Genomic DNA, 57,125 nt, shown 5'->3' on the forward strand with positions numbered 1-57,125 from the left:
CGCTCCCGTCGCCGATGGTCGCCAGGACCACGGTTGACCCCCCAGCGCTCGGCTGCGCGTCGGGGCGCCAGCCGACCTGGCCGTGCCGCGGCGCACACAGCGCCGCGGCACGGTTCGGGTCGAGTCGTTGGCCCCCCAACGCCTTCTTTGGCGAGTCGATCGCTGAGTCCTCAATGGCCCCCCCAGGCACCTGAGCAGCAGATCGAACAGGGGCAAATATTTGCACAGGTAGCTCAACTTTGAAACATCATGTGAGGGACTTGTGCGTAAACGTTGCCTACATCACGTCCGAATCGCGTCCGGAACGTGGCCGGATCACGCCCGGGGTTTGTCCGTGACGTCGGAACTGCCCGGATGCAGTGAGGCCCAGTCGAAGCCGCCCGCCTTCGCGGACCCGCCGGTGAGCACCTTTTGGTCGTTGTAGGTCCGCTGTACGTCGGCCGGGGTGTTCCTGTGCTCGTTCCCGCTGACGTTCTCCCAGGTCAGGCCCTGTCCCCAGACCGTCCACAGCACCCACGGCGTGCGGTCCAGGGTCCGCGGCTGGGCCGCGTTCAGCGGCACGTGGTACGACTCCGAGACGATCCGGGGCTTGCCGTACCGCTCCAGGCCGCGGTACCAGACCTCGGTCCACGGCTCGCCGCGGAACGGGTCGTGCGGCCGGTCGCTGTAGTCGTCGACGCCGACGATGTCGACGTAGTGGCCGCCCGGGTAGTAGCGGCCGGGCTCCTTGCCGTAACCGCCGTCCCAGGAGTTCGGGGCCCATACGAAGATCAGGTTGTGCAGACCGCGGCGGTGCACCAGGTGGTCGTGGGTCAGCCGCCACAGCCGGTGGAAGTGCGCCGGGTCCTGCCCCGCCCACCAGAATCCGCCCCGGGCCGCCGTGTTCATCTCGTGGTACGGACGGAACAGCACCGGAACGCCCCGCTCCGCCAGATAGCCGAGATGGTCCGCGAGGAAGTCCAGGTCGGTCAGGAGCGCGGAGTGTTCGGCCGTGCCCGGCGTCACGACCCGGCCGAACCAGCCGGGATCGTCGGCGGCCGGCGAGTTGGCCCGCCGGGTGCGCGCGAAGCTCTTGACCGGGCTGCCGGGGTAGGGCTGGTGGAAGGAGAAGCCGACGAGACCGGCCGGGCCGCCGCCGTTGTGCGGGAGCGAGACCTGCTTGCCCGTGGCGCAGTCGGTGTGCGTGCCCGTGGGCCGGTACGAGCCGTCGGCCGGGCGGGGCAGCCCGTGCCAGACGCCGACCGCGAGGTCCACCGCGTCGTCGACATACCCCCAGGTGCGGCCGCAGCTCGGCCAGGCCCGGGAGTAGGAGCGCGAGTGGCCCACGCCCCAGCCGGGCGCGTCGTACCCGGGGCCGAGGTCCAGCTCCACGAAGCCCGGGAGCTTGCCGGTGATGTCGCGGACCTTGCGGTAGTAGTAGCCCGGCTGCTTGGTCCCGCGGTAGTCGCCGTACGAGGCGTTGTACCGCTCGTTCTGCAGCTCGACGTGGTGGCCGATGATGGTGCCGGAGCGCGCGCCGCGCCGGGCGTCGTTCTCCAGGCGGGCCAGCATCGCGTAGACCCGGCGGGCGGCGGGCGTCGCCTCGGGGTCGCGTTCGCGCAGGTCGGTGGGGACGGGGCGGGGGCGGCCCGGGGCGCCGTCGACGTGGTCGTCGCCGGACAGGGCGGCCCAGAGGGCGAGCGGGCCGAGGGCGGCGGTACCCGCCCCCGCCGCAAGCAGCAGGCGTCGGCGCATGTGCTCGGACGTCCGGGCGTCAGCCCGCCGTCGCCGCCGCCGAGGCCTGGGCCGCGCCCCGCCGCTTGATCTGCTGGAACGTGTAGGCCTGGAGGTCGTCGCCGAGGGCGTACAGGGCGGTGTCCTGCTTCGTGGCGTTCTTGCCGTTCGTGTGGCCGCCGTTGGTGAAGTACGTGTAGCGGCCCACGGAGTTCACCGTGACGCGGCAGACCGACGTACGGCAGAACGTCGGGACCCCGGAGCCGGGCAGCGAGAGGACCGCGCCGTCGCCGAGGTCGTACTGCTCCTTGGTGCGGGCCGCCGCCGCCTTGGTGCCGAAGACGGCGACACCGATGGTGACCGCCTCGCCACCGCTGGTGTAGGTGGCGCGGATCACCTGTGTGCAGCCGTTCTTCTTCAGGACGCCGACCAGACCCTTCGTGGCGACCGAGGCGCAGTCCGTCGTACGGGCCGTCGCGCCCTTCTTGTACTCGCGGCCGTTGAACGGGAGCGTCGCGCCGGGGAACAGCGCGTCCGCGCTCAGCGGCGCCGTGTCCTTGGCCGCGCTGTCGATGAAGTCGTCCGGGTTCAGCGGCGGCGGCGGAGTCGTCTCCGCGAAGGTCGGACCCGCCGTCTTCCCCTCGCTGGGGATGTCCGCGCTGCTGGAGAGCGCGCCGCCCGGCTTGTTCGCGGCGGTGCTGTCGCCGCCCGCGGAGACGATGGCCCAGGCGACGGCCGAGCCCACCGCGAGCGTGGCGACGACCGCGCCGCCGATCAGCGTCCAGCGCTTCCTGCGCGCGCGTGCCTCCGAGGCCTCCGCCAACGCGGCCCAGTCCGGAGCGCCCCCGCTGTCACCGGAACCCCATGCGGGTCCCCCCTGCCCGAAACTCATGGGGCGCATCCTAGACGCCGCCCGTTACCCTGGGGGGACTAGGTGGCGCGACACCGTTTTGACCCGTCCGGGTCGCCCCGGGTATTCTGCCTAGTCGTTGTGTGTACTGGCTTGCTCATCCTCATGTGAGGGGCCACTGCACAGGTTCCCTGGAGCAGTTACCAGTGGGCGGCATACGGGCGCTGAACCCGGCACTGTCGTCCCCAGCTGCACGATCGCTTCAGTGATGCCAATTTCAGCACCCATCCACTGAAGAAGAAGGCTGCGAAGTGCGTACGTACAGCCCTAAGCCCGGCGATGTGACTCGCCAGTGGCACGTCATCGACGCGCAGGACATCGTCCTGGGACGTCTGGCCACCACTGCCGCGAACCTCCTCCGTGGCAAGCACAAGCCGACCTATGCCCCGCACATGGACATGGGCGACTTCGTCATCATCATCAACGCCGACAAGGTTCACCTGTCCGGCAACAAGAAGACCCAGAAGATGGCGTACCGCCACTCCGGTTACCCGGGCGGTCTGCGCTCCGTGCGCTACGACGACCTCCTGGCGAACAACCCGGAGAAGGCCGTCGAGAAGGCCATCAAGGGCATGATCCCCAAGAACACCCTGGGCCGTCAGATGCTCTCGAAGCTGAAGGTCTACTCGGGCGACCAGCACCCGCACGCTGCCCAGCAGCCGGTGCCGTTCGAGATCACCCAGGTCGCGCAGTAGTTCCGGCCACCCCCTAAGACAGAAAAGAATCTGAGGAGAATCGTGGCCGAGACCACTGCCGAGACGCCGGTCGAAGAGACCGAGATCGTCGACGTCGAGAGCTACACCACCGAGTCGGACGCGCCTGTCGAGGGCGAGTACACCTCGGAGTCCAACCCGGCCCGCTTCGGCGACCCGCAGCCGGCCGCCGGCCTGGGCCGTCGCAAGAACGCCATCGCCCGCGTCCGGATCGTCCCGGGCTCCGGCAAGTGGAAGGTCAACGGGCGCACGCTCGAGGACTACTTCCCGAACAAGGTCCACCAGCAGGAAGTCAACGAGCCCTTCAAGGTGCTCGAGCTCGACGGCCGCTACGACGTCATCGCCCGCATCTCGGGTGGCGGCGTCTCCGGTCAGGCCGGTGCCCTGCGCCTCGGCGTGGCCCGCGCGCTGAACGAGGCGGACGTGGACAACAACCGCCCGGCGCTCAAGAAGGCCGGCTACCTCAAGCGCGACGACCGTGCCGTCGAGCGCAAGAAGGCCGGTCTCAAGAAGGCCCGCAAGGCCCCGCAGTACAGCAAGCGCTAAATCGCTGCCTGCTTGTTTTTCCTGTTCGCCCCGGCGGCACTTCCCGTGCCCGCCGGGGCGTTCGGCTTATGGATAAGTGGAAGTTTCGGAGGACAACAAGTGGGACGACTCTTCGGCACCGACGGCGTGCGCGGCGTGGCCAACGCGGATCTGACGGCCGAGCTGGCGCTCGGTCTCTCCGTCGCCGCGGCGCACGTACTCGGTGAGGCGGGCTCCTTCGAGGGGCACCGCCCGGTGGCCGTCGTCGGCCGCGACCCGCGGGCCTCGGGCGAGTTCCTGGAGGCCGCGGTCGTCGCGGGCCTCGCGAGCGCCGGTGTCGATGTACTGCGCGTCGGTGTACTGCCCACCCCCGCGGTGGCGTATCTCACCGGCGCCCTGGGGGCCGACCTCGGTGTGATGCTCTCCGCGAGCCACAACGCGATGCCGGACAACGGCATCAAGTTCCTCGCGCGCGGCGGCCACAAGCTCGACGACGTCCTGGAGGACCGCATCGAGGAGGTCTACGAGCAGCACCGCACCGGCGCGCCCTGGGACCGGCCGACCGGCTCCGGCGTCGGCCGCGTGAAGTCGTACGACGAAGGGTTCGACCGCTACGTCGAGCACCTCCTCGGCGTCCTGCCGAACCGGCTCGAAGGGCTGAAGATCGTCCTCGACGAGGCGCACGGCGCCGCGTCCCAGGTCTCGCCCGTGGCGTTCGAGCGCGCGGGCGCCGAGGTCGTCACCATCGGTGCCGAGCCCGACGGCCTGAACATCAACGACGGCTGCGGCTCGACCCACCTCGACCTGCTCAAGGCCGCCGTCCTCCAGCACAAGGCCGACTTCGGCATCGCGCACGACGGCGACGCCGACCGCTGCCTCGCCGTGGACCACACCGGCTCCGAGGTCGACGGCGACCAGATCATGGCCGTCCTGGCCCTCTCCATGCGCGAGCACGGCGCCCTGCGCCAGGACACCGTCGTCGCGACCGTCATGTCGAACCTCGGCTTCAAGCTGGCCATGGAGCGCGAGGGCATCACCTTCGTGCAGACCGCCGTCGGCGACCGGTACGTCCTGGAGTCGATGAAGCAGCACTCCTACGCGCTCGGCGGCGAGCAGTCCGGGCACGTCATCGTGCTCGACCACGCCACGACCGGCGACGGCACGCTCACCGGGCTGCTCCTCGCGGCGCGCGTCGCCCAGACGGGCCGCAGCCTCCAGGACCTCGCCTCCGTCATGGAGCGCCTGCCGCAGGTGCTCATCAACGTGCCGGACGTCGACAAGTCCCGGGTCACCACCTCCGACGAGCTGACCACGGCCGTCGCCGACGCCGAGCGCGAGCTGGGCGCCACCGGCCGCGTGCTCCTGCGCTCCTCCGGCACCGAGCCGCTGGTCCGCGTCATGGTCGAGGCCGCCGACATCGAGCAGGCGCGTGCGGTGGCGCAGCGTCTGGCGGATGTCGTGAAGTCGGCGCTGGGCTGAACCCCGTGGACACACGCGTGCGGCCCCGCCCGGAGACCTTCCGGGCGGGGCCGCACGCGTGTTGTTCCCCTACAGCTTGCGCAGCCGCAGCCGCTGCACCTTGTGGTCCGGGCCCTTGCGGATGACGAGGCCCGCGCGGCCGCGCGTCGGCGCCACGTTCTCCAGCAGGTTGACCTGGTTGACCGTCCGCCAGGTCGTGCGCGCGTAGTCGAGCGCCTCCTCCTCGGAGACCTGCGTGTACTTGCGGAAGTACGACGACGGGTCCTGGAAGGCGGTCGCGCGCAGTTTCCGGAACCGGTTGAGGTACCAGCGCTCGATGTCCTCCGCGCGCGCGTCCACGTACACGCTGAAGTCGAAGTAGTCGGCGAGCGCGACGCGGGTGCGGCCGTCCTTGCCGGGCAGGGCGGGCTGAAGGACGTTGATGCCCTCGACGATGAGGATGTCGGGGCGGCGGACCGTGAGCTTCTGATCAGGCACGATGTCGTAGATCAGGTGCGAGTAGACGGGGGCCGTCACCTCGTCCTTGCCCGCCTTGATGTCGGCGACGAACCGGGTCAGGGCGCGCCGGTCGTAGGACTCGGGGAAGCCCTTGCGCGCCATGAGGCCGCGGGCCTTGAGCTCCTTGGTGGGCAGCAGGAAGCCGTCGGTGGTGACGCGCTGCACGCGCGGGTGCTCGGGCCAGCGGGAGAGCAGCGCCTGGAGGAGGCGGGCGACGGTCGACTTGCCGACCGCGACCGAGCCCGCGACGCCTATGACGAAGGGCGTGCCCGACTGGGACGCCTTCACGCCGGTGTCGCCGAGGAAGGTGTTCACGGCGGAGCGCAGGCCGTCGGTGGCGCCGACGTAGAGGTTGAGGAGGCGGGAGAGCGGCAGGTAGATGTCGCGGACCTCGTCGAGGTCGATCACGTCACCGAGACCGCGGACCCGCTCCACCTCGTCGGCGGTCAGCGGTAGTGGCGTCTTGTCACGCAGGGCGCTCCACTCGGTACGGGTGAGGTCGACGTAGGGAGTCGCCTCCGGCCTGGGCCGGTGGGCGCTCCGGGAGGTCGCGTGCAGGGGCTCGGAGACCGGAGAGATCACAGTCCATTGTTACGGCTGTGTGGCGGGGATGGGAGGTGGGGTGTGTCACCCGGAGACCGCCCGGCGACCGCCCGGCGACCGCCCGGGCCCCGCCCCAGGCCCTTCACGGCCGCGGTCGGATCGTCACACCTGTCTCACAGGTATGGACCGCGGGTGGAGGTGGCCGATACGTTTCCGTGACCCGTGGGGCAGAGCCGCCTCCGTGGGTCCGGAGGTGAAGCAGATGTCCGTACTGCGCGTACCCGGCTTCGTACGACGGCTGGCCGGCGCCGAGCGTCCGCCGCCTGCCGACGACGACGAGGACTGGGCCGGCCATGTCCGCAGCGAGCTGGCGGGCGACCTGCCCGACGAGGACATCGGCGAGGACCTCGACGACTGCCTCGACCTGTACGAGATGGGTTCCAAACCGCGCTGCGAGGAGGCCGAGTACCTGGGGCTCGTGAGGGACGCGCGGGACCGGCTCCTGTGGGGGCGGGAGGGCTGACCCTAGGCTTCCGCCCATGTGCGGAATCGTGGGATACGTAGGTTCACAGTCGGCCCTCGACGTCGTCCTCGCAGGGCTGCGGCGGCTCGAGTACCGGGGCTACGACTCGGCCGGCGCGGCGGTGCTCGCCGACGGGTCGATCGCCGCCGCGAAGAAGTCCGGCAAGCTCGCCAACCTGGAGAAGGAGCTGGTCGACCGGCCGCTGCCGAGCGGCGCCGCCGGGATCGGGCACACCCGCTGGGCCACCCACGGCGGCCCCACCGACACCAACGCGCACCCGCACCTCGACAACGCGGGCCGGGTCGCCGTCGTCCACAACGGCATCATCGAGAACTTCGCCGAGCTGCGCGCGGAGCTGGCCGAACGCGGGCACGAGCTGGCCTCCGACACGGACACCGAGGTGGTGGCACACCTGCTCGCCGAGGAGTTCTCGGCCTGCGGCGACCTCGCCGAGTCGATGCGCCTGGTCTGCCGCCGTCTGGACGGCGCGTTCACGCTGGTCGCCGCGCACGCGGACGTCCCGGACACGATCGTGGGGGCGCGCCGGAACTCGCCGCTCGTGGTCGGCGTCGGAGAGGGCGAGGCGTGCCTCGCCTCGGACGTCGCCGCCTTCATCGAGCACACCCGCTCCGCGATCGAGCTCGGCCAGGACCAGGTCGTCCTGGTGCGCCGGGACGCGGTGACGGTCACCGACTTCGAGGGGCGGCCCGCCGACGACGACGTACGCCACTACCACGTCGACTGGGACGTCTCCGCCGCCGAGAAGGGCGGCTACGACTACTTCATGCTGAAGGAGATCGCCGAGCAGCCGAAGGCGGTCGCGGACACGCTGCTCGGGCGGATCGGCGCGAACGGGCAGCTCACCCTCGACGAGCTGCGCATCCCCACGCAGGTCCTCAAGATGGTCGACAAGGTCGTCATCGTGGCGTGCGGTACGGCGTTCCACGCCGGGCTCATCGCCAAGTACGCCATCGAGCACTGGACCCGCATCCCCTGCGAGGTCGAGCTGGCCAGCGAGTTCCGCTACCGCGACCCGATCCTCGACGCCCGCTCCCTCGTCGTCGCGATCTCGCAGTCCGGCGAGACCATGGACACGCTGATGGCGCTGCGGCACGCGCGCGAGCAGGGCGCCACCGTCCTCGCGATCTGCAACACCAACGGGTCGACGATCCCGCGCGAGTCGGACGCGGTGCTCTACACGCACGCGGGCCCGGAGGTCGCGGTCGCCTCGACGAAGGCGTTCCTGACGCAGCTCGTCGCGTGCTATCTCGTCGCCCTGTACCTCGGGCAGGTGCGCGGCACCAAGTGGGCCGACGAGATCCTCCCCGTCGTACGGGACCTCTCGCGCATCGGCGAGGAGGTCGAACGGGTCCTGGAGACGATGGAGCCGGTACGCGAACTGGCGCGGTCCCTGGCGGGGCAGGACACCGTGCTCTTCCTGGGGCGGCACGTGGGGTATCCGGTGGCCCTGGAGGGCGCGCTGAAGCTCAAGGAACTGGCGTACATGCACGCCGAGGGGTTCGCCGCGGGGGAGCTGAAGCACGGGCCGATCGCGCTCATCGAGGACGGTGTGCCCGTCGTGGTCGTCGTCCCTTCGCCGCGCGGGCGGTCCGTCCTCCACGACAAGATGGTCTCCAACATCCAGGAGATCCGGGCGCGTGGTGCCCTGACCATCGTGATCGCCGAGGAGGGCGACGAGACGGTCGTCCCCTACGCGGATCACCTGGTCCGCGTTCCGGCCACGCCGACGCTGCTCCAGCCGCTCGTCGCCACCGTGCCGTTGCAGGTGTTCGCCTGCGAGCTGGCGACGGCGCGCGGGAACGAGGTGGACCAGCCGCGGAACCTGGCGAAGTCGGTGACGGTGGAGTGACCCGGGCCCTCCACCCGGTCCAGTAACAGGGTGAAGGCGCCTGCCGGTGCGAACTGGCCGCCGTGTGGCCCGCCGACCGTAAGGTGCTCGGCATGAGCATCATCGGGGTCGGTATCGACGTGGCCGAGATCGAGCGGTTCGCGGCGTCGCTGGAGCGTACGCCGGGCCTTGCCGGGCGGCTGTTTCTGCGGGACGAGCTGCTGCTGCCCGGCGGCGAGCGACGCGGGATCGCCTCCCTCGCCGCCCGGTTCGCGGCGAAGGAGGCGATCGCCAAGGCGCTGGGCGCCCCGGCCGGGCTGCGGTGGACCGACGCGGAGGTCTACGTCGAGGAGAGCGGGCAGCCGCGGATGCGGGTGACGGGGACGGTGGCGGCGCGCGCCGCCGAGCTGGGGGTGACGGGGTTCCACGTGTCGCTGAGCCATGACGCGGGGGTGGCGTCGGCGGTGGTGGTGGCGGAGGGGTAGCCCGCCGGGTGCGGGGCCGGACGAGATCCGGCCCCGCACGGGACGAGAGCGGCGGGGAGGTGTCAGCGCTTCATGAGGGCGAAGACTCCCCAGCCGAGGTACTCGCGCGTGGTGCGCACGTAACGGGCGGGCTCGGTGGTGAGCTCCTCCCGCACCTCGGCGGCCATGTCGTCGTCGGGGTTACGGTCCAGCCAGCGCCGCATGGTCAGCCACTGGGCCGCGACGTACCGGTCCCAGCTGTCCTGGTCCGACAGCGTCATCTCGACGACGTCGTAGCCGAGCCCCTGGAACCGCCCGACAAGGTCCGGGAGTTCGAGGAAGTCGGCGATGGCCGTGGCGTGGGAGGCCCTGGCGGTCTCCTCGTCGGGAGGGGTCAGCCGCCAGTACGGTTCGCCGATCAGCAGCAGGCCGCCGGGGCGCAGGCTGCGCTCCAGCAGCTCGATCGTGCCGGCGAAGCCGTCGCCGATCCAGGTGGCGCCGATGCAGGCGGCCACGTCGGCCGGCTGCTTCGCGACGTAGCCCGCCGCGTCCCCGTGGATGAACTCGACCCGGTCCGTGACGCCGAGTTCGGCGGCGCGGGCGCGGGCCTGCTCGGTGAAGACCGTGCTGATGTCCACCCCGGTGCCGGTGAACCCGAGGTCGCGCGCCCAGGTGCACAGCATCTCGCCCGAGCCACTGGCCAGGTCGAGCACGCGCGCCCCGGGGGCGAGGCGGAGGGATTCGCCGAGGGCGGCGAGCTTGGCCGTGCTCAGCGGATTGTGGATGCGGTGAGCGCTCTCGCGGATGGTGAAGATGCGAGGAAGATCCATGTCAGGTGGAGACCCTTCGAAGGGGCCTCGCCGGCCGACCGGGCGGAGGTCGCGCAGGTCAGGACGAGGTCCGGGAGGTGTGGACGGTCCGGGCACCGCGAAACACAGCGGTGGTCTCCACGACAGTCATCAACACACCTCCTCGATCTCCGTACGAAGTCTCCGCGCCGAACCGGTCGTCGCCGCTCCAGCCTCCACCACGGCCGCGCGTCCGGCAACCGGTTTTAGACCCCGGTCACGTTCCGCCACACCACCCGTACCGCCGCCGCCACGTCCTGCGCGGACACCGGCGCCCCCTGTGCCGCCTCGCGCGCCGCCAGGCCGTGCAGATACGCGCCGACCGACGCCGCGTCCGCCGGGCGGAGCCCCGCCGCCAGGAGGGAGCCGGTCAGGCCCGACAGGACGTCGCCGCTGCCGGCGGTGGCCAGCCACGGGGTGCCGGTGGGGTTCACCCGGACCGGGGCGGGGCTCGCGGGCCCGTCCGGCGACGCGATCAGAGTCGTCGACCCCTTCAGGAGCACCGTCGCCCCGTACCGCTCCGCCAACTCCCGTACGGAGGCGAGCCGTTCGGCCTCTACGCGCTTGCGGTCGCAGCCGAGGAGCGCCGCCGCCTCCCCGGCGTGCGGGGTCAGGACGGTCGGTGCCGTACGGGCCCGTACCGTCTCCGCGTCCGCGAGCCGGAGGCCGTCCGCGTCGATGAGGACCGGGACGTCCGACGCCAGGACATCCGCCATGCCCGCCTTGTCGTCGCCAAGGCCGGGGCCGATCACCCACGCCTGGACGCGGCCCGCCTTCGACGGGGGACCGGCCGAGACCAGGGTCTCCGGGAAGCGGGCGATCACCGCGTCGGCGGCCGGGCCCACATAGCGGACCGCTCCCGCGCCGCCGTGCAGCGCCCCGGCCGTGGCCAGGACCGCCGCGCCCGGGTAGCGCTCCGAGCCCGCGACGACGCCGACCACGCCGCGCTGGTACTTGTCGCTCTCGCCGGTGGGGCGGGGCAGCAGCGCCGCCACGTCGTCGTGCTGGAGCGCGTCGAGCGCCGCGGAGGATGCCGCGAGCTCCAGGCCGATGTCCACCAGGCGGAGCGCCCCCGCGTACTCGTGCGCCGGGTCGACGAGCAGTCCCGGCTTGTACGCGCCGAACGTGACCGTCGCGTCGGCCCGCACCGCGTCGCCCCGTACCTCGCCCGTGTCCGCGTCCACTCCGCTGGGCAGGTCCACGGCGACGACCAGGCACCGCGCATCCGCGGCCAGAGAGGCGAGCCGGGCCGCGCGCGGGCGCAGGCCGCCCTTGCCGCCGATGCCCACGACGCCGTCGAGGACGAGGTCGGCGCGGGCCACGCTCTCCTCGGCGGCCCCGGCCTCGGCGTCGTGCACCGTGCCGCCCGCCGCGCGCAGCGCCGCGAGTCCGCCCGCGTGCGCCCGCTCGGGTGAGAGGAGCAGCGCCGTGACGCCCGCGCCGCGCCTGGCGAGGCGGGCGCCCGCGTACAGGGCGTCGCCGCCGTTGTCCCCGGAGCCGATGAGCAGGGTGACCCGTTTCCCGTACACCTTGCCGAGCAGGTCGGCGCAGGCCGCGGCGAGGCCCGCCGCGGCCCGCTGCATCAGTGCTCCGTCGGGCAGGCGCGCCATCAGCGCGCGTTCGGCGGCCCGGACGGTCTCCACGTCGTAAGCAGTGCGCATGTCATCGAGTCTCCCCCAGGAAGTGGGACCGAAGCAGCTCGGCCGCCCCGGCGGGGTGCGTGGACCAGCCGTTGTGCGCGCCGGGGAAGGCAGAGAGGGGAAGGCCCAGACGCTCGGCCATCAGCGCCGCCGGGCGGTACGGCAGGTGGCCCCGCGTGGCCGTGCCCGCCGCCAGGACCAGGCGGTCGGCGACGGTTTCCAGCGCGGCGAGGTCAGGGACGTACGCCGCGAAGCTGCGGTGCTCGTACCGGAGCGCGAGCGGCGCGTTCGCCCGGAGCCGTTCCCGCAGGGCGAGGGTGCGTTTGCTCGGCGGTTCCTCGGGCGGCGGCGGTGGCAGCATCACCGGGCCCACGCCCCGCATGAAGCGGGCGCCCGCCGCCTCCGTCCCCTCGGCGACGAACGTCTCGTACACCTCCTGGAAGAAGGCCAGCTGCTCGGCCGCGTCCGGCAGCACGCTCCACGACGGCGGCTCGTGCGCCAGCGCCCGGCGCAGCCGGTCCGGGTGGCGGGCGAGGAGGTCGAGGGTGACGATCGCGCCGCTGGAGGAGCCCGCGACGTAGGCGGGTGCGCCGGGCGTGATCGCGTCGAGGAGGCGCAGGGCGTCGTCCGCGTGGACGTCGACCCGCTGCTCGCCGTGCGGGCCGTCGAGGGTGGAGCGGGAGTAGCCGCGCGGGTCGTGCGTGATCACGGTGAACGTGTCGGCGAGGGCGGCGGCGAGCGGGTCCAGAACCGCTGCGTCGCCGCCCGCGCCGGGCAGGAGCAGGAGGGGTGGGCCTTCGCCTCGTACTTCGTGGTGGAGTGTCGCTCCGGGGACGCGGAGTCGGGGCGTGGTCATCGGGTTACCGGCCCCGTAGGTGTCCCCGAAGGCCAGTTGCTGAGTGCCACGTGCAGTGCCTCCACCGCGCTCGCCCAGCTCGCCCCCGCCTCCCGCTGATGCCGGAAGCCGCCTGCCAGTTCGAGGCTGACGAAGCCGTGGAACGTGCTGCGCAGCAGGCGGCCCGCGTCGGTCAGGTCCGGTTCCGCCAGGTCGTAGCCCTGGAGCAGCGCGTAGGTGCAGGTGAGGTTGCGGCGCAGGCCCGGGTGGGCGTCGACGACGTCCGGGTCGAGTTCCTGTTGCTGGGTCGCCGCGTACCGGCCGGGGTGGGCCAGGGCGAAGTCGCGGTAGGCGTCGGCGAAGGCGGTGAGCGCGTCGCGGCGCGACCGGCCCGCGAGCGCGTCCGCGATCCGGTCGGCGAGGTCGAGACCGGACAGGATCGCGACCTGGTCGCGCAGGTCGGAGAGGTTTCTGACGTGCGCGTACAGGCTCGCGTCCTTGACGCCGAAGCCGCGCGCGAGCGCCGCGACGGTGATGTGTTCGAAACCGACGGAGTCCGCGAGGTCGGCGGCGGCCGCCACCACCCGCTCCCTGGTCAGACCTGCCCTTGCCATCACTGCCGTGCCACCCCTCGGCCCCTCGGTTGCCTAATGCCCCTAGGTTCAAGCTTACGAGCCCTAGGTTTACCCGGGTCCGCCGGACCGGTCAACGGAGTTCGCCGCAATCCGCTCTGAGAGACTGGGCGCACGATGAACGAGAACGTGACTGCCCCGCTCCGCGCCCGCGCCGAGATCGATCTCGGCGCCCTCAAGGCCAATGTGCGGTCCCTGCGCGCCCATGCGCCGGGGGCCGCGTTCATGGCCGTCGTGAAGGCGGACGCGTACGGGCACGGCATGATCCCGGTGGCCCGCGCCGCCAAGGAGGCGGGCGCCGAGTGGATCGGGGCGGCCACCGCCGAGGAGGCCCTGGAGCTGCGCGCCGCGGGGCTGACCGGGCGCATCCTGTGCTGGCTCTGGGTGCCCGGCGGGCCCTGGCGCGCGGGCGTCGAGGCCGATCTGGACATGTCGGTGAGCGGCCTGTGGGCCCTGCGCGAAGTCATTGAGGCGGCGCGGGCCGCGGGCCGCACCGCCCGTATCCAGCTCAAGGCCGACACGGGCCTCGGCCGCAACGGCTGCCTGCCCGCCGACTGGCCCGAGCTGGTGCGCGAGGCGCTGTCCGCGCAGGCGGCGGGGCTCGTCACGGTCACCGGACTCTGGTCGCACTTCGCCTGCGCCGACGAACCGGGGCACCCCTCCATCGCGGCCCAGCTGACCTGCTTCCGCGAGATGGTCGCCTACGCGGAGGGACAGGGCGTCACCCCCGAGGTGCGGCACATCGCGAACTCGCCGGGCACGCTCACCCTCCCCGAGACCCACTTCGACCTCGTCCGCCCCGGTATCGCCATGTACGGGATCTCGCCCAGCCCCGAGCTGGGCACGCCCGCCGACTTCGGGCTCCGCCCCGTCATGACGCTGAAGGCGAGTCTCGCGCTCGTGAAGCAGGCGCCGGGTGGACTCGGCATCAGTTACGGGCATCACTACGTCACACCGGGCGCCACGACCCTCGGCCTGGTGCCGCTCGGGTACGCGGACGGCGTCCCGCGCCACGCCTCCGGCACCGGGCCCGTCCAGATCGGCGGCAAGCGGCGCACGGTAGCGGGACGGATCGCGATGGACCAGTTCGTCGTCGACCTCGGCGGCGACGAGCCCGCCGCGGGCGACGAGGCGGTCCTGTTCGGTCCCGGCGACGCGGGCGAGCCGACCGCCGAGGACTGGGCCGTCGCCGCGGGCACCATCGCGTACGAGATCGTGACCCGGATCGGTTCACGGGTACCTCGCGTCTATGGGGACACGGACACGGGGAAGAAGAGCACGGTCTGAGATCCGGACCGGCTGTCCCCAGGAGGAGCGGCACGTGAGCGAGAGCAGCGCACAGGCCACGGAGGCTGTCGCCGAGGTCGCCGCCGCGGCTCAGGGGAGCTGGCGGCGGGCCGGTCTCGCCGGGGCCGCGATAGGCGTGGTGGCCGCGGGCGCCGCCGCCGGTGTCGCCGTGGAGCGGCTGACCGTGGGGCGCGGCATGCGCCGCAAGGCCCGCCTCGCCCTCGACGCCGCCGGGCCCTACGGGGCGGTGCGCGGCGTCCCGGGGCGGGCCCGCGCCGCCGACGGCACCGAGCTGTACTACGAGGTCGACGAGGTCGAGCCGGTCAGCGGCGAGGGGCCGCGCAGGCGCCGGATCTTCGGCCGCCGGGCCCCCGCCCCCGTCACCGTCGTCTTCAGCCACGGCTACTGCCTCAACCAGGACTCCTGGCACTTCCAGCGCGCGGCCCTGCGCGGCGTCGTCCGCTGCGTGTACTGGGACCAGCGCAGCCACGGCCGCTCCGGGCGCGGCGCCGAGCAGCTCGACCAGGGCGCCCCCGTCTCCATCGACCGGCTCGGCGACGACCTCAAGGCGGTCATCGACGCCGCCGCGCCCGAGGGCCCGGTCGTCCTCGTCGGTCACTCCATGGGCGGCATGACCGTGATGGCGCTGGCCGAGGGCCACCCCGGGCTGATCCGCGAGCGCGTCGTGGGCGTCGCCCTGATCGGTACGTCGTCCGGCAAGCTCGGCGAGGTGAACTACGGGCTTCCGGTCGCCGGGATGAACGCCGTGCGCAAGGTCCTGCCCGGTGTGCTGAAGGCGCTCGGGCAGCGGGCCGAGCTGGTCGAGCGCGGGCGGCGCGCGACCGCCGACCTGTTCGCCGGGATCATCAAGCGGTACTCGTTCGCGACGCGGGACGTCGATCCGGCGATCGCGCGGTTCGCCGAGCGGATGATCGAGGGCACGCCCATCGACGTCGTCGCCGAGTTCTATCCGGCCTTCCAGGAGCACGACAAGACGGCCGCGCTCGCGCACTTCGCGCACCTGCCCGTCCTGGTCCTCGCCGGGCAGCAGGACCTCGTGACGCCGAGCGAGCACAGTGAGGCGATCGCGGCGCTGCTCCCGGAGGCGGAACTCGCCCTGGTCCCGGACGCCGGGCACCTGGTCATGCTGGAGCACCCGGACGCTGTCACGGCCCGCCTCGCGCAGCTCCTCTCGCGGGCGGGTGTGCCGGTCGCAGCCGCTACCGTGGGGAGCCATGGAGACACCGGCAGCACCGCACAGCCCGGCGGCTGACCCCGCCACCCCCGTCACGACCGTCACCGTCACGGTCAACTCCCCCGACGCGATGCGGGAGTTGGGCCTCGCCCTCGCCAAGCAACTGCGCCCCGGCGACCTCGTGATGCTCACCGGCGAACTCGGCGCGGGCAAGACGACCCTGACCCGCGGGCTCGGCGCGGGCCTCGGCGTGCGCGGCGCGGTCACCTCGCCGACCTTCGTGATCGCCCGCGTCCACCCCTCCCTGGCCGACGGCCCGGCCCTCGTCCACGTCGACGCGTACCGGCTCGGCGGCGGCCTCGACGAGATGGAGGACCTCGACCTCGACGTGGACCTGCCCGAGTCCGTCGTCGTCGTGGAATGGGGCGACGGCAAGGTCGAGGAGCTCTCCGACGACCGCCTGCACGTCCTCATCGACCGGGCCACCGGCGACACGACGGACGAGGTCCGCGTGGTCACGTTCCACGGCATCGGCGCGCGCTGGTCCGAGGCCGGTCTGGCCTCGCTGGCGGGCTGAGGGCGCCGGAAGGACCCGTATCCCGACAACGCGTCGGCAAAATGTTGCGCGGCGCGCGTTCGGCGTGTTCACATGGAGACCGGACTTAGTTAGGTCTACCTAACCACGCCTGCTCGGGAGGCGCCATGTCGGCTTCGGAACGTGTTGTGCGGCACACAGGGCCGTCTTCGGAGCGGGGCGCTGCGAGCGGCGGGTTCAGCGGCGGGTTCAGCGGAGGGGGAGGGATGACGGGGGTGTCGATGAGTACCCTGCTGGCCTCGTGCGCGGCGGCCCGCGTCGTCTCGACGCCACCGGTTCAGGCGCCCGCGCCCCGGACGGCCCGGTAGCGGGCGGCATAGGGGTGCGCGAGCGTCACCGCCGGGTGCGGGTCCGTCGTGGTTGCCCGCGCTCCTGGAGCATGCGGCTTCGCCGCGGGCCACAGGGCGCGTGTTGCGCGCGCCTCTCCGAGACGGCGCACGGGGTGCGCATCGCAGGGCCGCGGGGAACCGCGCGACCAGCCGCGACGCACCCGCACCCGGCAGTGAACCCCTACGCACCCGCGGCGGGACCCCGTCTGGAGCTCAGGGGCTCAGGGAACCACGACCACCTTGCGGCCGTACGTCGCGAACTCCCACATCGCCGTGGTGTCCGCCCGGGACCCACGGATGCCGCCCGTCTCCTTCGCCGGATCGGGCTTCGGCGTAGAACCGTCGACCGCCGCGCTGAACCCGACGCCCTTACCGTTCACGGTCGTGAACAGCACGACGTGCTCGATCGGCACCCCGTCGGTCCCGGTGACGGAGCCGGTGCGCTGGATCACCTTGTACGTGCCGGCCGCCGGATCCATCGTGCCGGGCACCACCCCGTACGTGCGCTGCGCCTTGCCGTCCGCGCCGACCAGCCAGACGCGGTCCGCCCTCAGGGCGTAGACGACGCGCTGGCCCGTGCCCGACTTGGCGGGCAGCGCGTTCGCGGGCGCCTTCTTGTCCTTGGGGGAGTGCGACGCCGTGGCCGAGGGAGAGGCACCGGGCTGGGGAGCGACGAGGTCGGAGGGTGCGCTCGCCGAGGCCTGGTAGGCGAGGAAGCCGACCGCGGCGAGCGCGCCGGCGGTCAGCACGGTCACGAATCCGGTACTGCTCCGTGCCACCAGGTGCCTGCCTCTCCAGTACGTAAGTACGACGCCAGTGACGGCTGTACGTGACGGTAGCAGCCAGGACCGACAGGCCCGGGGAGTCGCGGACGCGGACATGTCCACCCCGCCGGAGTCGTAGGCTGTTCGCGTGCTGTTGCTCGCTGTGGATACCGCCACCCCCGCCGTCACCGTCGCCCTGCACGACGGGACCGACACCGTCGCCGCGTCGAGTCAGGTGGACGCCCGCAGACACGGGGAGCTGCTGCTGCCCGCCGTCGACCGGGTGCTCGCCGAGGCCGGCACGGCGCTCGACGCCGTCACCGGGATCGTCGTGGGCATCGGCCCGGGACCGTACACCGGCCTGCGCGTCGGCCTGATGACCGCCGACACCTTCGGGCTCGCGCTCGACGTCCCCGTGCACGGCGTGTGCACGCTCGACGGTCTCGCGTACGCCGCCGGCATCGAGGAGGCCGAGGGCCCCTTCGTGGTGGCCACCGACGCGCGCCGCAAGGAGGTCTACTGGGCGCGCTACGCCGACCGGCGCACCCGCCTCACCGAGCCCGCCGTCGACCGGCCCGCCGACATCGCCGAGGCCGTCGCCGGGCTGCCCGCGGTCGGCGCGGGCGCGCTGCTCTACCCCGACACGTTCACGGACCCGCGCGGCCCCGAGCACGTCTCCGCCGCCGCGCTCGCCGCCCTCGCCGCCGAGAAGCTCGCCGCGGGCGAGGAGCTGCCCGCGCCCCGCCCCCTCTACCTGCGCCGCCCCGACGCGCAGGTCCCCAAGAACTACAAGGTGGTCACCCCGAAGTGACCGTGACCGAGACGGCCGAGCTGCGCGAGATGCGCTGGTGGGACATCGATCCCGTGCTCGCCCTGGAGAAGGACCTCTTCCCCGACGACGCCTGGTCGCGCGGCATGTTCTGGTCGGAGCTCGCCCACGCGCGCGGGGTGGGCTCGACGCGGCGCTACGTCGTCGCGTACGAGGGCGAGAGGCTCGTCGGGTACGGCGGCCTCGCCGCCTCCGGCACCGCCACCGAGAACGGCTCCGCAGACGGCGCCGACGTGCAGACCATCGCCGTCGCCCGCGACCACTGGGGCACCGGCCTCGGCGCCCGCCTCCTCACCGAGCTGCTGCGCCACGCCACCGCCTTCGAGGCGGCGGAGGTCATGCTGGAGGTCCGCGTCGACAACACGCGCGCGCAGAAGCTCTACGAGCGCTTCGGCTTCGAGCCGATCGGCTTCCGCCGCGGCTACTACCAGCCGGGCAACGTGGACGCCCTCGTGATGCGCCTCATCACCACCCAGGAGCCCACCCCCGGGGTTCCCCTCACAGCGACCGAAGAGAAAGACCATGGCTGACGAACCGCTCGTCCTCGGCATCGAGACCTCCTGCGACGAGACCGGCGTCGGCATCGTCCGCGGCACCACCCTGCTCGCCGACGCCGTCGCCTCCAGCGTCGACGAACACGCCCGCTTCGGCGGCGTCGTGCCCGAGGTCGCCTCCCGCGCCCATCTGGAGGCGATGGTCCCGACGATCCAGCGGGCCCTCAAGGACGCCGGGGTCACCGCCAAGGACCTCGACGGCATCTCCGTCACCGCCGGACCCGGCCTCGCGGGCGCCCTGCTCGTCGGCGTCAGCGCCGCGAAGGCGTACGCGTACGCGCTCGGCAAGCCCCTCTACGGCGTCAACCACCTGGCCTCGCACATCTGCGTCGACCAGCTGGAGCACGGCCCCCTGCCCGAGCCGACGATGGCGCTCCTCGTCTCCGGCGGCCACTCCTCGCTCCTGCTCTCCAGCGACATCACCTCCGACGTACGGCCGCTCGGCGCGACCATCGACGACGCGGCGGGCGAGGCGTTCGACAAGATCGCCCGCGTCCTGAACCTCGGCTTCCCCGGCGGCCCCGTCATCGACCGGTACGCCAAGGAAGGCGACCCCGACGCGATCGCCTTCCCGCGCGGACTGACCGGCCCGCGCGACGCCGCGTACGACTTCTCCTTCTCCGGTCTCAAGACGGCCGTGGCCCGCTGGATCGAGGCCAGGCGGGCGGCGGGCGAGGAGGTGCCGGTGCGGGACGTGTCGGCGTCGTTCCAGGAGGCCGTCGTCGACGTGCTGACCCGCAAGGCCGTGCGCGCCTGCAAGGACGAGGGCGTCGACCACCTCATGATCGGCGGCGGGGTCGCCGCCAACTCGCGGCTGCGGGCGCTGGCCCAGGAGCGCTGCGAGCGCGCCGGGATCCGGCTGCGCGTGCCGCGCCCCAAGCTGTGCACGGACAACGGCGCGATGGTCGCGGCGCTCGGCGCGGAGATGGTGGCGAGGAACCGGCAGCCGTCGTCGTGGGACCTGTCGGCGGACTCGTCGCTGCCGGTGACGGAGACGCACGTACCGGGCCATGATCATGTGCACGAGGTCAGCAAGGAGAACCTGTACTCATGACGGTCGCGCTGATGTGGGAGGCGCGGGCCACCGAAGGACGCGGTGCGGAGCTGCTGGCCTGGGTGCAGGCGCAGACGTTCGACCGCGCCCCGGTGCGCCGCGAGACGCTGCGCGCTCCGCAGGACCGGGTTCTCGTCATCACGTGGTGGGACGCGGAGTACGACGCCGAACTGCCCGAACTGCCCGAGCCGGGCGGTGACTTGGTGACGCGGGCCGTCCACAGGTGGCGCTTCGAGGCGGTCTGAGCCGCACTGTTAAATCTGCCTGAGTTTTCCGAAACTGCACGGCAAGTGGTTTACGCCTGTACTAATGCCGACTTATGTTCCGTGCGTGGAAGAGAAGAAACGGTTCCGCGGGCGTGTGGTGAAGACGCGTGCGCTGAAGGCGGTGGCGATCGCCTTCGGCTGCGTCCTCGTACTCGCCGGCGCCGGGGCCGGCTGGGCGTACTGGCACTTCGAGCACAACATACGCAGCGTCGACATCGACAGCGCGCTCGGCGACGACCGCCCGGCCAGGCCGACGCCCAGCGCCGCGCCCTCGGCGTCGCAGGACTCGGAGCCGGTCGACAAGGGCGTCCTCAACTTCCTCGTCCTGGGCTCGGACTCCCGTACCGGTGCGGAGAACAAGGCGCTCGGCGGCGGTGAGGACGGCGGCGCCCGCTCGGACACGGCGATGGTCGTGCACCTGAACGCGGGCCGTACCGAGGCGACCGTCGTCAGCATTCCCCGCGACACCCTCGTCGAACGCCCCTCGTGCCCGACGGAGTCCGGCGGCACGACGGCGGTCGCGTACGACGTCATGTTCAACAGCGCCTACGCGCTCGGCGGCCCGGTCTGCGCGGTGAAGACCGTCGAGCACCTCACCGGCGTCCGCATGGACCACTATCTGGAGATCGACTTCGCGGGGTTCGCGAAGCTCGTCGACGCGCTCGGCGGCGTGGACATCACGACGACCGAGGACATCGACGACGACCTCAGCCACCTCCGCCTCGAGGCGGGTGAGCACCACCTCGACGGCGAGCAGGCCCTCGCCTTCGCCCGCACCCGCCACGGCGTCGGCGACGGCAGCGACCTCGGCCGCATCAAGCTCCAGCAGCAGCTTGTGAAGTCGCTGGTCGGCGAGGTCTCGGCGGACGGCCTCCTGACGGACCCGGCCCGCCTCTACCGCATCGCCGACGCGGCCACCGGCAGCCTCGTCGCCGACACCGGGCTTGACTCCCTCACCGAACTCTCCGACCTGGCCCGCAGCCTGCGCGACCTGCCGGGCGACGCCGTGCGGACCGTCGTCATGCCGGTGGTACCGGCCCCCACGGACGCGAACCGGGTGGTGGCGCGGGAGCCGGAGGCGGCGAAGCTGTGGGAGTCGCTGCGCTGACGTCGGCCCCGACGCCGAAGCGTCACTTCGTGTACGTCAACAGGTAACGCCAGTACAGCAGTTGCCGCACCTCGCTGCCGGGCAGCAGCCGGGCCGCCTCCGCGCGGATCCGCGGCAGCCTCATCTCCGGCTGCCGGACGGGGGCCTTGCGGGAGGGTGTGCGGATGCCCCGGGCGCGTTCGGTGGCGTGGACCGCCGCGCGGGTCAGGGCGTTCGCCGGGGAGGCGACGAGGTCCCGGTAGGTGTGGCCCGCGGAGCAGCCGAGGACGAGGAGGCGGCCGCCCGGGGCGAGGGCGTCGCGGAACCGGGTCAGCGTGGCGAACGGCATGTGGTGCAGGCTGGCCAGGCAGGTGATCACGTCGTAGTGCGCGGGCGGGAGCGGCTCGGTGGAGGCGTCGGCGAGACGGTAGCGCGGGCCACCGCCGGACGCCTCGGCCGCGGCGAGCGTGTCCGGGTCCGGGTCGAGCGCGTCGACCCGGCAGCCCCGGCCGACGAGCCGGCGCGCGAAACGGCCCGTGCCGCAGCCGACGTCGAGCGCGGTTCGGGCGTCGGGCGGCACGTTGCGCAGCAGGAGCCGGTGGTAGTGGTCGTTGTGATCGAAGGGCATACGGGAATTCTTGAAGAATCTCGGCGCTCGTGTCGATCCTGATGCCGGTCGATCGACGCAGGGGTGCAAGCACACCCGCGAGAGCCACGAGAGCACTGGAGACGATCATGCCCCGCTATCTGACGATGGTCCGCGTGGACGAGAACGACGCCCCCGACGGCGGCCCCAGCGAAGAGCTGATGCAGCGCATGGGCGCCCTCATCGAGGAGATGACCAAGGCCGGCGTCCTGCTCGACACGGCGGGTCTGACCCCGACCGCGCAGGGCAAGCGCGTGCACTACGCCAAGGGCGAGATCAGCGTCACGGACGGCCCCTTCACCGAGTCCAAGGAGGTCGTCGGCGGCTACGCGATCATCCAGGCGAAGGACGAGGCCGAGGTCCTTGAGTGGACCAAGCGGTTCCTGCGGGTCCACGGCGAGGAGTGGAACGTCACCTCCGAGATCCGCGAGATAGCGGAGGGCTGAGAGCCTGTCCTCGACAAGAGGCTGACCGGCCGGCGCGGGGCTTTCCCTCCGCCCCGCCCCGGTGTCTGATGGTGGGCTGTGAACGAGCACCGCTCCACGGCCCGCCCGGATACCGCCACCGCCCGCGCCATCGAGACCGTCTTCCGCATGGAGGCCCCGCGCATCATCGCCGCCGTCACGCGCGTCGTGCGTGACGTCGGCATCGCGGAGGAACTCGCGCAGGACGCGCTCGTCGCCGCCCTCGAACAGTGGCCGGAGACCGGCGTGCCCGAGCGGCCGGGCGGCTGGCTCACCGCCGTCGCCCGGCGCCGCGCCGTCGACCTCGTGCGCCGCCGCGAGAACTACGCCCGCAAGCTCGAAGAGGTCGGCAGGGCGACGGAGTTCGCGTACGAGGAGCAGGGCCCCGCCGACCCGGACGACATCGACGACGACCTGCTCCGCCTCACCTTCATGACGTGCCACCCGGTGCTGTCGGCCGAGGCCCGCGTCGCCCTCACCCTGCGCCTGCTCGGCGGCCTGACCACCGCGGAGACGGCCCGCGCGGTGCTCGCCCCCGAGCCGACGGTCGCCCAGCGCGTCGTCCGCGCCAAACGCACCCTCGCCACCCGCAACGTCGCCTTCGAGGTGCCCACTGGCCCCGACCGTGAGGCCCGCCTCGGCTCGGTCCTGGAGGTCATCTACCTCATCTTCAACGAGGGGTACGCGGCCACCGCCGGCGACGACTACCTGCGCCCCGGCCTGTGCGAGGACGCCCTGCGCCTGGCCCGCGTACTCCAGTCGCTGATGCCCAAGGAGCCCGAAGTCCACGCACTGGCCGCCCTGCTGGAGCTCCAGTCGTCCCGCACGGCCACCCGCACGGCCGCCGACGGCTCGCCCGTCCTGCTCAAGGACCAGAACCGGACACGCTGGAACACGCTCCTGATCCGGCGCGGGTTCGCGGCGCTCGGCCGGGCGGACGCGGTGGCGTCGGGACCGCCGGGACCGTACGCGCTGCAGGCCGCGATCGCCGCCTGCCACGCGCAGGCGCACACCTACGAGGAGACCAACTGGGCCCAGATCGCCGCCCTCTACAGCCTCCTCGCCGCCCGCACCCCGTCCCCGGTGGTCCGGCTCAACCAGGCGGTGGCGGTGTCGATGGTGGAGGGCCCGGCCGCGGCCCTGCCCCTCGTGGACGCGCTGGCCGGCGAACCGGCCCTGCGCACCTACCACTTGCTGCCGAGCGTCCGCGCGGACCTGCTCGAACGGATGGGGCGGGTGGCGGAGGCACGGGAGGAGTACGGGCGGGCGGCGGGGCTGGCGCGCAATGAGCGGGAGCGGGAATTCCTCCTGGCCAAGTCCGACCCCGCCCGCGATTGAGCCCCGCACATCCAGCGTCTCCGGCGTTCGGGGAGCGGGGTCCGGGGCAGCGCCCCGCGGCCTCAGCCAAGGGCGACAGGACCCCCGAGAAGCATGGTCGGCGCCCCGGCGACCCGCGTCATGAACACGGTCACCGCCCGCTTCCCGTACGGCTTGGGCATGACTTTGCGCCGCAACTCCTCCGGCTCGACAGCGGACCCCCGCTTCTTCACGGTGAGCACCCCCACCTCCCGCTCCCGCAGCAGCGCCTTCAGCTTCTTCACGTTGAACGGCAGCTGATCCGTGATCTCGTACGCGGCGGCATACGGGGTCGGGCGCGCCTCGTCGCCGGTGATGTACGCGATGGTCTCGTCGATGAGCCCGCCACCCACCTGCTCGGCCACCTCGGCGACGAGATGCGCACGGATGACGGCGCCGTCGGGCTCGTACAGATACCGCCCCACGGACCGCACTCCGGGATCCGGAAGCCCGCGCCCGACGAGCCCCCGCGCCCCGGGCAGCAGCGTGGCCCGCATCCGCCCCGGCTCCGTGCCGAACCACAGCACCGCCTCCTTCACATCACCCCCGTCCGAGATCCACTCGGCGTCGGCCCCGGCCGGGATCGCCTCGTGCGGGATGCCGGGCGCGATCTTCAGCGCGGCGCGCGGGGCGGCGAGCGCGGCGGAGACGGCCCAGGAGAGCGGCGGCGAGTACGCCTCGGGGTCGAAGATCCGCCCGCGCTTGGCGGAACGCCGGGCCGGGTCGACGAAGACGGCGTCGTACGGGGACGTGTCCACCTCCGTCACGTCCGCCTCCCGCACCTCGATGAGGCCGTCGAGACCGAGCGCGGCGGCGTTGGCGCGCGCGACGGCGCAGGTGTGCGGGTCGCGGTCGACGGCGAGCACCGAGATGCCCGCGCGGGCCAGGGCGATCGCGTCGCCGCCGATGCCGCAGCACAGGTCGGCGACGGAGCGGACGCCGAGCGAGCGGAAGGACGCGGCGCGGTGGGCGGCGACCCCGCCGCGGGTGGCCTGCTCGACCCCGTTCGGCGTGAAGTACATGAGGCCCGCGTCCTCGGCCCCGAACTTCGCGACCGCCCGCTGCCGCAGCCGCGCCTGCGCGAGCGCCGCCGAGACGAGCGGGGCCGGGTGGTCGCGGCGCAGCCGGGTGGCGAGGGCGAGCTCCTGCGCCGGATCGTGCTCGCGCAAGGCGTCGAGCAGGGCCTGGCCCTCCGGGGCGAGGAGGGCACGGAAGTCGGCGGCGGCGTCGGCCGAGGCGTTCTCGGAAGCGGGGGATGCACTCACTCGGTCCATTGTGGGCCAGTCGGAGGACCGTACGGACGCGGTGGCGGTGTCGCCCCCTGACCAGGGCTCTGAGCTGCGAGGATTCGGCGCCATGCGACGAGTGTCGGTACGACAAGATGACAGGGCCCCCGCGACCGCCGCCGGGCCGGCGCGCGCGCGACCCGCCCGCCGGGCCGTGGCGCCGACGACGGCGGCGCTGGCCATGGCGGTCCTCGCGACGGCGGCGCTCGCGACGGCCTGCGCGAGCGATCCGGACGACACCGGCGACCCGCCGCCGTCGGCACCGGCCGTCGCCGGCGACGCGGCGCGTCCGGCCCTCGGCCAACAGGCCCGGCGCGCGGCGGCGGCCCGGCGCTGGGGCCTGGCCAGGACCCCCCTCACCGCACCGAAGCCGCCCACGAGGAAACCGGTCATCAGGCCGCGCGCGGGGTTCGAGGTCGACGGCCAGGACCGCCTCGCCCTGCCGCCGGTCTTCACGACCGTGCCGACCACGGACAAGGTCGTCTTCCTCACCATCGACGACGGCGCCGAGAAGGACCCGCGCTTCCTGCGGATGATGAGCGACCTGCAGATCCCGTACTCGGCGTTCCTGACCGACACGGAAGTCAGGAAGAAGAAGCCCGGCTACGCGTACTTCAAGAAGGCCCGCTCGCTGGGTGCGACCCTCAACAATCACACCCTGCACCACCGCTTCCTGCCGGACCTCTCCTACGCGCAGCAGAAGCACGAGATCTGCGGCATGCAGGACAAGCTCGAGGACCACTACGGCAAACGCCCCACCCTCTTCCGCCCCCCGTACGGCGACTACGACCAGGACACCTTGAGAGCCGCCAAGGCCTGCGGCATCGAGCACGCGCCGATCTGGAACGCCGAGGTGTTCGCCGACCGCATCGACCACCGCGAATGGGACCGGTCCCTCCACCCCGGCGACATCGTCCTCACGCACTTCCGGGGCCGCGAGGACTGGGCGGGCACGATGCCCGACATGGCCCGCACGTTCCTGGACCGTGTCACCGCCGAGGGGTACGCGGTGGCGCGCCTCGAGGACTACCTGTGACACCGCGCCGCACCGTCGCCGGCACCCTGGCGGCCGCCCTGCTCCTCACCGGCTGCGCCCAGTCCGTCGACCCGATCGAACGGATGGGGCGCAAGGCGGCGCAACGGGTCCGCCACCATCACCCGGCCCCGGCGGCGGCACCACCGGCCGGTACTGCGCCGACCGTCCCTCCCGTGGTCGACCACATCCCCACCCGCGACAAGGTCGTCTTCCTGACCTACGACCTCGACGGCGACGGCGGAAGGCCCACGGACCCCGCCTTCCTGGCGCTGGTCCGCGACAGCCACCTGCCGCTCACGGTCTTCACCGCCGGGCCGGGCCGCCACGATTCCCTGGGACGGCTGCGCGCCCTGGGCGCCGACCTCGAGAACCGCACCTTCACGCACCCCGCCCTGCCCGGCCTCGGCTACGTGGAACAGCACACGCAGATCTGCGCCCAGCAGAACCACCTCAGGTCCCGCTTCGGCCGGACCCCGCGCCTGCTCCGCCCGCCGTCAGGCGCGTACGACGCGACGACGCTGAGAGCAGCGGCGGCCTGCGGCATCAAGGCAATCGTCCTGTGGACCCCCGACCCGACGACCCTCCACCCGGGGGCCATCATCCGCACAACCCCGAGCAAGAGCCTGACCGGCAGGCTGCTGCGCGAGATCCGGCACCAGGGCTACGAGGTGGCCGCGCTGAGCGACTACCTGTGAAGGCTCACCGCTCAGGGGCGCGGGGAACTGCGCGACAAGCCACGACGACGGCGCACTCGGCAACGAACCGAACCCCACGGCGGGGCTCCCGTCACCGAGCGCAGGCCCACCGAAGACCCGCCGCGTCGCCGGACGATTGGCACTCCGCTTGACCGAGTGCTAATCGCGGTCATAGTCTCAACCCTGGCACTCGCCACTGGAGAGTGCCAACAGCGACGGGCAGGTCCGGCACCCGCGACGACGGATCCACCTGGTCGCCACCTCAGACTCTTAACCCCGTGAGATCTCCGAAGGGGGAGACCGGATCGTGACGACCGCCAGCTCCAAGGTTGCCATCAAGCCGCTCGAGGACCGCATTGTGGTCCAGCCGCTCGACGCCGAGCAGACCACGGCCTCCGGCCTGGTCATTCCGGACACCGCGAAGGAGAAGCCCCAGGAGGGCGTCGTCCTCGCCGTGGGCCCGGGCCGCTTCGAGAACGGCGAGCGCCTGCCGCTCGACGTGAAGTCCGGCGACATCGTGCTGTACAGCAAGTACGGCGGCACCGAGGTCAAGTACAACGGCGAGGAGTACCTCGTCCTCTCGGCGCGCGACGTCCTCGCGATCGTCGAGAAGTAAGCGGCCTGAAAAAGCAGCTTTTGATGTGAAGTGCGCCCCTGGCACCCGCGACCGTAAGAAGCCGGGGTCAGGGGCGTTCTTCGTTCACCCCTAGTTTTTCGAGAGGGCTGAAACGCTCCCATGGCGAAGATCCTGAAGTTTGACGAGGACGCCCGTCGCGCCCTCGAGCGCGGCGTCAACAAGCTTGCCGACACGGTCAAGGTGACGATCGGTCCCAAGGGCCGCAATGTCGTCATCGACAAGAAGTTCGGCGCTCCCACCATCACCAACGACGGTGTGACCATCGCCCGCGAGGTCGAGGTCGAGGACCCGTACGAGAACCTCGGCGCGCAGCTGGTGAAGGAGGTGGCGACCAAGACCAACGACATCGCGGGTGACGGTACGACCACCGCCACCGTGCTCGCCCAGGCCCTGGTCAAGGAGGGTCTGCGCAACGTTGCCGCGGGCGCCTCCCCGGCCGCCCTGAAGAAGGGCATCGACGCCGCGGTCAAGGCCGTGTCCGAGGACCTCCTCGCCACCGCCCGCCCGATCGACGAGAAGTCCGACATCGCGGCCGTCGCCGGTCTGTCCGCCCAGGACAGCCAGGTCGGCGAGCTCATCGCCGAGGCGATGGACAAGGTCGGCAAGGACGGTGTCATCACCGTCGAGGAGTCCAACACCTTCGGTCTGGAGCTCGACTTCACCGAGGGCATGGCCTTCGACAAGGGCTACCTGTCCCCGTACTTCGTCACCGACCAGGAGCGTATGGAGGCCGTCCTCGACGACCCGTACATCCTGATCCACCAGGGCAAGATCGGCTCGATCCAGGACCTGCTCCCGCTCCTGGAGAAGGTCATCCAGTCCGGCGGCTCCAAGCCGCTCCTGATCATCGCCGAGGACGTCGAGGGCGAGGCCCTGTCGACCCTGGTCGTGAACAAGATCCGCGGCACGTTCAACGCCGTCGCGGTCAAGGCCCCCGGCTTCGGCGACCGCCGCAAGGCGATGCTCCAGGACATGGCCACCCTCACCGGTGCCACCGTCATCGCCGAGGAGGTCGGCCTCAAGCTCGACCAGGCCGGTCTGGACGTGCTCGGCTCCGCCCGCCGCGTCACCATCACCAAGGACGACACCACGATCGTCGACGGTGGCGGCAACAAGGCCGACGTCGAGGGCCGCGTCAACCAGATCAAGGCCGAGATCGAGAACACGGACTCCGACTGGGACCGCGAGAAGCTCCAGGAGCGCCTCGCGAAGCTCGCCGGCGGCGTCTGCGTCATCAAGGTCGGTGCCGCGACCGAGGTCGAGCTCAAGGAGAAGAAGCACCGTCTGGAGGACGCCATCTCCGCGACCCGCGCCGCGGTCGAGGAGGGCATCGTCTCCGGTGGTGGCTCCGCGCTCGTCCACGCCGTGAAGGTCCTCGAGGGCTCCCTCGGCAAGGAGGGCGACGAGGCCACCGGTGTCGCCGTCGTCCGCCGCGCCGCCGTCGAGCCGCTGCGCTGGATCGCCGAGAACGCGGGCCTCGAGGGCTACGTCATCGTCTCCAAGGTCGCCGAGCTCGAGAAGGGCTTCGGCTACAACGCCGCGACCGGCGAGTACGGCGACCTGGTCAAGGCCGGCGTCATCGACCCGGTCAAGGTCACGCGCTCCGCCCTGGAGAACGCCGCGTCCATCGCCTCCCTGCTCCTGACGACCGAGACCCTGGTCGTCGAGAAGCCGGCGGAGGAGGAGCCCGAGGCCGGCGGCCACGGGCACGGCCACTCCCACTGACGCGCTCCGCTTCAGTGACCTGAGGCCCGGCTCCCTGTGTTTCGGGGGTCGGGCCTCCTGGCTTTTCCGGGGCGCGTCTGCCCAGACCTGCTCGTCGCCGGGTGCGGGTGGTGTGTGGCTGGTCGCGCAGTTCCCCGCGCCCCTGGCGGGGCCGGGCCTCAGTGCGTTCAGCTGGCCCCACAGCCCGAGCCCAGGGCCACGCCTTTCCTCTCTACTGGTCTACTGGGGACCGTACTTCCGGCCTGTCCGTGACGTCACCCCGCCCAGCAAGCCCCGCGGGGTCACCTTCACCACGCCCATCAGCGCCTTGTACCTGGGGTCCGGGATCGACAGGGACTTGCCGCGGTTCAGGTCCGTGAGCGCCGCCGTGACCAGCTTGTCGGCGTCGAGCCACATCCACTTCGGGATGTTGTCCGTGCCCATCCCGGCGCGCTCGTGGAACTCCGTACGGACGAAGCCGGGGCAGAGCGCCATCAGCCGGACCCCGGAACCCGCCAGATCCTTGGCCACGCCCTGGGTGAACTGGACGACCCAGGCTTTCGAGGCCCCATACGTGCCGCGAGGCACGAACGCCGCCACCGACGCCACGTTGATCACACCGCCGCGGCCGCGCTCGCGCATCGCGCCGGTCGCCGCCGAGGTGAGCCGAAGGACGGCCTCGCAGTGCACCTTCAGCATCGTCAGCTCGTCGGCCATGGGCACGTCCAGGAAGCTGCCCTTGTTGCCGAAGCCGGCGTTGTTGATCAGCAGGTCGACCGCGGCCTTCGGGTCGGCCAGGCGTCTCTCGACCGTCGCGATGCCGTCGTCCGTGGCGAGGTCGGCCGTGAGGACCTCGGCCTCGATGCCGTGCCGGTCGTGCAGCTCGGTCGCCTGCTCCTGGAGCCGCTTCGTGTCGCGGGCGACGAGCACCAGGTTGTGTCCGTCGGCGGCGAGGCGCCGGGCGAAGGCGGCGCCGATGCCCGCGGTGGATCCCGTGATCAGTGCCGTAGTCATGGAGCAAGGTTAGTGAGGGGCGGGCGGTGGTCGTGATCATCGGGCGGGTCTGCCCCAACCCCTCACCTGCCCGCACCCCTCACGCCGTACGCGCGCCGTTCTTCTCCGCATACGTCCGCGCCGTCGCCGCCACCTCGCCGTGCAGCGCGTCCCCGGCCGCAAGGACCCGCGGCAGCAGCTCCCGCTCCGTCATCAGCGCGCGGAACTCGAAGGAGACGGTCACCTCGTGCGCGGGGCGGTGCACGACCTCGATGGTGTCGCCCGCGCGGATCTCACCCGGCTCTATCACCCGCAGATAGGCGCCCGGCCGCCGCTGCTGCGTGAACCGCTTGACCCAGCCCTTCTCACCCAGGTGACCTTGGAAGGTCTTGCACGGGATACGGCTCGCGCTGACCTCCAGGAGCAGGTCGCGGCCGATCCGCCAGCGCTCGCCGATCTTCGCGCCGCACACGTCGACGCCCTCGGTGGTGAGGTTCTCGCCGAAGGAGCCGCTGGGCAGGGTGCGGCCGAGCGCGCGCTCCCACTCGTCGAGGTCCTCGCGGGCGAACGCGTACACCGCCTGGTCGTTCCCGCCGTGGTGGCGCGTGTCGCACACGCTGTCCCCCGCGACGCCGCTCGCTCCCGTGCCCTTCGGCCCCGGCGCGCTCACCCGGACCGGGCCCTCGACCGGCTGCTTGTCGATGCCGGTCACGCCGTCGGGCTGGGCGGTGTAATCGACGGCCTTGGCGCGGCCCAGGTTCAGCGACAGAAGCTTCATGACATCGCACGGTACGGGACCTGCCGTCAAAGCCGCCACGCGGTATTCGGCGATCGCCCCAAGCGGCGCTTATGCTTGAACCATGATCGAGGCCCGGCACCTTCGTGTCCTGCGCGCCGTCGCCGCCACCGGCTCCTTCTCGGCGGCGGCCCGCGAACTGGGCTGCACGCAGCCCGCCGTCAGCCAGCAGATGAAGGCCCTGGAGTCGTCGGCCGGTACGCCGCTGCTGATCCGCACGGGCCGTGAGATGCGGCTGACGCAGGCCGGTGAGGCGCTCGTACGCCACGCGGCGGGCATCCTCGCCGGGCTCACCGCCGCCGAGGAGGAGATCGCCGCGATCGCGGGCCTGCGCGCGGGCCGCGTCCGCCTCGTCTCCTTCCCGAGCGGCAGCTCGACCCTCGTCCCGACCGCCCTCGCCGCCCTGCGCGCCGAACACCCCGGCACCCGTGTATCGCTGGTGGAGGCAGAGCCCCCGCGCTCGGTGGAGATGCTGCGCGAGGGCGACTGCGACGTGGCTCTCGCCTTCCGTTATGAGGGGCGGCGCGAAGCGCCTCAGCAGAAGGGCGGTGGCGGGCGACGGGAGGGCGAAGGCGCCCATGCCGCCGAGGAGTGGGACGACCTCGTCGTGCGGCCGCTGCTCGCCGACCGGCTCGTCGGGCTCGTCGCCGAGGGGCATCCGCTCGCCGACGCGGGCTCGGTCACCATCGACGCGTTCGCCGACGACCCCTGGATCGCGGGCTGCCCGCGCTGCCGCCGACAGCTCGTCGAGGTCTGCCGGGGCGCCGGGTTCGCCCCGCGCATCGACTTCGCCACGGACGACTACCCGGCGGTGGTCGGCCTGGTCGGCGCGGGGCTCGGAGTTGCCGTCCTTCCCGAACTGGCCATCGAATCCGTTCGGCCCAAGGGTGCACGCACAGTGACGGTGGAGCCGCCCGTGCGACGCGAGATCGTGGCGCTCACGCTGCCCGATCTGGCCCAGGTCCCGGCGGTCGCCGCGACCCTCGACCACCTGGCGAAGGCCGCCGCCCGCTGAGTCCGGGCCTCGCGCGGCGCCCGTCAGGCCTGCTGGAGAAACGTTCCTTCAGTGATTCGCGGTGATGTGTCGGTGAGCCGTCAGTGTCCCGGCTCGGTGGGTGCGGAACCGCCGACGGCCGCCGCCGACGCCGTGACGAGCCGGTTGCGGGCCCGCCCCATCAGCTCTTCGCGCTCGTCCTCGGTGAGGCCGCCCCACACGCCGTACGGCTCCCGCACCTGAAGGGCGTGAGCTGCGCACTCCGCGCGGACCGGGCACCTCATGCAGACCTCTTTCGCCGAGTTCTCACGCGCGCTGCGCGCCGCTCCTCGCTCGCCCTCCGGGTGGAAGAAGAGCGAGCTGTCGACCCCGCGGCAGGCCGCGAGGAGCTGCCAGTCCCAGAGGTCGGCGTTCGGTCCGGGAAGGCGGGAGAAATCTGCCATTGCGTAGTCCCCTTGTAGCCGGTTGTGGCCGGTTTCATCCGGTTGTGGCGCGGATACGGTGCCTGACCGTACATCTACTATCTAAGGAGATGAAAATATGACTCATTGCGAATCTAGCTACAGACACCAGGAAAAGTGAAGAAAAGCCGCCAAATAGGGCATAGCTTGTGATGAAACTTTGAGGGTCCGTCGCAGCTCCTCCACTGTGTCCGGGCCCTCACGTAGAGTGCCGAACGAGACCGTCCGACCCGTAACTCTTTCGAGTGACCGTCGTTGGTAGTGCGGAGGCGGTTGAAAGAACAAGCGCTCGGGCATCTGTCCGGTGGTTTGCGAGTGTCGACCGCACAGGTGACGATTCGTACAAAGCCTGGAGGCTCAAGGTGACGCGCATCAGCTGCGGAGGACGGTCATGACATCCGTCCTCGTCTGCGACGACTCCCCGCTCGCCCGAGAAGCGCTCCGCCGCGCGGTCGCGACCGTGCCCGGCGTCGAGCGTGTGACGACCGCGGCCAACGGGGAGGAAGTCCTCCGCCGCTGGGGCGCCGACCGCTCGGACCTGATTCTGATGGACGTACGCATGCCCGGACTGGGCGGCGTCGAGACGGTCAGGAGGCTGCTCTCCGCCGACCCCGGTGCGCGCATCATCATGCTCACCGTGGCCGAGGACCTGGACGGGGTGGCGCTCGCCGTCGCCGCCGGCGCCCGCGGTTATCTGCACAAGGACGCCTCGCGCGCCGAACTGCGGGCCACCGTGACGCAGGCGCTCGCCGACCCCACGTGGCGGCTCGCCCCGCGCAGACTGCGCTCGGCCGAGATGGGCGCGGCGCCCACGCTCACCGCGCGCGAGATCCAGGTGCTCGAAGGCATGAGTCACGGCCGGTCCAACGCGGAGATCGGGCGCGAGCTCTTCCTCTCCGAGGACACCGTGAAGACGCATGCGCGGCGCTTGTTCAAGAAGCTCGGGGCTTCCGACCGGGCGCACGCCGTCGCGCTCGGGTTCCGGTGGGGCCTCGTGCGGTAGCGCGCCGTCGGGGTGTGGTGGCCGGCCGCCCGCGAGTCCGTCGTGGCTGGGCGCGCCGTTCGCCGCGCCCCTGGCGGGGCACGGCGGACGGCGCTCTCACGTTTCGCGCGTGATGCCGCATCCTTGGAGGTGTGGAGTTCCTCGGGGACGGCGATTCGGGCGAGCAGGGTCAGCGAGAGGGGAGGGCGCAGGAGATGAGTTCCGGCGCACCTGCTCATAACGCTTCGGTGCACAACCAGGGCCGCGATGTCACGGACCGCGCCTCGGCAAGGCACCATGGACCGATGCGCGACGACGAGGCAGTGACCCCGCAAGGGGTCATCGGTACGCTCGTCGGCCGCGCCGTCGACGGTGACGAGCAGGCCACGCACGATCTGCTCGCACACGTCCACCCCCTGGCGATCCGCTACTGCCGCACCCGCCTCTCCCGGCTCCCGGGGGACGCGCGGCACTTCGTGGAGGACCTCGCCCAGGAAGTCTGTGTCGCGGTGCTGCTCGCGCTGCCGCGCTACAAGGACACCGGGCGCCCGTTCGAGGCGTTCGTCTTCGCCATCGCCGCGCACAAGGTCGCCGACCTGCAGCGCGCGGCCATGCGCGGCCCCGGTTCGACGGCGGTGCCGTCCGACGAGATGCCGGAGCGGCCCGACGACTCGCTCGGCCCGGAGGAGCGGGCGCTGCTGAACAGCGACGCCGCGTGGGCCAAGAAGCTCCTCGCCAACCTCCCGGACAACCAGCGGGAGCTGCTGCTCCTGCGGATCGCCGTCGGGCTCACCGCCGAGGAGACCGGGCAGATGTTGGGCATGTCACCCGGCGCCGTGCGCGTCGCGCAGCACCGGGCGCTCAGCCGCCTGCGGGCCCTGGCCGAGCAGTAGCGCGGCCTGGTTCCGGGCGGTAGCACAGGCCCCCGGCCGCGTACGTGGGAACGTACGAAGAAGCTTGATGATCTTGCTCGTGGAATGAGACACCTCTTGTTCCCGTTAGCATGGACATCCGCACCGATCAAGGCCATTTGGGGAAGGTGTCATGACTGCAAACGTCGACGGAGTGCCCGAGAAATTCGCGACACTCGGGCTGACCTACGACGACGTGCTGCTGCTGCCGGGCGCGTCGGAAGTGCTGCCGAACGCGGTCGACACCTCGTCCCGCATCTCCAGGAACGTCCGCGTGAACATCCCGCTGCTCTCCGCGGCGATGGACAAGGTCACCGAGGCGCGCATGGCGATCGCCATGGCCCGCCAGGGCGGCGTCGGCGTGCTGCACCGCAACCTGTCGATCGAGGACCAGGTCAACCAGGTCGACCTGGTGAAGCGGTCCGAGTCCGGCATGGTCACCGACCCGATCACCGTGCACCCCGACGCCACCCTCGCCGAGGCCGACGCGCTGTGCGCGAAGTTCCGGATCAGCGGCGTCCCGGTGACCGACCCGGCGGGCAAGCTGCTCGGCATCGTCACCAACCGCGACATGGCCTTCGAGTCCGACCGCAGCCGTCAGGTCCGCGAGGTCATGACGCCGATGCCGCTCGTGACCGGCAAGGTCGGCATAAGTGGTGTCGACGCGATGGAGCTGCTGCGCCGCCACAAGATCGAGAAGCTTCCGCTCGTCGACGACGCCGGTGTGCTCAAGGGCCTCATCACCGTCAAGGACTTCAAGAAGGCCGAGCAGTACCCGAACGCGGCGAAGGACGCCGAGGGCCGCCTGCTCGTCGGCGCCGCCGTGGGCGCGAGCCCCGAGGCGCTCGAACGCGCCCAGGCGCTGGCCGGTGCCGGGGTCGACTTCCTCATCGTCGACACCTCGCACGGCCACAACAGCAATGCGCTGAGCTGGATGTCGAAGATCAAGTCGAGCGTCTCCGTCGACGTCATCGGCGGCAATGTCGCCACGCGCGACGGCGCCCAGGCGCTCATCGACGCCGGTGTCGACGGCGTCAAGGTCGGCGTCGGACCGGGCTCGATCTGCACCACCCGCGTGGTCGCCGGTATCGGCGTCCCGCAGGTCACGGCGATCTACGAGGCGGCGGTCGCCGCCCGCGCGGCCGGTGTCCCGGTCATCGGCGACGGTGGCCTGCAGTACTCCGGCGACATCGGCAAGGCGCTCGCCGCCGGTGCCGACTCGGTGATGCTCGGCTCGCTGCTCGCGGGCTGCGAGGAGTCGCCCGGCGAGCTGCAGTTCATCAACGGCAAGCAGTTCAAGTCCTACCGCGGCATGGGCTCGCTCGGCGCCATGCAGTCCCGTGGCCAGGGCCGCTCCTACTCCAAGGACCGGTACTTCCAGGCCGAGGTCGCCTCCGACGACAAGCTCGTGCCCGAGGGCATCGAGGGCCAGGTGCCCTACCGCGGCCCGCTCGCCAACGTCCTGCACCAGCTCGTCGGCGGCCTGCGCCAGACCATGGGCTACGTCGGCGCGGCGAGCGTCGACGAGATGGAGTCCAAGGGTCGTTTCGTCCGCATCACGTCCGCGGGTCTCAAGGAGAGCCACCCGCACGACATCCAGATGACGGTCGAGGCGCCGAACTACAGCCGTAAGTAACACCACGCCTGGTGAGGGGCGGTCCCGCAGTGCCGGGGCCGCCCCTCACTGGTGTGTCGGGGATACTGGAACACGCAGACCAAGAGGGAAAGGCCCACATCACGTGACTGAGATCGAGATCGGGCGCGGCAAGCGCGGCCGCCGCGCGTACGCCTTCGACGACATCGCCGTCGTACCGAGCCGGCGCACCCGCGACCCGAAGGAGGTCTCGATCGCCTGGCAGATCGACGCCTACCGCTTCGAGCTGCCGTTCCTGGCCGCCCCCATGGACTCCGTGGTCTCGCCGCAGACCGCGATCCGCATCGGTGAACTGGGCGGCCTCGGCGTCCTCAACCTCGAAGGTCTGTGGACCCGGTACGAGGACCCGCAGCCGCTGCTCGACGAGATCCGCGAGCTGGACACCGACAACGCGACGCGCCGTCTCCAGGAGATCTACGCCGCCCCGATCCAGGCCGACCTGATCGGGCAGCGCATCAAGGAGGTGCGCGACTCCGGCGTCGTCACCGCCGCCGCGCTCTCCCCGCAGCGCACCGCCGAGTTCTCCAAGGCGGTCGTGGACGCGGGCGTCGACATCTTCGTCATCCGCGGCACCACCGTCTCCGCGGAGCACGTCTCCGGCGCCGCCGAGCCGCTCAACCTCAAGCAGTTCATCTACGAGCTGGACGTGCCGGTGATCGTCGGCGGCTGCGCCACGTACACGGCCGCCCTGCACCTCATGCGTACGGGTGCGGCCGGTGTGCTCGTCGGCTTCGGCGGCGGCGCCGCGCACACCACGCGCAACGTGCTCGGCATCCAGGTCCCGATGGCCACCGCCGTCGCCGACGTCGCCGCCGCGCGCCGCGACTACATGGACGAGTCCGGCGGCCGGTACGTGCACGTCATCGCCGACGGCGGCGTGGGCTGGTCCGGCGACCTGCCCAAGGCCATCGCCTGTGGCGCGGACGCCATCATGATGGGCTCCCCGCTGGCCCGTGCCACGGACGCGCCCGGTCAGGGGCACCACTGGGGCATGGAGGCCGTCCACGAGGACGTGCCGCGCGGCAAGAAGGTCGACCTGGGCACCGTGGGCACCACGGAGGAGGTCCTCACCGGGCCCTCGTCCACGCCCGACGGGTCGATGAACATCTTCGGCGCGCTGAAGCGGGCCATGGCGACGACCGGCTACAGCGAGCTCAAGGAGTTCCAGCGGGTCGAGGTGACGGTGGCTGATTCCCAGCACCGGCGCTGACGCTGTGCCGTAGCAGGACGTGAGTGGGGCCCCGCCGGACCGGCGGGGCCCCACTCACTTTCTCGACCCGTCGGTCAGAGGGCCGCCTTCTTCGAGCTGCCGAACGCGGTGACGGCGCCGATGACGAGGAAGAGGAACGTCATCGGGTCGGCCTCTTCCTTCCAGCCCTCGCTGAGGTCGCCGAAGTGGTCGGTGAGGACCTCGAACCACGAGATGTGCGCCAGCTCGGCGACGGCCATCGCGTAGCCGGTGAGCTGGCCCAGGTAGACCGCGCCGAGCGCCAGCACCGCGCAGACGAACGGCAGGACCTGGTTGCGGCCGCCGACCTTGCCCGCGGCGAAGCCGATGAGGGCGCCGACCGCCACGGCCGCGTAGCCGATCTCGTGCTCGGTGGCCTCCATGACCGCGCCGTAGATCCAGGCCGTGACGAGGGCCAGGACCACGGCGGCGACTATGCCGAGCGCGGCGTTCCCGCTACGCGCCGGCGGCGCCTGGGGCACGAAACCGCCCGGCTGGCCCTGCTGCTGCGGGAACGGGGCGTACGGCTGCTGGCCCTGGGGCTGCTGCGGCTGGCCGTACCCGGGCTGGGGCGGCTGCTGCTGGGCGTACGGGTTGGCGTCCTGTGGCGGCGGTGGCTGGGTCATGCGGTCCCCCCGTGGAGTGAACGTGGGCACGGGTGTGCCCGGAAGGGCCGCACAGTCGCAGTCAGAGCCGGTGTGCCGCCCCCGCCGGAGTCGCCCCTCTGGTGTCCAGGAGGAGCTGCGCCTTCACCGCGAGACCTTGCAGGTCATAGGTGCGGTGGTGCTGGAGCAGGATCGTCAGGTCGGCGTCGGCGGCGGCCTCGTAGAGCGAATCGGCGCGCGGGACCGGGCGGTTCAGGACGTTCCAGGACGGGACGTAGGGGTCGTGGTAGCTGACGGCGGCGCCGAGCTGCATGAGGCGGGTGGCGATCTCCTGGGCGGGGGCGCCCTGGCGGTCGGCGAGGTCGGGCTTGTAGGTGATGCCGAGGAGGAGGACGCGAGCGCCGCGGGCGGATTTGCCGTGCTCGTTGAGGAGCGTGGCCGCGCGCTGGACCACGTAGGACGGCATGTGGTCGTTGACCTGCCTGGCCAGCTCCACCATCCGCAGAGGGCGGGTCGGCAGGTGGCGTGAGGTGAGGTCCTGGGGGAGGGCGTGGCCGCCGACGCCGGGTCCCGGACGGAACGCCTGGAAGCCGAAGGGCTTGGTCTCGGCGCAGCGGATGACGTCCCACAGGTCGACATTGAGGTCGTGGCAGAGCACGGCCATCTCGTTGACCAGGGCGATGTTGACGTGCCGGTAGTTGGTCTCCAGGAGGTGCACCGTCTCCGCCTCGCGCGGGCCGCGGGCGCGGACGACCTTGTCGGTGAGGCGGCTGTAGAAGGTCGCGGCCGATTCGGTGCAGGCGGGGGTGTAGCCGCCGATGACCTTGGGGGTGGAGGCGTAGGGCTGGGCGCGGTTGCCGGGGTCGAGCCGCCCGGGGGCGTGCGCCAGGTGGAAGTCGCGGCCCGCGCGCAGCCGTGAGCCCTCTTCGAGGAGGGGCAGCAGGATGGACTCCGTGGTGCCCGGCGGGACCGGTGACTCGATGATCACGGTGGTGTGCGGGCGCAGGTGGGAGGCGAGGGTGCGGGTCGCCTCGATGACGGGGTCGAGCGACGGGCCGCCGTCGGCGCCGGGCGGGGTGGGGGCGCAGATCACGGCGGTGCGTACGCGGCCCAGTTCGGCGGGGTTGGTGGTGGGGCGGAAGCCACCGGCGAGCATGCGGCGGACGTCGGCGGCGGTCAGGGCCGCGTCGTCGCCGTCGCCGGGGACGCGGCCCGCGGCGAGGTCCTTCGCGCGGTCCGGATCGTGGCCGACGGTGGCGATGTGTGCGGCGACGGCGGCCTGCGCGAGCGGCAGGCCGAGGTGGCCGAGGCCGATGACGGCGAGGTCTGCGGGCATGGCGGTTGCCGTCCTTCCCGAGGAGGCGGTTCCGGCTGCTGGCCGGGGCGGGACAGTCGCGCAGGCCCGGTGGTCGGAACGAGCGAGCGCACTGTCACACTAGGAGTAAATATGACCGATATGCGGTATTGCGCCGCAATGGGTTGTGGAGTGTTGCGTGCAAGGGGCCCGAGCCCGGGTACACCTGCCGGTGAGGCCGGCCGACGACAGCGGGAGGCAGCAGTGAAGGCAGCGACACTGGGACCCGAGCAGCGCGCACAGGCCCTCGCGACCATGGCCGAGGGTGAGCTGGACGTTCTCGTCGTGGGCGCGGGCGTGGTGGGCGCGGGCACGGCCCTGGACGCGGTGACGCGCGGCCTGTCCACCGGGCTCGTCGAGGCGCGCGACTGGGCGTCGGGCACGTCGAGCCGGTCCAGCAAGCTGATCCACGGCGGGCTCAGGTATCTGGAGATGCTGGACTTCGCCCTCGTACGGGAGGCGCTGAAGGAGCGCGGGCTGCTGCTCGAACGCCTCGCGCCGCATCTCGTGAAGCCCGTGCCGTTCCTGTATCCGCTTCAGCACAAGGCGTGGGAGCGGCTGTACGCGGGCTCGGGCGTCGCCCTCTACGACGCCATGTCCATGGCGCGCGGGCACGGGCGCGGGCTCCCCGCCCACCGTCATCTGTCGCGGCGTCACGCGCTGCGCGTCGCGCCCTGCTTGAAGAAGGACGCGCTGGTCGGCGCGCTCCAGTACTACGACGCCCAGATGGACGACGCCCGTTACGTCGCGACGCTCGTACGCACCGCCGCCATGTACGGGGCGAAGGCCGCCAACCGCGCGCGCGTGACCGGGTTCCTGCGCGAGGGCGAGCGGGTCGTCGGCGCGCGCGTGCGGGACGTGGAGGGCGGCGGCGAGTACGAGATCCGCGCCAAGCAGGTCGTCAACGCCACCGGCGTGTGGACCGACGACACGCAGGCCATGGTCGGCGAGCGCGGCCAGTTCCACGTGCGCGCCTCCAAGGGCATCCACCTCGTCGTGCCGAAGGACCGCATCAACTCGACGACCGGGCTCATTCTCCGCACCGAGAAGAGCGTGCTGTTCGTCATCCCGTGGGGGCGGCACTGGATCGTCGGCACGACCGACACCGAGTGGGACCTCGACAAGGCGCACCCGGCGGCCTCCAGCGCCGACATCGACTACCTCCTTGAACACGTGAACTCCGTGCTCGGCGTGCCGCTCACGCGTGACGACGTGCAAGGCGTGTACGCGGGCCTGCGCCCGCTGCTCGCCGGGGAGTCCGACGCCACCAGCAAGTTGTCGCGCGAGCACACCGTCGCGCACCCCGTGCCGGGGCTCGTCGTCGTCGCGGGCGGCAAGTACACGACGTACCGCGTGATGGCGAAGGACGCCGTCGACGAGGCCGTGCACGCACTCGACCAGCGGGTCGCCGAGTGCGTCACCGAGGACGTACCGCTGGTCGGTGCCGAGGGGTACCGGGCGCTGTGGAACGCGCGGGCGCGGATCGCCGCGCGCACGGGCCTGCACGTCGTGCGGATCGAGCATCTCCTCAACCGGTACGGGGCGTTGGCGCAGGAAGTCCTCGAGCTCATCGCCGCCGACCCCGGGCTCGGGGCGCCCCTGACCGGCGCCGACGACTATCTGCGGGCGGAGGTCGTGTACGCGGCCTCGCACGAGGGGGCCCGCCACCTCGACGACGTGCTCACGCGGCGGACCCGTATCTCCATCGAGACGTTCGACCGCGGGACCCGCTCGGCGCGGGAGGCGGCCGAACTCATGGCGCCGGTGCTCGGCTGGGACAAGGACCAGATCGAACGGGAGGTCGCGCACTACGAGAAGCGGGTGGAGGCCGAGCGCGAGTCCCAGCTCCAGCCCGACGACCTGACCGCCGACGCGGCCCGGCTCGGGGCGCCCGACATCGCGCCGCTGTGACACGCCGGTAGCTCTTGCCCTTGGTGGCGCGCCCAGGAAGAGTGGCGTCATACAAGGTCAACGGGCAGGCGGGCTGCCCGGATCCGGACAGAGAAGACGTTCCCGACAACCATTCGCGGGAGCGACCCTGGGCGTCGGGCGGTCCCCACGTGAGGGACAATGAAGGCTCTGTCAGGGCGGGTTGCAGAGGGGACGCATGTCGGAGGCGGAGCGGGCGGGCGAGACCCGTCAGGACAAGAGCGCTCGTCAGGACGCGTCCGTGAAGGACGCGCCGGACACGGGCGGCGATCGCGACGGGCAGAGGTCCGCCGGTCAGGGAGGTGCCGGCAAGGCATCCGCCGGTGAGGGATCCGCTTCCGGGGAACCGGCCGGACGGCTGCTCGCCGGGCGCTACCGCCTCGGCGACGTGCTCGGCCGCGGCGGCATGGGCACCGTGTGGCGGGCCAAGGACGAGACGCTCGGGCGCACCGTCGCCGTGAAGGAGCTGCGCTTCCCGTCGAGCATCGACGAGGAGGAGAAGCGGCGCCTCATCACGCGCACCCTGCGCGAGGCGAAGGCGATCGCCCGGATCCGCAACAGCGGCGCCGTCACCGTCTTCGACGTCGTCGACGAGGACGACCGGCCCTGGATCGTCATGGAACTCGTCGAGGGCAAGTCCCTCGCCGAGGCCATCCGCGAGGACGGGGTGCTCACACCGCAGCGCGCCGCCGAGGTCGGCCTCGCCATCCTCGACGTGCTGCGCTCGGCGCACCGCGAAGGCATCCTGCACCGCGACGTGAAGCCGTCCAACGTGCTGATCGCCGAGGACGGCCGGGTCGTGCTCACCGACTTCGGCATCGCCCAGGTCGAGGGCGACCCCTCGATCACCTCCACCGGCATGCTCGTCGGCGCGCCCTCGTACATCTCGCCCGAGCGGGCGCGCGGCCACAAGCCGGGCCCCGCCGCCGACATGTGGTCGCTCGGTGGTCTGCTGTACGCGGCCGTGGAGGGCATCCCCCCGTACGACAAGGGGTCGGCGATCGCCACGCTGACCGCCGTCATGACCGAGCCGGTCGACCCGCCGGCCAACGCGGGCCCGCTGGAGCCGGTCATCTACGGGCTGCTCGCCAAGGACCCGGCCCAGCGCCTCGACGACGCGGGCGCCCGCGCGCTCCTGAAGAACGTCATCAACGCGCCCGCGCCCAAGGCGGCCCCCGAGCCGGAACCGGCCGACGCCACCAAGGTCGTACCGCTGCCGCCCGCGCCGCCGTGGGAGAAGACGCCGAGCAAGACCGGAGCCGCCGTCGCGGCCAGGGGCGAGGAGGCCGCGGAGAAGCTGCGGGGCGCGCTCAAGTCCGTACGCAAGGCTGCCGCTGCCGCCACGGCCGCCCGGGAGAAGCCCGCCGCCCAGCAGAAGACGGCGGTGTCCGCCACGGCGGGCGCGACGTCCGGCCGGATCCCGGCGCAGCCCGGCGGACCGGCGCCGCGCACCCCCGCGCCCAAGGCGTCGATCACCGATGTCGTGCCGCGCCGCACGCTCGTGATCATCGCGGCGGTCGTGGCGCTCGTCGTCCTCGGCGTGATCCTGGCGGTCTCGCTCGGCGGGGGCGACGAGGACAAGGCGGGCGGTACCAAGGGCGGCGACAAGGCGGCCTCCGCCGGGACCACCGGGTCCGCGGGCGCGGGCGACGGCAAGGACACGGACGCGGACAGCGGCAAGGGCTCCGACAAGGACTCGGACAAGGGCTCCGACAAGGGCTCGGACAAGGACGGGAACGCGTCGGGCGGCAAGGAGCCCGGCGACGACAAGGGCAGCGCCACCGCCTCGTCCGGCGCCGGTTCCGGCTCCGGTCAGGGCGGATCGCCCGGCAGCGACGGCACGGACCCCGACGCCAAGACGTACAAGCACTCCCAGGGCTTCGAGATCGATCTGCCCAAGGGGTGGAAGTACGTCTCGACCGACTCCGCCGGGGCGCGCTTCAGGGGCCCGGACGCGCAGAAGCTGCTGGTCGGCTGGACCAGTACGCCGAAGTCCGACCCGGTCGCGGACTGGAAGAACCAGGAAAGCGGCATGCGGCGCTCCCAGTACGACCGCATCCGCATAGCGGCGGTCGACTACCGCGGCTGGAACACGGCCGACTGGGAGTTCACGTACGTCGACGGGGGCACCAAGTACCGCTCGGTGGACCGGGGCTTCGTGGTCAGCGGGTCGCTGGGGTACGGGCTGATGTACACGGCGAAGGACGCCGACTGGAGCGGCGAGCAGCGCAAGACGACGTGGAAGACGTTCACGGAGTCGTTCACCCCCAAGTCATGAGAGTCCGGGACATGGGGCCAGGTCGTGGGTACCCCGCACCGGGAAAGCTGACGATTCTCAACTCCGGACGCTTTCGGCACGTATCGTGAGTGCTTGCGGACCGTGCGCAGCCGTAATCGGAAGCGTCGTGCCGTAACAGTTCGTACAACTGGGCACATAACGAACGGACTTGACCGGCGAGCGGATCTGGGGAGGCGTCGTGGACGAGTACGCGGGACGGGTGCTCGCCGACCGTTACCGTCTTCCCGTTCCGGCGCCGGACGCGCAGGAGTTCGCGGAGAGCCGCGCCTTCGACACGTACAGCGGGCAGGAAGTCCTGGTCAGACAGGTGCCGTTGCCCGAGGTCGTCGAGGCGGAGGTGCTCGACGCGGACGGCCTCCCGGAGGGGTTCAGGCCCGGGGCACCGGCCCGTGGCGCCGCCGAGCCCGCCGTGGCGCGGGCCATCGAGGCCGCGCAGGCCGCCGCGCAGATACCCGACCACCCCCGGCTCGACCAGGTCTTCGACGTGTTCGCCGAGGGCGGGTCGCTGTGGGTCGTGAGCGAGGTCGTCGCGGCGCGGCCGCTCGCCGAGCTCCTCGATGAGGCGCCGCTCAGCCCGTACCGGGCCGCGGAGGTGGCCTCCGACGTGCTGACCGCGCTGCGGGCGCTGCACGGGCACGGGTGGGTGCACCGGAACATCACCGCGCGGACCGTGCTGGTCTGCGACGACGGGCGGGTCGTGCTCACCGGCATGGCCGCGGGCGCCGCCGAGGAGGCCCTGTGCGGGTACGACCCGCGGCCCTCCACGCCGGGCGCACCGGAGTTCGACGGCCCCTCGCCGTCGCCCACGCCTCCGCCGGGGTCCGGTCCCGGGTTCGGGTTCGGGTTCGAAGCGGCCGTCGAGGTGGCCGAGCCCGCGCCCGTCTCCCTGCCGTCGCAGGCCGCGCCGCCCGCTGTGGCGCTGCGCGGGGCGGAGTCCGGTCCCGAGGACTTCCGGGCGGCTCGGGCGGGGGCCATCGCGGCGTATCGCGCGGGGGCGCGGGCTGCCGCCGGCGGGGAGGCGTGGCACGGGGCCGGGCCCCGGCCCGGGCATGAGGTCGAGGCTGGGCCCTCCGACCCCGCCGCTGTGCGGCCCGCTCGGTGGGACGAGCTCGTCTCCGGCGGTGATGTCGAGGACGTCGGCGCTGACAGCAAGGACACGGGGCTCCGCCCCGGACCCCGCTCCTCAAACGCCGGAGGGGCTGGATATGAGCCTGGCGGGGCTGGATATGAGCCTGGCGGGGCTGGGTCTGAGCTGAGTGGGGTCGCCGCCGAGCGGGCCCGGCAGGTGCGGATGACCGTGGTCGGGCCCGTCACCGAGCGCTGGGCGCCCGAGCAGGCGTACCCCGTGCAGGACAGCTGGCAGTTGGCGGCGCCCGTCGGGCCCGCCACCGATCTGTGGGCGCTGGGAGCGCTGCTCTTCCGGGCCGTGCAGGGGCACGCCCCGTACCCGGAGGAGTCCACGCCGGAACTGGTCCAGATGGTGTGCGCGGAGCCACCCGCGTTCGCCGAGGAGTGCGGGCCGCTGCGGCCCGTCGTGGAGTCGCTGTTACGGCAGGACCCCACCGAGCGGCTCGACTTCGAGGAGCTGCGCGGCTGGCTGCGCTCGCTGGTGCGGTCCGCGCCCGAGCCGGAGGCGGGGGTGAACGTCGTACCGGCGCCGCCGTTCGATGCCACCCGACTGCCCGTCAAACGCCGTCGCGGGGAGCTCGTGCGCAGGCACGGGCGGCACAAGCGCGGCCGGGTCGAGCGGGCCGCGCACGCTCCCGGGCCGACGAGGGCGCCGAAGCCGCGGAAGGCGCCGAAACCGCGGCGGGCGCCGAAGGCCGAGCGCATACCCGAGGCGCCGCGCGCACCCCGTGAGCGGGGCGGGCGGCAGCCCAGGTCGCTCGGGCGGTGGCTGCTCGTCCTCGTGCTCGTCGGGCTCGTCGGCGCGGTGGCGTACGCGATGGTCTTCATGCCGAAGGACGACGGCGCCTCGGGGGCGCGGGAGAACGCCAACTCGATCGGTGGCGGCGCCCCGCAGCGCTCGCGGGAGCCGTCCGCGCCCGCGTCCTCTGCGTCGCCCGACCGGCAGGACAGCTCCGAGCCCTCCAGCACCCAGCCGCAGTCCGACATCGCCGCCGGGTTCGTCCTGCGCAAGGACCCCGAGGGGTTCGAGGTCGCGGTCGCCAAGGGGTGGCAGCGGCAGCCGAAGAACGGACGGGGACAAGTCGTGTACGCGCAGGGGAGGTTCGAGCTGCTTCTCGTCCCGGGCCGCGACGCGACCGCCACGTACGGCGGCGACCCGATGAAGTACCAGCGCGAGGACGAGCGCGAGCTGCAGCCGTTCCGCGACTCGACGTGGGCCACCTCGAGTGGCATGAAGACCGTCGAGGTCGGCGGACGGACCATGGCCGAAGGGCAGTTCACGTGGCAGGGATCCGACGGGCGTGAAGTTTTCGTGCGGAATCTGGCCATGATCGTCGGCGGCAAGTACCACGTCGTCCAGGTGCGCGGCCCCGAGGCGGAGCGCGACGAGGTGACGCGGTTGTACGACCAGGCGTCGGCTACTTACCAGTACCGCGGCTGAATCGGGAGGTACCGGACGCGAGGAGCGTCACAGTGCTGTCTTCATGGCACCCCGCCTGTTCCTTGAGAGGCGCCCGCTCCCTAGTGTGGTCACGTCAAGACCATTGGTGGGAACGTGAATCAGATGCAGGGCCAGCTCCTCGCGGGCCGCTACCGGCTCGGCGAATCCATAGGGCGCGGCGGCATGGGCCGGGTGTGGAGCGCGCATGACGAAGTGCTGCACCGGACCGTCGCGGTCAAGGAGCTGACGGCCGCTCAGTGGGTGGCCGAGGCGGACCGCGCGGTCCTGCTCGCGCGGACGCAGACGGAGGCGCGGGCCGCCGCGCGCATCAACCACCCCAACGTCGTGACCGTGCACGATGTGCTCGAACACGACGACCGGCCCTGGATCGTCATGGAGCTGGTCGAGGGTCCCTCGCTCGCCGACGCGGTCAAGGAGCACGGCCGCATCGTGCCCGCCGAGGCCGCCAGGATCGGCCTGTGGACGCTGCGGGCCCTGCGCGCCGCGCACAAGGCCGGGGTCCTGCACCGCGACGTGAAGCCGGGCAACGTACTGCTCGCCAAGGACGGCCGGGTCAAGCTCACCGACTTCGGGATCGCGCAGGTCGAGGGCGATTCGACCATCACCAGGACCGGCGAGATCGTCGGGTCCGTCGACTACCTCGCCCCGGAGCGGGTGAGCGGCTCCGAACCGGGCCCCGCCTCGGACCTGTGGGGGCTCGGCGCCACCCTCTACACGGCCGTCCAGGGCGTCTCGCCCTTCCGGCGCACGTCGCCGATCAGCACGATGCAGGCCGTCATCGAGGAGGAGCCCGAGATCCCCGGGTACGCGGGGGCGATGGGGCCGGTCATCAGCGCCCTGCTGCGCAAGGACCCGGCCGCGCGGCCCACCGCGGACGAGGCCGAGGCGATGCTCGCCGAGGCGGCGGAGGGGCGGTCCTCCAGCGCGGCGCAGGCGTACGTGCCGACACGTGTGCACACCCGAAGCGACATACCTGCCCCGTCCCCGGCGCCTGCCCCGCAGCCGCACACCCCCACGTCCGTGACGGCGCCCGTGCCGCCGGCGACGCGGCGGCGGCGCTGGCCGCGCATGCTCGCGATATGGGTCGCGGCCCTGGTCATCGGGGGCGGCGGCGCGCTCGTCGGCGCCAAGTACTACGAGGGCCGGGACGACGGCTCCGGGACCGCGTCGGGCCAGGGCACGACCGGCGGCACCCAGGACGACCAGGGCGAGAGCGGCAAGAACGGCGACACCGGCGACACCGGCGACACCGGCGACAACGGCGACAACGGCGACAAGGGCCAGCAGGAGACCGGGGCCGGGGCGATCCCTCAGGACTGGGTGAAGGTCCAGGACGTCGAGGGCTTCAGCCTCATGCTGCCGCCGGGCTGGAACCGGCAGGCGAACGGCACCCAGATCGACTACACCCCCGACGGCGGACGGCAGTTCCTGCGCATCGCCATCGACAAGGGCTCGCAGTGGCGGGACTCCTACCAGCACCAGCTGGACCTGGAGAAGACCGTGAGCAGGAACCTGCCCGACTACCGGCGGATCGCGCTCGACTCCAACCACTTCCGCGACCGCGAGGGCTCGCTGTGGGACTTCACGTGGACGGCCGGGAACAAGGACGCCACGACCGGGCCGAGGCGCGCCATCGAGGAGACCTACCGCGAGGCCGACGGCACCGAGTACGCCATCTACCTCTCCGCTCCGGCGGACCAGTGGCCCGGCGCGCGGGAGCGGTTCGACGCCATTCTGCGGGGCTGGGAACCGCCTCAGTAACCCCGTCGCACACCTGCGGCAGCCCATTTCGGAAACGTTGCTGACCGGAACCGGTCAGTCCCTGCACGCAGGTGTGCGGCATGATGGGGCGCATGGGGACCGAGGGGGCCAACGTCCGCGTGATCGGCGGCCGTTACCGGCTGGAGGCCGAGATCGGTCGCGGCGGCATGGGGGTCATCTGGCGGTCCACCGACACGTTGCTCGCGCGACAGGTCGCCGTCAAGGAACTGGGTCTGGACGAGTCGCTCTCCGCGGGCGAGGCGCGGCTCCAGCGCGAGCAGATGCTGCGCGAGGCGCGGGCCGTCGCCCAGCTGCGCCACCCCAACATCATCGTCGTGCACGACGTGGTCCTGGACGACGGACGCCCGTACATGGTCATGGAGCTGGTCGACGGCCCCTCACTCGCCGAGCGGCTCGCGCAGGACGGGCCCGTCGACGCCCTGCACGCCGCGCGGATCGGGCTCGCGCTGCTCGGCGCGTTGCGCGTCGCCCACGGCGGCGGGGTCCAGCACCGCGACCTCAAGCCCGCCAACGTCCTCCTGGAGAGCGGCACCGGCCGCATCGTGCTCACCGACTTCGGGATCGCGCGGGTCGCCGGGGCCACCACGCTGACCGAGTCCGGCGGGTTCGTCGGCTCGCCGGAGTACACCGCGCCCGAGCGGATGCGGGGCGGCCGCACGGGCCCCGCGGCCGATCTGTGGTCGCTCGGCGCGCTGCTGTGCGCCGCGCTGTCCGGCGAGTCCCCGTTCCGCCGCGAGTCGCTCGGCGGCGTCCTGCACGCGATCCTGTACGAGGAGGCGCTGCCGCCCGACGAGGCCGCACCGCTGCTCCCGGTGGTCCAGGGCCTGCTGGAGCGGGAACCCGAGCAGCGGCTCGACCTCGACGAGGCCGAGCGGCTGCTGCGCGCCTACGTCGCCACGGGCGCGACCCCGCAGGCCGCCCCGGCCCGGCTGCCGTTCCTGCCGCCGCCGCTCGACACGGTCGTGGTGCGGCGCCAGCGGATCCCGACGCGGGTGGTCCTTGTGGCCGCCGCCGTGGTCGCGGCGGTCACCGGGGCCGGGATCTCGGCCGCCGTGCTGCTCGCGGGGCAGGACGACAACGCACCGCGGCCACCTGGTCCGACGTCCTCGGGCCCCGCGCGCACGCAGACCGCGACGCAGGCGCCCACCCCGACGGTGACCGTCACGAGGCCGCCGCTGACCGTGCCGCCCGGCTACCGGGGCGTGCGGGACGTGAAGGGGTTCGCTCTCGCCGTGCCGAAAGGGTTCTCCAGGTCGACCGACGGGGCGTGGGCGTACTACATGTCGCCGGAGCGGACCTTCCGGATCGGCGTACGGGTCTCCGGGCAGCAGAACGGCGGTCCCGCCGCGGCGCAGCAGCGGGCGGCCGCCGTCGGGCCGCGCACCAACCCCGGCTACCGGGACGGCAAGATCACCGACACCTCGCACGACGAGCACGACGCGGCGCTGTGGGAGTTCACCTGGGACGACGCGAGCGCCTCCGGCGAGGCGCGGCGCGTCATGGACCTGTGCTGGGAGGAGGGCGGGCGCCGGTACGACGTCCGGGTGTCGGCGCCGGTCGGCAGGATCGACGAGGCGCGGGGGTACTTCGACGCCGCCGTGGACACGTTCGCCCCTTCTGCGGGGGAATGACGTAAAGGCGGCGGCCGGTGCGGCGCCGGGCCGGTCACAAGTCCGTGACCCTTGTGGGGACCTCTGTGGAAGCAGGGGCGCCCGCACGGTAGGGATGGACCCATGAGCGACAACGGGGGAACCGCCCACGGCCCGAACGGCCCGAACGAACCGACCAGCTTCAGCCTGCAGCCGCCCCGGCCGGGGACCGCGCACGCGCCCGCCGCACCGCACGTGCCGCATCCGGGCAACCCGTACGCCGTCGCCGCCCCGCCGGCCGCGCAGCCGCGGCCGGAACAGCAGCCCGACCCGGGCGCGGGCCGCCTCGTCGCCGGCCGCTACCGGCTCCTGTCCAAGCTGGGCCACGGCGGCATGGGCACCGTGTGGCGGGCCAAGGACGAGACGGTGGACCGCGAGGTCGCCGTGAAGGAGCCCCGCGTCCCCGACCACCTTCCCGAGCGGGAGCGGGCCACCGTCTTCGAGCGGATGCGGCGCGAGGCGCGGGCGGCGGCCCGCCTCGACCACCCCGCGGTGGTGAATGTGCACGACGTCGCCGTCGAGGACGGCAGGCCGTGGATCGTCATGGAGTTCGTGCGGGGCCGCTCGCTCGGCGCCGCGCTCCAGGAGGGCACGCTCGACGCCCGCGAGGCCGCCCGCGTCGGGCTCGCCGTGCTCGGCGCCCTGGAGGCCGCGCACGCCGCCGGGATCCTGCACCGCGACGTGAAGCCCGACAACGTGATGCTGGGCAGTCACGACCGCGTCGTCCTCACCGACTTCGGCATCGCCCAGACCGAGGGCGAGACCAGCCTGACCGACACCGGAGGCTTCGTCGGCTCGCCCGAGTTCATCGCCCCCGAGCGGGTTCTCGGCCAGCGGCCGGGCCCCGCCTCCGACCTGTGGTCCCTCGGTGTCGTCCTGTACGCGGCGACCGAGGGCGTCTCCCCGTTCCGCCGCTCCAACACCCCGGCCACCCTCCAGTCCGTGCTGAACGCGGCCCCGGCGGCGCCCGCCTCCGCGCGGGGCCCGCTCGCCGACGCCATCAACGGGCTGCTGCAGAAGGACCCGGCGCGCCGTCCGGCCGCCGCGCGGGTCCGCGCCCTCCTGGAGCGCGCGGCCGAGCCGCCGCGGCCCACGCAGGTCGTACAGGTGGGCCCGGCCCGCAGCGGCGTCCGGCTCGGCCGCAGGACGCTGATCGGGGCCGCGGCCGGTGTCGTGGTCCTGGCCGCGACGGCGTACCTGGTGGTCGCGGACCCGTTCGCCGGGCCGATGCCGGACGGCTGGACGAAGCACGAGGAGAAGGCGCTCGGCGTGACGGTCGCCGTGCCCGGGGAGTACCAGACCGGACGGCCCACGGAGACGGACACCGACAAGAACTGGGTGACGTACACCGACTGGAGCGGCAGCGTCTCCGTCGGCGTACACGTCGCGCGCAAGAAGGACGACACGCTGAACCAGATCAAGGGCTCGGCGCGGGCCCAGATGTACGACGACGACACCAGGTTCAAGGACAGCGGCGACTCCGGCCTGGACATGCCGAAGGGCGCGCGGACGGCGCCGGACGACGACGCCAAGTTCCAGGGCGACGACGCCGCGCGGAACACCGTCACGTTCAGAACGGACGACACCGACGACTCCCGGCCGCGCGAGATCCGGTTCTTCTATTTCAAGAACGAGGCCGACGATATGTACCGGGTGTCGGTCAGCTATCCCGGCAAGGGCGACTTCACCGCGCGCGGACGCGAGGTCGCCGACGACGTCCTCGCCAATCTGGAGATCGCCGAAAAATGACCGACCGTAGGAAGCGCCCTGGTAAAGCCACTGATCAGCGGCTTTGATGCCAGCGAACACTGGCGCGGTGTGTGTGGCCGGTGAAAGCTCGTTACTGATGGGTACCGAAAGCGTCGCCTTCGGCATACGCTCCCCTCCATGACGGAGTCGCAGGCCACCGAGACCGTACAGAAGACCGGGACCAACCCGACGGCCGCCGCCCCAGCGGGCGCGCGCACGGCTGCCGACGTGGTCACGCCCGAGCTGGTCGCCCGGCTCGTCCGGGGCGTGGTCGGCTCGGGCCGGACGGCCAACCACACGCCGTTCACCGGTGAGAAGCTGGCCGACCTGCCGGAGTCGACGCCCGAGGACGTGGCGAGCGCCTTCGAACGGGCCCGCGCCGCGCAGGAGGTGTGGGCGAGGACGCCGGTGCGCCGGCGCGCCGCCGTGCTGCTGCGCTTCCACGACCTGGTCCTCCAGCGCCAGGCCGAGGTGCTCGACCTGATCCAGCTGGAGACGGGCAAGGCGCGCCTGCACGCCCACGAGGAGGTGCAGGCCGTCGCCATCGCGGCCCGCCACTACGGCCGCAAGGCCCCCGCCCACCTCAAGCCCAAGCGGCACACCGGTGCCGTCCCCGTGCTCACCAAGGTGACCGAGCTGCGCCAGCCGCGCGGTGTCGTGGGCCAGATCGCGCCCTGGAACTACCCGCTCGAACTGTCCGTCGGCGACGCGCTGCCCGCCTTCGTCGCGGGCAACGCCGTGGTCATGAAGCCCGACACCGAGACGTGCCTGACCGCCCTGTGGGCGCGCGATCTGCTCATCGAGGCGGGGCTGCCCGCCGAGGTCTTCCAGGTAGTCCTCGGCGAAGGCCCGGTCGTCGGGCCCGAGGTGGTCGGCCACGCCGACTACGTCTCCTTCACCGGCTCCACCCGCACCGGCCGCGAGGTCGCGCAGGGCGCGGCGGCCCGCCTCGTCGGCGTCTCGCTCGAACTCGGCGGCAAGAACGCCATGCTGGTCCTCGCCGACGCCGACGTGGAGAAGGCGGCGGCGGGCGCCGTGCGCGCCTGCTTCTCCTCCGCGGGCCAGCTCTGCATCTCCGTCGAGCGGTTGTACGTCCACGACTCGGTCGCCGACGCCTTCCTGGAGCGGTTCGCGACCCGGACCAGGTCGATGCGGCTCGGCACGTCGCTCGCGTACGGCGCCGACATGGGATCGCTCGTCGGCGAACGGCAGTTGGCGACCGTCGAGGCTCACGTCGAGGAGGCCGTCGCCAAGGGCGCCAGGGTCCTCGCCGGTGGTGTCGCACGCCCCGACATCGGCCCGTACTTCTTCGAGCCGACCATCCTCGACGGGGTGGAGGCACCGATGGCGGTCTGCGCCGAGGAGACCTTCGGCCCGGTCGTCTCCGTCTACCGCTTCACCGACGAGGACGAGGCCATCGCCCTCGCCAACGCCACCCCGTACGGCCTCAACTCGTCGGTCTGGACGAAGGACGCCAAGCGCGGCCACGAGGTCGCGGCCCGCCTGCGCACCGGCACCGTGAACATCAACGAGGGCTACGCGCCCGCGTACGGCAGCGTCCAGTCGCCGATGGGCGGCATGAAGGACTCCGGGCTCGGCCGCCGCCACGGCTCCGAGGGCCTGCTGAAGTACACCGAGGCGCAGACCGTCGCGCACCAGCGCGTGATGCAGATGGCGCCGTCGTTCGGGATGGACGACGAGAGCTACGCGAAGTTCATGACCCGCAGCCTGAGCCTGATGAAGAAGTTCCGGTTGCGCTGAACGCCGCCCAGGGGCGCGGGGCTGTGACATCTGCGGCTCCGCCGCGTGGGCGCGACCAGCCACACTCAAGCCCGCACTCGCATCCAGAGGAGAACCGGCAATGGCGCTGGAGGAAAACGACGACCCCGGGTACGACTACGACGTGCTGGTCATAGGCTCCGGCTTCGGCGGATCCGTCTCGGCCCTGCGGCTGACCGAGAAGGGGTACCGGGTCGGTGTCCTGGAGGCGGGCCGCCGGTTCGCGCCCGGCACGCTCCCGAAGAACTCCTGGGACGTCAAGAACTATTTGTGGGCGCCGAAGCTCGGCATGTACGGCATCCAGCGCATCCACCTGCTCGGCAACGTGATGGTGCTGGCCGGGGCCGGCGTCGGCGGCGGTTCGCTCAACTACGCCAACACCCTCTACGTACCGCCGAAGCCGTTCTTCGAGGACCCGCAGTGGAAGGACATCACGGACTGGGAGGAGGAGCTGAAGCCGTACTACGACCAGGCGCGGCGGATGCTCGGCGTGCGGCTCAACCCGACGATGACCCCGGCCGACGCGCACCTGAAGGCGGCGGCCCAGGCCATGGGCATCGGGGACACCTTCCACATGGCGCCGGTCGGCGTGTTCTTCGGCGACGGCGAGGACGCCGACGGGGCCGTGCAGGCACGCCCCGGCCAGCAGGTCCCGGACCCGTACTTCGGCGGGGCCGGACCCGCGCGCAAGGCGTGCCAGGAGTGCGGCGAGTGCATGACCGGCTGCCGCCACGGCGCGAAGAACACCCTCAACGAGAACTACCTGTACCTCGCCGAGAAGGCGGGCGCCGTCGTCCACCCGATGACGACGGTCGTCTCCGTCACCGACGACTCGCAGGGCGGCTACGCGGTGGCGACGCTGCCGACGGACGACAGGAAGGCGGCCGGGCGCGTCCTCAAGGCGCGCGAGGTGATCGTCGCGGCGGGCACGTACGGCACGCAGACGCTCCTGCACCGGATGAAGGCGAGCGGACAGCTCCCGTACATATCAGGCCGGCTGGGCGAGCTGACGCGGACCAACTCCGAGGCCCTTGTCGGCGCGCAGACCACCGACCGGCGCTACCGGCAGCGGCACGGCGCGGACCCCGACTTCACCAAGGGCGTCGCGATCACCTCGTCCATCCACCCGGACGCGAACACGCACATCGAGCCGGTCCGCTACGGCAAGGGCTCGAACGCGATGGGCGGCCTCTCCATCCTCCAGGTGCCGTACGCGGAGAAGTCGTCCCGGGTCGCGGGCTGGCTGGTGAACGCGGTGAAGCACCCGACGCTGATGGCGCGCTCCCTGTCCAACCGCCGCTGGTCGGAGCGGACCATCATCGGCCTGGTCATGCAGTCCCTGGACAACTCGCTGACCACCCACCTGAAGCCGGACGGCGTCGGCAAGGGCCTGCTCACCGCGGACCAGGGCCACGGCGCCCCGAACCCGAAGCAGATCAAGGCGGCCTCCGAGGGCGCGTCCGCGATCGCCGCCGAGATCAACGGCTTCCCCGGGTCGAACGTCGGTGAGCTGATGGGCACCCCGCTGACCGCGCACTTCCTCGGCGGCTGCCCGATCGGTGCCAGCGCGGAGAGCGGCGTCATCGACCCGTACCACCGGCTGTACGGGCATCCGGGGATCTCCGTCGTGGACGGCTCCGCGGTCTCCGCGAACCTGGGCGTGAACCCCTCCCTGACGATCACGGCGCAGGCCGAGCGCGCGATGTCGTACTGGCCCAACAAGGGCGAGGAGGACCCGCGCCCGCGCGTGGGCGCCGCCTACGCGCGGCTCGCGCCCGTCGAGCCGAAGAGCCCGGCGGTCCCGGCGGAGGCGTTCGGCGCGCTGAAGCTGCCGTTCCTCGGCATGCCGGCGGTGCCGCCGCAGAAGGCGCAGTGACGAGGTGAACGCGAAGGACCCGCACCCCCCTCCGAGTGCGGGTCCTTCGCGCGACGTGCGGGGCGCTTACGCCTCGTTGCCCGCCTTGCGGCGACGCACGGAGTAGATGACACCGGCCCCGGCGAGGACGGCGATACCGCCGACCGTGCCGAGGGCCGGCAGCGCCGGACCGGAGCCCGTGGCGGCGAGCGTCCCGGAGTACGGGGCGCTGCTCGCCTGCGGGGCAGGTGTGTTGGACGGGGTCGGCGTGCTGGTCACGACCGGCTTCGGCGAGGTGACGGCCGCCGGGACCGTGCCGGGCTTCTTGGGCGCGGCGACGATCTCGAACCGGTACTCCTGGTCCTCGGGGACGCTCTCGCCGCAGACGCCGTCCGGGTCCACGCTGGTGGCGAAGGCCACCGAGCCGCCGATCCCGGTCGGGGCCTTGCGGTCGACGCTGAGGCGCAGCGGGAGGTCGGCGTGGTCGCCGGGGGCGATGCGGCCGACGTTGGCGAACGGCTCGTCGCTTTCGGTGTCGATGGCGGTGTCGACGTCGTGCCAGCCGTCCATGCCGGAGTACTGCACGTGCACGTACTTGGTGATCTCGGTGGTGTCCTCGTCGTAGGCGAACGCGAAGGCGTAGAGCCGCACGAACGCCGCGTCGAACTCCTCGGACGTCTTGTTCGAGACGCGGAAGGTGAAGTGGTGCCAGCCGGAGCCCGCGACGACCTTCGAGGGCAGACCGCGCAGCTCCGCGAGGGTGCCGGGGCTGTCCTCGATCGCCGTGCACTCCTCCTCGGTGGGCTCGCCGCCGCCGGGCTTCTCGTCGCCGGTCTTCTCCGGGTCGTCCGTGTCCTTCGCCGGCGGGGTCTTCGTGTCGTCGGCCGGACCGGCGGGGTCGGCCGGGTCGGACCCGTTCTCCGCGTTCGGGTCGCCGGCCGGGTCCGTGTCCGCGTTCGGGTCGGCGGCCGGGGCCTTGTCCGCGCCCGGGCCGGATTCGGTGGTCTCCGGGTCCGTCCCCTGCGCGGCGGCGGCCGGGTCGGTCGTGCTGGTCGCGGTGGTGGCCGCGGGCGCCGTCGGCTCGTCCGCGAACGCCGCCGGGGCGGAGAGCAACGCGATCGGGGCCATGGCTGCCGTGGCGGCCGCCGTCACCAGTGCGCGGCGAAGCGTCATTCCTACCTCGATCGGTATGCGAAGGGACTCTCGTTTCGCATAGGTGACACGTGATGGCAGGGAATGGTTGTCCCGATTCTCACAAGATTCTTATGTGAACTGGATCACTCGCCTTCTGGGTTAGCCGCCCACCGGCTCACCGCTCCCGGGCGCACACGGCGAAGTCGCTCGACGCCGCCACGTACACCTTCACGCCGTGATCGCCGCGCTCGGGGAACATGTCGGTCTTGTTGCGGTCGACGATGTCGCCGCCGAGCCGGCCGATCGGCACCGGGGCCGGTTCGGGCGTGGCGCGGTGCAGCCGCAGGTCCCAGTAGTCGCGCTCGGCCTCGCGGTGTCCGGCGGCGTCCGCGTAGGGCAGCGTGAACGTGAAGCGGCCGCCGGTCAGCGGCTCCACCGGTACGGAGAAGTCCTGGCCGGCACCGGCGCGCGAGACGGCGACCACGCGCGCCCCTTCGGGACCGGCACCGGTGCCGAGGAGTACGGCGGTGAACGTGGCGCTGTCCTCGCCGATCTCGACGCGCTCCACCTCGGCGTGTGCGGGGCGGTGCCAGGTGCGCAGGGCGAGGAACCCGTCGACGGTGGGGTACGGCTGCCAGGCCGCGACCCCGTCCGGTCCGCTGTGCGGGGCCGCGCCGACGCGCCGGGCCCGCTCGGCGAGGCCGCAGGTCAGGCGGTGCCGCTTGGCGGTGCCGCGGAGCGCGACGTAGCAGTCCCAGCGGCCCTCGGCGAGGACGTGCTCGGCGGGGGAGAGCGTGACGCAGGCCGCGTCGGGGTCCGGCGCGGCGGCGAGGTCCGGCACGGGTACCCGGATCTCCCGGCCCTTGGGGTCCTTGCGCAGCCGGACCACGAAGTCGAGCGGCCCCGCGGGCAGCGTCTCGGCGTCGAAGCGCACCGTGACGCCGCCGTCGGCGGTGGAGCGGACATAGGCGGTCGGCGCGGCCGTCGACTTCCTGGGCTGCTGCACGAGCGCGAAGGCCTTGGGGCGGCGCCACAGCCGGCCGCGACGGCCCTCTTCGGGGCGCTGCGGCGCGGGAATTTCCTGGCGTTCCTGGCGGCGGGCCGCGAGGACGCGGAACAGCTCCTCGTAGCGGCGGGCGACGACGTCGGGCTCGAAGTCCGCGGCGCGGGTGCGCGCCGCCTCGCCCATCTCGTCGCGCAGCGCGCTGTCGGACATGAGCCGGTCGAGCGCGTCGGCGTAACGCCGGATGCCGCTCTCGCCGTCCTCCTTCGGGACGAGCAGGCCGTTCTTTTCGTGCTCGATGATCTCGGCGGGGCCGTGCGGGCAGTCGGTGGCGACGACCGGGACGCCGCAGTGCATGGCCTCCACGATGGTCATGCCGAAGGACTCCATGTCCGAGGAGACGGCGGCGATGGCGCCCTTGG

At 72.3% G+C, this 57,125-nt stretch carries 50 protein-coding genes (1 of these 50 running past the window's edge); 33 read left to right on the forward strand and 17 right to left on the reverse strand.

Features of this window, described 5'->3' with window-relative positions; genetic code table 11:
- Positions 1-315: 315 nt before the first annotated feature.
- Positions 316-1,734: a glycoside hydrolase family 26 protein gene (locus ACH4RC_RS19575; RefSeq protein ID WP_398202339.1), complete on the reverse strand. Its 1,419-nt coding sequence runs from the start codon at positions 1,732-1,734 to the stop codon at positions 316-318.
- A gap of 19 nt (positions 1,735-1,753) precedes the next feature.
- Entirely contained in the window at positions 1,754-2,605 is an 852-nt protein-coding gene (locus ACH4RC_RS19580; protein ID WP_398202342.1) for a hypothetical protein, read from the reverse strand.
- A 269-nt stretch (positions 2,606-2,874) separates the two neighbouring features.
- Between ACH4RC_RS19580 and rplM the strand changes: the two genes are divergently transcribed.
- From rplM to glmM, 3 genes are all read left to right on the forward strand, one after another.
- Positions 2,875-3,318, forward strand: a complete 444-nt coding sequence (gene rplM, locus ACH4RC_RS19585; RefSeq protein WP_324767608.1) for a 50S ribosomal protein L13 — start codon at positions 2,875-2,877, stop codon at positions 3,316-3,318.
- A gap of 42 nt (positions 3,319-3,360) precedes the next feature.
- Positions 3,361-3,882: a 30S ribosomal protein S9 gene (gene rpsI / locus ACH4RC_RS19590; protein WP_356495134.1), complete on the forward strand. Its 522-nt coding sequence runs from the start codon at positions 3,361-3,363 to the stop codon at positions 3,880-3,882.
- A gap of 99 nt (positions 3,883-3,981) precedes the next feature.
- Positions 3,982-5,340: a phosphoglucosamine mutase gene (glmM, locus tag ACH4RC_RS19595; protein ID WP_398202346.1), complete on the forward strand. Its 1,359-nt coding sequence runs from the start codon at positions 3,982-3,984 to the stop codon at positions 5,338-5,340.
- 69 nt (positions 5,341-5,409) lie between these two features.
- On the opposite strand, the gene coaA is transcribed toward glmM, so the two are convergent.
- Positions 5,410-6,420 (reverse strand): type I pantothenate kinase, encoded by a 1,011-nt coding sequence (coaA, locus tag ACH4RC_RS19600; RefSeq protein WP_398202349.1) that lies wholly within the window; start codon positions 6,418-6,420, stop codon positions 5,410-5,412.
- A 223-nt stretch (positions 6,421-6,643) separates the two neighbouring features.
- Between coaA and ACH4RC_RS19605 the strand changes: the two genes are divergently transcribed.
- From ACH4RC_RS19605 to ACH4RC_RS19615, 3 genes are all read left to right on the forward strand, one after another.
- Positions 6,644-6,904, forward strand: coding sequence for a hypothetical protein (locus ACH4RC_RS19605; protein WP_398202352.1), 261 nt, complete (start codon positions 6,644-6,646; stop codon positions 6,902-6,904).
- A 16-nt stretch (positions 6,905-6,920) separates the two neighbouring features.
- On the forward strand, positions 6,921-8,774 hold the full coding sequence (gene glmS, locus ACH4RC_RS19610) for a glutamine--fructose-6-phosphate transaminase (isomerizing) (protein ID WP_398202354.1): 1,854 nt from the start codon (positions 6,921-6,923) through the stop codon (positions 8,772-8,774).
- A gap of 92 nt (positions 8,775-8,866) precedes the next feature.
- Positions 8,867-9,238, forward strand: a complete 372-nt coding sequence (locus ACH4RC_RS19615) for a holo-ACP synthase (protein ID WP_398202356.1) — start codon at positions 8,867-8,869, stop codon at positions 9,236-9,238.
- Between the two features lie 62 nt (positions 9,239-9,300).
- Here ACH4RC_RS19615 and ACH4RC_RS19620 read toward each other — a convergent pair whose 3' ends face one another.
- The 4 genes from ACH4RC_RS19620 to ACH4RC_RS19635 all read right to left on the reverse strand — a co-directional run bounded on the left by ACH4RC_RS19620 (position 9,301) and on the right by ACH4RC_RS19635 (position 13,154).
- On the reverse strand, positions 9,301-10,047 hold the full coding sequence (locus ACH4RC_RS19620) for an SAM-dependent methyltransferase (RefSeq protein WP_398202359.1): 747 nt from the start codon (positions 10,045-10,047) through the stop codon (positions 9,301-9,303).
- 224 nt (positions 10,048-10,271) lie between these two features.
- Positions 10,272-11,726 (reverse strand): NAD(P)H-hydrate dehydratase, encoded by a 1,455-nt coding sequence (locus ACH4RC_RS19625; RefSeq protein WP_398202361.1) that lies wholly within the window; start codon positions 11,724-11,726, stop codon positions 10,272-10,274.
- A gap of 1 nt (position 11,727) precedes the next feature.
- Complete coding sequence (locus ACH4RC_RS19630) at positions 11,728-12,561, reverse strand: alpha/beta fold hydrolase (protein WP_398202363.1); 834 nt, start codon at positions 12,559-12,561, stop codon at positions 11,728-11,730.
- Positions 12,558-13,154 (reverse strand): TetR/AcrR family transcriptional regulator, encoded by a 597-nt coding sequence (locus ACH4RC_RS19635; RefSeq protein ID WP_398202366.1) that lies wholly within the window; start codon positions 13,152-13,154, stop codon positions 12,558-12,560. Before ACH4RC_RS19635 ends, ACH4RC_RS19630 begins: the two co-directional genes overlap by 4 nt.
- A gap of 135 nt (positions 13,155-13,289) precedes the next feature.
- On the opposite strand from ACH4RC_RS19635, the gene alr reads away from it, so the two are divergent.
- The 3 genes from alr to tsaE are packed head-to-tail and all read left to right on the forward strand — an operon-like array spanning position 13,290 to position 16,231.
- Entirely contained in the window at positions 13,290-14,459 is a 1,170-nt protein-coding gene (alr, locus tag ACH4RC_RS19640) for an alanine racemase (protein WP_398202368.1), read from the forward strand.
- A gap of 34 nt (positions 14,460-14,493) precedes the next feature.
- Complete coding sequence (locus ACH4RC_RS19645) at positions 14,494-15,732, forward strand: alpha/beta fold hydrolase (protein ID WP_398202370.1); 1,239 nt, start codon at positions 14,494-14,496, stop codon at positions 15,730-15,732.
- Positions 15,695-16,231: a tRNA (adenosine(37)-N6)-threonylcarbamoyltransferase complex ATPase subunit type 1 TsaE gene (gene tsaE / locus ACH4RC_RS19650; protein ID WP_398202372.1), complete on the forward strand. Its 537-nt coding sequence runs from the start codon at positions 15,695-15,697 to the stop codon at positions 16,229-16,231. Before ACH4RC_RS19645 ends, tsaE begins: the two co-directional genes overlap by 38 nt.
- 568 nt (positions 16,232-16,799) lie before the next feature.
- On the opposite strand, the gene ACH4RC_RS19655 is transcribed toward tsaE, so the two are convergent.
- Positions 16,800-17,333, reverse strand: coding sequence for a hypothetical protein (locus tag ACH4RC_RS19655; protein ID WP_398202373.1), 534 nt, complete (start codon positions 17,331-17,333; stop codon positions 16,800-16,802).
- A 157-nt stretch (positions 17,334-17,490) separates the two neighbouring features.
- Between ACH4RC_RS19655 and tsaB the strand changes: the two genes are divergently transcribed.
- From tsaB to ACH4RC_RS19680, 5 genes are all read left to right on the forward strand, one after another.
- Positions 17,491-18,153, forward strand: a complete 663-nt coding sequence (tsaB, locus tag ACH4RC_RS19660) for a tRNA (adenosine(37)-N6)-threonylcarbamoyltransferase complex dimerization subunit type 1 TsaB (protein ID WP_398202375.1) — start codon at positions 17,491-17,493, stop codon at positions 18,151-18,153.
- Positions 18,150-18,701: a ribosomal protein S18-alanine N-acetyltransferase gene (gene rimI / locus ACH4RC_RS19665; RefSeq protein WP_398202377.1), complete on the forward strand. Its 552-nt coding sequence runs from the start codon at positions 18,150-18,152 to the stop codon at positions 18,699-18,701. The genes tsaB and rimI overlap by 4 nt, the downstream gene beginning before the upstream one ends.
- Positions 18,694-19,779 (forward strand): tRNA (adenosine(37)-N6)-threonylcarbamoyltransferase complex transferase subunit TsaD, encoded by a 1,086-nt coding sequence (tsaD, locus tag ACH4RC_RS19670; protein ID WP_398202379.1) that lies wholly within the window; start codon positions 18,694-18,696, stop codon positions 19,777-19,779. The genes rimI and tsaD overlap by 8 nt, the downstream gene beginning before the upstream one ends.
- A complete protein-coding gene (locus ACH4RC_RS19675) occupies positions 19,776-20,024 on the forward strand; it encodes a hypothetical protein (RefSeq protein WP_398202380.1) in 249 nt (82 codons plus the stop codon). The genes tsaD and ACH4RC_RS19675 overlap by 4 nt, the downstream gene beginning before the upstream one ends.
- 85 nt (positions 20,025-20,109) lie before the next feature.
- On the forward strand, positions 20,110-21,153 hold the full coding sequence (locus tag ACH4RC_RS19680; RefSeq protein WP_398202381.1) for an LCP family protein: 1,044 nt from the start codon (positions 20,110-20,112) through the stop codon (positions 21,151-21,153).
- Between the two features lie 22 nt (positions 21,154-21,175).
- Here ACH4RC_RS19680 and ACH4RC_RS19685 read toward each other — a convergent pair whose 3' ends face one another.
- Complete coding sequence (locus ACH4RC_RS19685; RefSeq protein WP_398202383.1) at positions 21,176-21,760, reverse strand: class I SAM-dependent methyltransferase; 585 nt, start codon at positions 21,758-21,760, stop codon at positions 21,176-21,178.
- A gap of 107 nt (positions 21,761-21,867) precedes the next feature.
- Between ACH4RC_RS19685 and ACH4RC_RS19690 the strand changes: the two genes are divergently transcribed.
- Together ACH4RC_RS19690 and ACH4RC_RS19695 are read left to right on the forward strand one after the other, a co-directional pair.
- Positions 21,868-22,224, forward strand: a complete 357-nt coding sequence (locus ACH4RC_RS19690; protein ID WP_398202385.1) for a YciI family protein — start codon at positions 21,868-21,870, stop codon at positions 22,222-22,224.
- A 147-nt stretch (positions 22,225-22,371) separates the two neighbouring features.
- Positions 22,372-23,580 (forward strand): RNA polymerase sigma factor, encoded by a 1,209-nt coding sequence (locus ACH4RC_RS19695; RefSeq protein ID WP_398202922.1) that lies wholly within the window; start codon positions 22,372-22,374, stop codon positions 23,578-23,580.
- A gap of 62 nt (positions 23,581-23,642) precedes the next feature.
- Here ACH4RC_RS19695 and ACH4RC_RS19700 read toward each other — a convergent pair whose 3' ends face one another.
- On the reverse strand, positions 23,643-24,872 hold the full coding sequence (locus ACH4RC_RS19700) for a class I SAM-dependent methyltransferase (RefSeq protein ID WP_398202387.1): 1,230 nt from the start codon (positions 24,870-24,872) through the stop codon (positions 23,643-23,645).
- 193 nt (positions 24,873-25,065) lie between these two features.
- Between ACH4RC_RS19700 and ACH4RC_RS19705 the strand changes: the two genes are divergently transcribed.
- The 4 genes from ACH4RC_RS19705 (at position 25,066) to groL (ending at position 28,977) form a co-directional block, all read left to right on the forward strand.
- Entirely contained in the window at positions 25,066-25,920 is an 855-nt protein-coding gene (locus tag ACH4RC_RS19705; protein ID WP_398202925.1) for a polysaccharide deacetylase family protein, read from the forward strand.
- Positions 25,917-26,615, forward strand: a complete 699-nt coding sequence (locus ACH4RC_RS19710; RefSeq protein WP_398202388.1) for a polysaccharide deacetylase family protein — start codon at positions 25,917-25,919, stop codon at positions 26,613-26,615. Before ACH4RC_RS19705 ends, ACH4RC_RS19710 begins: the two co-directional genes overlap by 4 nt.
- Positions 26,616-26,922: 307 nt before the next feature.
- On the forward strand, positions 26,923-27,231 hold the full coding sequence (gene groES / locus ACH4RC_RS19715; RefSeq protein ID WP_282535600.1) for a co-chaperone GroES: 309 nt from the start codon (positions 26,923-26,925) through the stop codon (positions 27,229-27,231).
- Between the two features lie 120 nt (positions 27,232-27,351).
- Positions 27,352-28,977 (forward strand): chaperonin GroEL, encoded by a 1,626-nt coding sequence (groL, locus tag ACH4RC_RS19720; protein WP_398202390.1) that lies wholly within the window; start codon positions 27,352-27,354, stop codon positions 28,975-28,977.
- A gap of 219 nt (positions 28,978-29,196) precedes the next feature.
- On the opposite strand, the gene ACH4RC_RS19725 is transcribed toward groL, so the two are convergent.
- Positions 29,197-29,970, reverse strand: coding sequence for an SDR family NAD(P)-dependent oxidoreductase (locus ACH4RC_RS19725; protein ID WP_398202393.1), 774 nt, complete (start codon positions 29,968-29,970; stop codon positions 29,197-29,199).
- Between the two features lie 79 nt (positions 29,971-30,049).
- Positions 30,050-30,727 (reverse strand): MOSC domain-containing protein, encoded by a 678-nt coding sequence (locus ACH4RC_RS19730; RefSeq protein WP_398202395.1) that lies wholly within the window; start codon positions 30,725-30,727, stop codon positions 30,050-30,052.
- 82 nt (positions 30,728-30,809) lie between these two features.
- Between ACH4RC_RS19730 and ACH4RC_RS19735 the strand changes: the two genes are divergently transcribed.
- The gene (locus ACH4RC_RS19735) at positions 30,810-31,760 is read left to right on the forward strand and encodes a LysR family transcriptional regulator (protein ID WP_398202398.1); all 951 of its coding nucleotides are present in this window, start codon (positions 30,810-30,812) and stop codon (positions 31,758-31,760) included.
- Positions 31,761-31,840: 80 nt separating this feature from the next.
- Here the strand turns inward: ACH4RC_RS19735 and ACH4RC_RS19740 are convergent, their stop codons facing one another.
- Positions 31,841-32,182: a WhiB family transcriptional regulator gene (locus ACH4RC_RS19740; RefSeq protein WP_398202400.1), complete on the reverse strand. Its 342-nt coding sequence runs from the start codon at positions 32,180-32,182 to the stop codon at positions 31,841-31,843.
- A 409-nt stretch (positions 32,183-32,591) separates the two neighbouring features.
- Here ACH4RC_RS19740 and ACH4RC_RS19745 point away from each other — a divergent pair, with 409 nt between their 5' ends.
- The 4 genes from ACH4RC_RS19745 to ACH4RC_RS19760 all read left to right on the forward strand — a co-directional run bounded on the left by ACH4RC_RS19745 (position 32,592) and on the right by ACH4RC_RS19760 (position 36,957).
- On the forward strand, positions 32,592-33,203 hold the full coding sequence (locus ACH4RC_RS19745) for a response regulator transcription factor (protein WP_003948568.1): 612 nt from the start codon (positions 32,592-32,594) through the stop codon (positions 33,201-33,203).
- Between the two features lie 284 nt (positions 33,204-33,487).
- Positions 33,488-34,075 (forward strand): sigma-70 family RNA polymerase sigma factor, encoded by a 588-nt coding sequence (locus tag ACH4RC_RS19750; RefSeq protein WP_398202402.1) that lies wholly within the window; start codon positions 33,488-33,490, stop codon positions 34,073-34,075.
- 151 nt (positions 34,076-34,226) lie between these two features.
- Complete coding sequence (gene guaB, locus ACH4RC_RS19755) at positions 34,227-35,729, forward strand: IMP dehydrogenase (RefSeq protein WP_398202405.1); 1,503 nt, start codon at positions 34,227-34,229, stop codon at positions 35,727-35,729.
- A 103-nt stretch (positions 35,730-35,832) separates the two neighbouring features.
- Complete coding sequence (locus tag ACH4RC_RS19760; protein WP_398202406.1) at positions 35,833-36,957, forward strand: GuaB3 family IMP dehydrogenase-related protein; 1,125 nt, start codon at positions 35,833-35,835, stop codon at positions 36,955-36,957.
- A gap of 74 nt (positions 36,958-37,031) precedes the next feature.
- Here the strand turns inward: ACH4RC_RS19760 and ACH4RC_RS19765 are convergent, their stop codons facing one another.
- Together ACH4RC_RS19765 and ACH4RC_RS19770 are read right to left on the reverse strand one after the other, a co-directional pair.
- Entirely contained in the window at positions 37,032-37,601 is a 570-nt protein-coding gene (locus tag ACH4RC_RS19765; RefSeq protein ID WP_398202409.1) for a hypothetical protein, read from the reverse strand.
- A 61-nt stretch (positions 37,602-37,662) separates the two neighbouring features.
- Positions 37,663-38,916, reverse strand: a complete 1,254-nt coding sequence (locus ACH4RC_RS19770) for a nucleotide sugar dehydrogenase (protein ID WP_398202411.1) — start codon at positions 38,914-38,916, stop codon at positions 37,663-37,665.
- 222 nt (positions 38,917-39,138) lie between these two features.
- Between ACH4RC_RS19770 and ACH4RC_RS19775 the strand changes: the two genes are divergently transcribed.
- The 8 genes from ACH4RC_RS19775 (at position 39,139) to ACH4RC_RS19810 (ending at position 54,587) form a co-directional block, all read left to right on the forward strand.
- A complete protein-coding gene (locus ACH4RC_RS19775; RefSeq protein WP_398202413.1) occupies positions 39,139-40,845 on the forward strand; it encodes a glycerol-3-phosphate dehydrogenase/oxidase in 1,707 nt (568 codons plus the stop codon).
- Positions 40,846-41,041: 196 nt separating this feature from the next.
- Complete coding sequence (locus ACH4RC_RS19780) at positions 41,042-43,141, forward strand: protein kinase (RefSeq protein ID WP_398202415.1); 2,100 nt, start codon at positions 41,042-41,044, stop codon at positions 43,139-43,141.
- Between the two features lie 199 nt (positions 43,142-43,340).
- The gene (locus ACH4RC_RS19785) at positions 43,341-45,731 is read left to right on the forward strand and encodes a protein kinase (RefSeq protein WP_398202927.1); all 2,391 of its coding nucleotides are present in this window, start codon (positions 43,341-43,343) and stop codon (positions 45,729-45,731) included.
- A gap of 123 nt (positions 45,732-45,854) precedes the next feature.
- A complete protein-coding gene (locus ACH4RC_RS19790) occupies positions 45,855-47,513 on the forward strand; it encodes a serine/threonine-protein kinase (RefSeq protein WP_398202929.1) in 1,659 nt (552 codons plus the stop codon).
- Positions 47,514-47,605: 92 nt separating this feature from the next.
- The gene (locus tag ACH4RC_RS19795; protein WP_398202418.1) at positions 47,606-49,165 is read left to right on the forward strand and encodes a serine/threonine-protein kinase; all 1,560 of its coding nucleotides are present in this window, start codon (positions 47,606-47,608) and stop codon (positions 49,163-49,165) included.
- A gap of 102 nt (positions 49,166-49,267) precedes the next feature.
- Positions 49,268-50,932 (forward strand): serine/threonine-protein kinase, encoded by a 1,665-nt coding sequence (locus ACH4RC_RS19800; protein ID WP_398202421.1) that lies wholly within the window; start codon positions 49,268-49,270, stop codon positions 50,930-50,932.
- Positions 50,933-51,070: 138 nt separating this feature from the next.
- Positions 51,071-52,693 (forward strand): succinic semialdehyde dehydrogenase, encoded by a 1,623-nt coding sequence (locus tag ACH4RC_RS19805; protein ID WP_398202423.1) that lies wholly within the window; start codon positions 51,071-51,073, stop codon positions 52,691-52,693.
- A 100-nt stretch (positions 52,694-52,793) separates the two neighbouring features.
- Positions 52,794-54,587, forward strand: coding sequence for a GMC family oxidoreductase N-terminal domain-containing protein (locus tag ACH4RC_RS19810; RefSeq protein WP_398202424.1), 1,794 nt, complete (start codon positions 52,794-52,796; stop codon positions 54,585-54,587).
- A 66-nt stretch (positions 54,588-54,653) separates the two neighbouring features.
- Here the strand turns inward: ACH4RC_RS19810 and ACH4RC_RS19815 are convergent, their stop codons facing one another.
- Both ACH4RC_RS19815 and ACH4RC_RS19820 read right to left on the reverse strand, forming a co-directional pair.
- A complete protein-coding gene (locus tag ACH4RC_RS19815; protein ID WP_398202427.1) occupies positions 54,654-55,739 on the reverse strand; it encodes a hypothetical protein in 1,086 nt (361 codons plus the stop codon).
- A gap of 136 nt (positions 55,740-55,875) precedes the next feature.
- Positions 55,876-57,125 carry the 3' portion of a glycosyltransferase family 4 protein gene (locus ACH4RC_RS19820; protein ID WP_398202429.1) on the reverse strand. Its footprint extends 832 nt past the window's final position, so 1,250 of the gene's 2,082 nt are visible here — the last part of the coding sequence; its start codon lies beyond the right edge, outside the window; the stop codon is at positions 55,876-55,878.

It is taken from the genome of Streptomyces sp. NPDC016845 (genome assembly GCF_044332585.1).
In the GTDB taxonomy this organism is placed as follows: domain Bacteria; phylum Actinomycetota; class Actinomycetes; order Streptomycetales; family Streptomycetaceae; genus Streptomyces.

Coding starts and splice junctions, on each gene's coding strand:
- ACH4RC_RS19685 (WP_398202383.1), bottom strand. CDS start 21,760: ATGCCCTTCGATCACAACGACCACTACCACCGGCTCCTGCTGCGCAAC.
- tsaD (WP_398202379.1), top strand. CDS start 18,694: ATGGCTGACGAACCGCTCGTCCTCGGCATCGAGACCTCCTGCGACGAG.
- ACH4RC_RS19815 (WP_398202427.1), bottom strand. CDS start 55,739: ATGACGCTTCGCCGCGCACTGGTGACGGCGGCCGCCACGGCAGCCATG.
- ACH4RC_RS19725 (WP_398202393.1), bottom strand. CDS start 29,970: ATGACTACGGCACTGATCACGGGATCCACCGCGGGCATCGGCGCCGCC.
- ACH4RC_RS19765 (WP_398202409.1), bottom strand. CDS start 37,601: ATGACCCAGCCACCGCCGCCACAGGACGCCAACCCGTACGCCCAGCAG.
- ACH4RC_RS19735 (WP_398202398.1), top strand. CDS start 30,810: ATGATCGAGGCCCGGCACCTTCGTGTCCTGCGCGCCGTCGCCGCCACC.
- ACH4RC_RS19705 (WP_398202925.1), top strand. CDS start 25,066: ATGGCGGTCCTCGCGACGGCGGCGCTCGCGACGGCCTGCGCGAGCGAT.
- ACH4RC_RS19615 (WP_398202356.1), top strand. CDS start 8,867: ATGAGCATCATCGGGGTCGGTATCGACGTGGCCGAGATCGAGCGGTTC.
- tsaE (WP_398202372.1), top strand. CDS start 15,695: ATGGAGACACCGGCAGCACCGCACAGCCCGGCGGCTGACCCCGCCACC.
- ACH4RC_RS19740 (WP_398202400.1), bottom strand. CDS start 32,182: ATGGCAGATTTCTCCCGCCTTCCCGGACCGAACGCCGACCTCTGGGAC.
- ACH4RC_RS19625 (WP_398202361.1), bottom strand. CDS start 11,726: ATGCGCACTGCTTACGACGTGGAGACCGTCCGGGCCGCCGAACGCGCG.
- ACH4RC_RS19730 (WP_398202395.1), bottom strand. CDS start 30,727: ATGAAGCTTCTGTCGCTGAACCTGGGCCGCGCCAAGGCCGTCGATTAC.
- ACH4RC_RS19580 (WP_398202342.1), bottom strand. CDS start 2,605: ATGAGTTTCGGGCAGGGGGGACCCGCATGGGGTTCCGGTGACAGCGGG.
- ACH4RC_RS19780 (WP_398202415.1), top strand. CDS start 41,042: ATGTCGGAGGCGGAGCGGGCGGGCGAGACCCGTCAGGACAAGAGCGCT.
- ACH4RC_RS19695 (WP_398202922.1), top strand. CDS start 22,372: ATGGAGGCCCCGCGCATCATCGCCGCCGTCACGCGCGTCGTGCGTGAC.
- alr (WP_398202368.1), top strand. CDS start 13,290: ATGAACGAGAACGTGACTGCCCCGCTCCGCGCCCGCGCCGAGATCGAT.
- ACH4RC_RS19750 (WP_398202402.1), top strand. CDS start 33,488: ATGCGCGACGACGAGGCAGTGACCCCGCAAGGGGTCATCGGTACGCTC.
- ACH4RC_RS19635 (WP_398202366.1), bottom strand. CDS start 13,154: ATGGCAAGGGCAGGTCTGACCAGGGAGCGGGTGGTGGCGGCCGCCGCC.
- ACH4RC_RS19790 (WP_398202929.1), top strand. CDS start 45,855: ATGCAGGGCCAGCTCCTCGCGGGCCGCTACCGGCTCGGCGAATCCATA.
- ACH4RC_RS19805 (WP_398202423.1), top strand. CDS start 51,071: ATGACGGAGTCGCAGGCCACCGAGACCGTACAGAAGACCGGGACCAAC.
- ACH4RC_RS19810 (WP_398202424.1), top strand. CDS start 52,794: ATGGCGCTGGAGGAAAACGACGACCCCGGGTACGACTACGACGTGCTG.
- ACH4RC_RS19690 (WP_398202385.1), top strand. CDS start 21,868: ATGCCCCGCTATCTGACGATGGTCCGCGTGGACGAGAACGACGCCCCC.
- guaB (WP_398202405.1), top strand. CDS start 34,227: ATGACTGCAAACGTCGACGGAGTGCCCGAGAAATTCGCGACACTCGGG.
- ACH4RC_RS19675 (WP_398202380.1), top strand. CDS start 19,776: ATGACGGTCGCGCTGATGTGGGAGGCGCGGGCCACCGAAGGACGCGGT.
- glmS (WP_398202354.1), top strand. CDS start 6,921: ATGTGCGGAATCGTGGGATACGTAGGTTCACAGTCGGCCCTCGACGTC.
- ACH4RC_RS19630 (WP_398202363.1), bottom strand. CDS start 12,561: ATGACCACGCCCCGACTCCGCGTCCCCGGAGCGACACTCCACCACGAA.
- ACH4RC_RS19700 (WP_398202387.1), bottom strand. CDS start 24,872: ATGGACCGAGTGAGTGCATCCCCCGCTTCCGAGAACGCCTCGGCCGAC.
- ACH4RC_RS19575 (WP_398202339.1), bottom strand. CDS start 1,734: ATGCGCCGACGCCTGCTGCTTGCGGCGGGGGCGGGTACCGCCGCCCTC.
- ACH4RC_RS19795 (WP_398202418.1), top strand. CDS start 47,606: ATGGGGACCGAGGGGGCCAACGTCCGCGTGATCGGCGGCCGTTACCGG.
- ACH4RC_RS19745 (WP_003948568.1), top strand. CDS start 32,592: ATGACATCCGTCCTCGTCTGCGACGACTCCCCGCTCGCCCGAGAAGCG.
- groL (WP_398202390.1), top strand. CDS start 27,352: ATGGCGAAGATCCTGAAGTTTGACGAGGACGCCCGTCGCGCCCTCGAG.
- ACH4RC_RS19770 (WP_398202411.1), bottom strand. CDS start 38,916: ATGCCCGCAGACCTCGCCGTCATCGGCCTCGGCCACCTCGGCCTGCCG.
- ACH4RC_RS19620 (WP_398202359.1), bottom strand. CDS start 10,047: ATGGATCTTCCTCGCATCTTCACCATCCGCGAGAGCGCTCACCGCATC.
- ACH4RC_RS19800 (WP_398202421.1), top strand. CDS start 49,268: ATGAGCGACAACGGGGGAACCGCCCACGGCCCGAACGGCCCGAACGAA.
- ACH4RC_RS19605 (WP_398202352.1), top strand. CDS start 6,644: ATGTCCGTACTGCGCGTACCCGGCTTCGTACGACGGCTGGCCGGCGCC.